This is a genomic window from Methylobacterium brachiatum, assembly GCF_900113845.1.
GTDB classification, from domain to species: domain Bacteria; phylum Pseudomonadota; class Alphaproteobacteria; order Rhizobiales; family Beijerinckiaceae; genus Methylobacterium; species Methylobacterium brachiatum.
Genome location: NZ_FOQW01000005.1, coordinates 1 through 54,414 on the forward strand (window position 1 = coordinate 1; position 54,414 = coordinate 54,414).

At 69.9% G+C, this 54,414-nt stretch carries 58 protein-coding genes (1 of these 58 only partly in view); 27 read left to right on the plus strand and 31 right to left on the minus strand.

The features are described from left to right. The 7 genes from gmd to mdcA all read right to left on the minus strand — a co-directional run. On the minus strand, positions 1–965 hold a 965-nt coding region (gene gmd / locus BMZ47_RS06125; protein WP_091859802.1), incomplete at its 3' end, for a GDP-mannose 4,6-dehydratase. A gap of 165 nt (positions 966–1,130) precedes the next feature. Further along, positions 1,131–2,051, minus strand: coding sequence for an acyltransferase domain-containing protein (locus BMZ47_RS06130; protein WP_091859804.1), 921 nt, complete (start codon positions 2,049–2,051; stop codon positions 1,131–1,133). Beyond that, a complete protein-coding gene (mdcG, locus tag BMZ47_RS06135) occupies positions 2,048–2,734 on the minus strand; it encodes a malonate decarboxylase holo-[acyl-carrier-protein] synthase (protein ID WP_091860500.1) in 687 nt (228 codons plus the stop codon). Before mdcG ends, BMZ47_RS06130 begins: the two co-directional genes overlap by 4 nt. A 162-nt stretch (positions 2,735–2,896) precedes the next feature. Next, positions 2,897–3,613: a biotin-independent malonate decarboxylase subunit gamma gene (gene mdcE / locus BMZ47_RS06140; RefSeq protein WP_091859807.1), complete on the minus strand. Its 717-nt coding sequence runs from the start codon at positions 3,611–3,613 to the stop codon at positions 2,897–2,899. After that, on the minus strand, positions 3,600–4,529 hold the full coding sequence (locus BMZ47_RS06145) for a biotin-independent malonate decarboxylase subunit beta (protein ID WP_091859809.1): 930 nt from the start codon (positions 4,527–4,529) through the stop codon (positions 3,600–3,602). The genes mdcE and BMZ47_RS06145 overlap by 14 nt, the downstream gene beginning before the upstream one ends. 2 nt (positions 4,530–4,531) lie before the next feature. After that, the gene (gene mdcC / locus BMZ47_RS06150; protein ID WP_091859811.1) at positions 4,532–4,840 is read right to left on the minus strand and encodes a malonate decarboxylase acyl carrier protein; all 309 of its coding nucleotides are present in this window, start codon (positions 4,838–4,840) and stop codon (positions 4,532–4,534) included. Positions 4,841–5,039: 199 nt separating this feature from the next. Next, positions 5,040–6,686, minus strand: coding sequence for a malonate decarboxylase subunit alpha (gene mdcA, locus BMZ47_RS06155; RefSeq protein WP_091859815.1), 1,647 nt, complete (start codon positions 6,684–6,686; stop codon positions 5,040–5,042). Positions 6,687–6,911: 225 nt separating this feature from the next. On the opposite strand from mdcA, the gene madL reads away from it, so the two are divergent. From madL to BMZ47_RS06170, 3 genes are read left to right on the plus strand one after another with little or no spacing between them, the layout of a single operon-like run. Then, the gene (madL, locus tag BMZ47_RS06160) at positions 6,912–7,370 is read left to right on the plus strand and encodes a malonate transporter subunit MadL (protein WP_091859818.1); all 459 of its coding nucleotides are present in this window, start codon (positions 6,912–6,914) and stop codon (positions 7,368–7,370) included. 5 nt (positions 7,371–7,375) lie between these two features. Continuing rightward, the gene (madM, locus tag BMZ47_RS06165; RefSeq protein WP_091859821.1) at positions 7,376–8,158 is read left to right on the plus strand and encodes a malonate transporter subunit MadM; all 783 of its coding nucleotides are present in this window, start codon (positions 7,376–7,378) and stop codon (positions 8,156–8,158) included. A 26-nt stretch (positions 8,159–8,184) separates the two neighbouring features. Further along, positions 8,185–8,856, plus strand: coding sequence for a GntR family transcriptional regulator (locus tag BMZ47_RS06170; protein WP_091859824.1), 672 nt, complete (start codon positions 8,185–8,187; stop codon positions 8,854–8,856). 16 nt (positions 8,857–8,872) lie between these two features. On the opposite strand, the gene BMZ47_RS28430 is transcribed toward BMZ47_RS06170, so the two are convergent. The 5 genes from BMZ47_RS28430 to BMZ47_RS06195 form a co-directional block, all read right to left on the minus strand. Then, positions 8,873–9,049, minus strand: coding sequence for a hypothetical protein (locus BMZ47_RS28430; protein WP_007568083.1), 177 nt, complete (start codon positions 9,047–9,049; stop codon positions 8,873–8,875). Then, complete coding sequence (locus BMZ47_RS06175) at positions 9,046–10,209, minus strand: PepSY-associated TM helix domain-containing protein (RefSeq protein WP_091859828.1); 1,164 nt, start codon at positions 10,207–10,209, stop codon at positions 9,046–9,048. The genes BMZ47_RS28430 and BMZ47_RS06175 overlap by 4 nt, the downstream gene beginning before the upstream one ends. 52 nt (positions 10,210–10,261) lie before the next feature. Next, on the minus strand, positions 10,262–11,065 hold the full coding sequence (locus tag BMZ47_RS06180) for a TonB-dependent receptor (RefSeq protein WP_342029061.1): 804 nt from the start codon (positions 11,063–11,065) through the stop codon (positions 10,262–10,264). Between the two features lie 228 nt (positions 11,066–11,293). Beyond that, positions 11,294–11,689 (minus strand): cell division protein ZapA, encoded by a 396-nt coding sequence (locus BMZ47_RS06190; RefSeq protein ID WP_091859838.1) that lies wholly within the window; start codon positions 11,687–11,689, stop codon positions 11,294–11,296. Positions 11,690–11,724: 35 nt separating this feature from the next. Further along, the gene (locus BMZ47_RS06195; RefSeq protein ID WP_091859841.1) at positions 11,725–12,027 is read right to left on the minus strand and encodes a DUF4164 family protein; all 303 of its coding nucleotides are present in this window, start codon (positions 12,025–12,027) and stop codon (positions 11,725–11,727) included. A 590-nt stretch (positions 12,028–12,617) separates the two neighbouring features. Here BMZ47_RS06195 and gap point away from each other — a divergent pair. From gap to BMZ47_RS06230, 7 genes are all read left to right on the plus strand, one after another. Beyond that, on the plus strand, positions 12,618–13,622 hold the full coding sequence (gap, locus tag BMZ47_RS06200; RefSeq protein ID WP_091859846.1) for a type I glyceraldehyde-3-phosphate dehydrogenase: 1,005 nt from the start codon (positions 12,618–12,620) through the stop codon (positions 13,620–13,622). An 84-nt stretch (positions 13,623–13,706) separates the two neighbouring features. Further along, a complete protein-coding gene (locus BMZ47_RS06205; RefSeq protein WP_091859847.1) occupies positions 13,707–14,165 on the plus strand; it encodes a hypothetical protein in 459 nt (152 codons plus the stop codon). 15 nt (positions 14,166–14,180) lie between these two features. Beyond that, complete coding sequence (locus BMZ47_RS06210) at positions 14,181–15,383, plus strand: phosphoglycerate kinase (RefSeq protein WP_091859851.1); 1,203 nt, start codon at positions 14,181–14,183, stop codon at positions 15,381–15,383. An 84-nt stretch (positions 15,384–15,467) separates the two neighbouring features. Then, positions 15,468–15,704 (plus strand): hypothetical protein, encoded by a 237-nt coding sequence (locus BMZ47_RS06215; RefSeq protein WP_091859854.1) that lies wholly within the window; start codon positions 15,468–15,470, stop codon positions 15,702–15,704. Between the two features lie 61 nt (positions 15,705–15,765). Continuing rightward, on the plus strand, positions 15,766–16,836 hold the full coding sequence (gene fba / locus BMZ47_RS06220; protein ID WP_007568093.1) for a class II fructose-bisphosphate aldolase: 1,071 nt from the start codon (positions 15,766–15,768) through the stop codon (positions 16,834–16,836). Positions 16,837–16,856: 20 nt separating this feature from the next. After that, complete coding sequence (locus BMZ47_RS06225) at positions 16,857–17,501, plus strand: thiamine phosphate synthase (RefSeq protein ID WP_091859857.1); 645 nt, start codon at positions 16,857–16,859, stop codon at positions 17,499–17,501. Next, positions 17,498–18,520 (plus strand): tetratricopeptide repeat protein, encoded by a 1,023-nt coding sequence (locus tag BMZ47_RS06230; protein ID WP_091859860.1) that lies wholly within the window; start codon positions 17,498–17,500, stop codon positions 18,518–18,520. Before BMZ47_RS06225 ends, BMZ47_RS06230 begins: the two co-directional genes overlap by 4 nt. A 178-nt stretch (positions 18,521–18,698) precedes the next feature. On the opposite strand, the gene BMZ47_RS06235 is transcribed toward BMZ47_RS06230, so the two are convergent. The 9 genes from BMZ47_RS06235 to BMZ47_RS29110 all read right to left on the minus strand — a co-directional run bounded on the left by BMZ47_RS06235 (position 18,699) and on the right by BMZ47_RS29110 (position 25,753). Next, entirely contained in the window at positions 18,699–19,139 is a 441-nt protein-coding gene (locus BMZ47_RS06235; RefSeq protein ID WP_091859863.1) for a cupin domain-containing protein, read from the minus strand. Next, positions 19,139–19,546, minus strand: coding sequence for a carboxymuconolactone decarboxylase family protein (locus tag BMZ47_RS06240; protein ID WP_091859866.1), 408 nt, complete (start codon positions 19,544–19,546; stop codon positions 19,139–19,141). Before BMZ47_RS06240 ends, BMZ47_RS06235 begins: the two co-directional genes overlap by 1 nt. A gap of 15 nt (positions 19,547–19,561) precedes the next feature. Next, entirely contained in the window at positions 19,562–19,987 is a 426-nt protein-coding gene (locus BMZ47_RS06245) for a DUF779 domain-containing protein (protein ID WP_091859868.1), read from the minus strand. Between the two features lie 327 nt (positions 19,988–20,314). Further along, positions 20,315–21,838: an aldehyde dehydrogenase gene (gene adh, locus BMZ47_RS06255; protein ID WP_091859874.1), complete on the minus strand. Its 1,524-nt coding sequence runs from the start codon at positions 21,836–21,838 to the stop codon at positions 20,315–20,317. 356 nt (positions 21,839–22,194) lie between these two features. After that, a complete protein-coding gene (locus BMZ47_RS06260; protein ID WP_007568109.1) occupies positions 22,195–22,542 on the minus strand; it encodes a DUF3325 domain-containing protein in 348 nt (115 codons plus the stop codon). Then, on the minus strand, positions 22,539–24,062 hold the full coding sequence (locus BMZ47_RS06265; protein ID WP_091860503.1) for a PepSY-associated TM helix domain-containing protein: 1,524 nt from the start codon (positions 24,060–24,062) through the stop codon (positions 22,539–22,541). The genes BMZ47_RS06260 and BMZ47_RS06265 overlap by 4 nt, the downstream gene beginning before the upstream one ends. Beyond that, entirely contained in the window at positions 24,059–24,370 is a 312-nt protein-coding gene (locus BMZ47_RS06270; protein ID WP_007568112.1) for a hypothetical protein, read from the minus strand. Before BMZ47_RS06270 ends, BMZ47_RS06265 begins: the two co-directional genes overlap by 4 nt. 216 nt (positions 24,371–24,586) lie before the next feature. Continuing rightward, entirely contained in the window at positions 24,587–24,850 is a 264-nt protein-coding gene (locus BMZ47_RS06275) for a hypothetical protein (protein WP_091859877.1), read from the minus strand. Between the two features lie 96 nt (positions 24,851–24,946). Beyond that, positions 24,947–25,753: a cold-shock protein gene (locus BMZ47_RS29110; RefSeq protein ID WP_039904215.1), complete on the minus strand. Its 807-nt coding sequence runs from the start codon at positions 25,751–25,753 to the stop codon at positions 24,947–24,949. A 313-nt stretch (positions 25,754–26,066) separates the two neighbouring features. Between BMZ47_RS29110 and BMZ47_RS06285 the strand changes: the two genes are divergently transcribed. The 4 genes from BMZ47_RS06285 to BMZ47_RS06300 all read left to right on the plus strand — a co-directional run bounded on the left by BMZ47_RS06285 (position 26,067) and on the right by BMZ47_RS06300 (position 29,235). Beyond that, positions 26,067–26,540, plus strand: coding sequence for a response regulator (locus tag BMZ47_RS06285; protein ID WP_007568119.1), 474 nt, complete (start codon positions 26,067–26,069; stop codon positions 26,538–26,540). A gap of 110 nt (positions 26,541–26,650) precedes the next feature. Next, the gene (locus BMZ47_RS06290) at positions 26,651–27,733 is read left to right on the plus strand and encodes a Ppx/GppA phosphatase family protein (protein WP_050732396.1); all 1,083 of its coding nucleotides are present in this window, start codon (positions 26,651–26,653) and stop codon (positions 27,731–27,733) included. Between the two features lie 10 nt (positions 27,734–27,743). Next, positions 27,744–28,469, plus strand: a complete 726-nt coding sequence (locus BMZ47_RS06295; protein ID WP_007568123.1) for an RlmE family RNA methyltransferase — start codon at positions 27,744–27,746, stop codon at positions 28,467–28,469. 10 nt (positions 28,470–28,479) lie between these two features. Continuing rightward, positions 28,480–29,235, plus strand: coding sequence for a hypothetical protein (locus tag BMZ47_RS06300; protein ID WP_091859880.1), 756 nt, complete (start codon positions 28,480–28,482; stop codon positions 29,233–29,235). A gap of 197 nt (positions 29,236–29,432) precedes the next feature. On the opposite strand, the gene BMZ47_RS06305 is transcribed toward BMZ47_RS06300, so the two are convergent. The 5 genes from BMZ47_RS06305 to BMZ47_RS06325 form a co-directional block, all read right to left on the minus strand. Further along, the gene (locus tag BMZ47_RS06305; protein WP_091859883.1) at positions 29,433–30,554 is read right to left on the minus strand and encodes a DUF4167 domain-containing protein; all 1,122 of its coding nucleotides are present in this window, start codon (positions 30,552–30,554) and stop codon (positions 29,433–29,435) included. Between the two features lie 421 nt (positions 30,555–30,975). After that, positions 30,976–31,881: a peptide chain release factor N(5)-glutamine methyltransferase gene (prmC, locus tag BMZ47_RS06310; RefSeq protein WP_091859886.1), complete on the minus strand. Its 906-nt coding sequence runs from the start codon at positions 31,879–31,881 to the stop codon at positions 30,976–30,978. A gap of 8 nt (positions 31,882–31,889) precedes the next feature. After that, complete coding sequence (prfA, locus tag BMZ47_RS06315) at positions 31,890–32,975, minus strand: peptide chain release factor 1 (protein WP_091859889.1); 1,086 nt, start codon at positions 32,973–32,975, stop codon at positions 31,890–31,892. A gap of 222 nt (positions 32,976–33,197) precedes the next feature. Then, entirely contained in the window at positions 33,198–35,459 is a 2,262-nt protein-coding gene (gene ptsP, locus BMZ47_RS06320) for a phosphoenolpyruvate--protein phosphotransferase (protein ID WP_007568133.1), read from the minus strand. 292 nt (positions 35,460–35,751) lie between these two features. Further along, a complete protein-coding gene (locus BMZ47_RS06325; protein ID WP_007568135.1) occupies positions 35,752–36,987 on the minus strand; it encodes an aspartate kinase in 1,236 nt (411 codons plus the stop codon). Between the two features lie 261 nt (positions 36,988–37,248). On the opposite strand from BMZ47_RS06325, the gene ubiG reads away from it, so the two are divergent. The 6 genes from ubiG to BMZ47_RS06355 all read left to right on the plus strand — a co-directional run bounded on the left by ubiG (position 37,249) and on the right by BMZ47_RS06355 (position 41,417). Then, the gene (gene ubiG, locus BMZ47_RS06330; protein WP_091859892.1) at positions 37,249–38,010 is read left to right on the plus strand and encodes a bifunctional 2-polyprenyl-6-hydroxyphenol methylase/3-demethylubiquinol 3-O-methyltransferase UbiG; all 762 of its coding nucleotides are present in this window, start codon (positions 37,249–37,251) and stop codon (positions 38,008–38,010) included. Positions 38,011–38,056: 46 nt separating this feature from the next. Beyond that, entirely contained in the window at positions 38,057–38,629 is a 573-nt protein-coding gene (locus tag BMZ47_RS06335; protein ID WP_091859895.1) for a YbhB/YbcL family Raf kinase inhibitor-like protein, read from the plus strand. A gap of 138 nt (positions 38,630–38,767) precedes the next feature. Continuing rightward, positions 38,768–39,385 carry a PAS domain-containing protein gene (locus BMZ47_RS06340; protein ID WP_091859898.1) on the plus strand — a complete coding sequence of 206 codons (618 nt, stop codon included), beginning with the start codon at positions 38,768–38,770 and terminating at the stop codon, positions 39,383–39,385. Between the two features lie 164 nt (positions 39,386–39,549). Next, positions 39,550–39,675 (plus strand): type B 50S ribosomal protein L36, encoded by a 126-nt coding sequence (ykgO, locus tag BMZ47_RS06345; RefSeq protein WP_003601867.1) that lies wholly within the window; start codon positions 39,550–39,552, stop codon positions 39,673–39,675. Positions 39,676–39,804: 129 nt separating this feature from the next. Next, positions 39,805–40,410, plus strand: coding sequence for a tetratricopeptide repeat protein (locus BMZ47_RS06350; RefSeq protein WP_091860506.1), 606 nt, complete (start codon positions 39,805–39,807; stop codon positions 40,408–40,410). After that, positions 40,407–41,417 carry an alpha/beta fold hydrolase gene (locus BMZ47_RS06355; protein WP_091859901.1) on the plus strand — a complete coding sequence of 337 codons (1,011 nt, stop codon included), beginning with the start codon at positions 40,407–40,409 and terminating at the stop codon, positions 41,415–41,417. The genes BMZ47_RS06350 and BMZ47_RS06355 overlap by 4 nt, the downstream gene beginning before the upstream one ends. 3 nt (positions 41,418–41,420) lie before the next feature. Here BMZ47_RS06355 and pyk read toward each other — a convergent pair whose 3' ends face one another. The 3 genes from pyk to BMZ47_RS06370 all read right to left on the minus strand — a co-directional run bounded on the left by pyk (position 41,421) and on the right by BMZ47_RS06370 (position 44,762). Beyond that, positions 41,421–42,857: a pyruvate kinase gene (gene pyk, locus BMZ47_RS06360; RefSeq protein ID WP_007568163.1), complete on the minus strand. Its 1,437-nt coding sequence runs from the start codon at positions 42,855–42,857 to the stop codon at positions 41,421–41,423. A gap of 128 nt (positions 42,858–42,985) precedes the next feature. Next, complete coding sequence (locus tag BMZ47_RS06365) at positions 42,986–43,411, minus strand: DUF1036 domain-containing protein (protein WP_007568165.1); 426 nt, start codon at positions 43,409–43,411, stop codon at positions 42,986–42,988. Between the two features lie 31 nt (positions 43,412–43,442). Then, entirely contained in the window at positions 43,443–44,762 is a 1,320-nt protein-coding gene (locus BMZ47_RS06370; RefSeq protein ID WP_091859904.1) for a glycerate kinase type-2 family protein, read from the minus strand. 193 nt (positions 44,763–44,955) lie between these two features. Here BMZ47_RS06370 and BMZ47_RS06375 point away from each other — a divergent pair, with 193 nt between their 5' ends. The 3 genes from BMZ47_RS06375 to BMZ47_RS06385 all read left to right on the plus strand — a co-directional run bounded on the left by BMZ47_RS06375 (position 44,956) and on the right by BMZ47_RS06385 (position 46,488). Further along, positions 44,956–45,720, plus strand: a complete 765-nt coding sequence (locus BMZ47_RS06375; RefSeq protein ID WP_091859907.1) for an N-formylglutamate amidohydrolase — start codon at positions 44,956–44,958, stop codon at positions 45,718–45,720. 61 nt (positions 45,721–45,781) lie between these two features. Continuing rightward, positions 45,782–46,090: a DUF1244 domain-containing protein gene (locus BMZ47_RS06380; protein WP_091859910.1), complete on the plus strand. Its 309-nt coding sequence runs from the start codon at positions 45,782–45,784 to the stop codon at positions 46,088–46,090. A gap of 116 nt (positions 46,091–46,206) precedes the next feature. Beyond that, positions 46,207–46,488, plus strand: coding sequence for a DUF2312 domain-containing protein (locus BMZ47_RS06385; protein WP_039904239.1), 282 nt, complete (start codon positions 46,207–46,209; stop codon positions 46,486–46,488). A gap of 309 nt (positions 46,489–46,797) precedes the next feature. Here BMZ47_RS06385 and BMZ47_RS06390 read toward each other — a convergent pair whose 3' ends face one another. Beyond that, positions 46,798–48,624, minus strand: coding sequence for an alkaline phosphatase family protein (locus tag BMZ47_RS06390; RefSeq protein WP_091859913.1), 1,827 nt, complete (start codon positions 48,622–48,624; stop codon positions 46,798–46,800). 525 nt (positions 48,625–49,149) lie between these two features. Here BMZ47_RS06390 and BMZ47_RS06395 point away from each other — a divergent pair. From BMZ47_RS06395 to BMZ47_RS06410, 4 genes are all read left to right on the plus strand, one after another. Beyond that, complete coding sequence (locus BMZ47_RS06395) at positions 49,150–50,343, plus strand: ABC transporter substrate-binding protein (RefSeq protein WP_091860510.1); 1,194 nt, start codon at positions 49,150–49,152, stop codon at positions 50,341–50,343. Positions 50,344–50,448: 105 nt separating this feature from the next. After that, entirely contained in the window at positions 50,449–51,321 is an 873-nt protein-coding gene (locus BMZ47_RS06400) for a branched-chain amino acid ABC transporter permease (RefSeq protein ID WP_007568176.1), read from the plus strand. Between the two features lie 5 nt (positions 51,322–51,326). Beyond that, positions 51,327–53,381, plus strand: a complete 2,055-nt coding sequence (locus BMZ47_RS06405; RefSeq protein ID WP_091859915.1) for a branched-chain amino acid ABC transporter ATP-binding protein/permease — start codon at positions 51,327–51,329, stop codon at positions 53,379–53,381. Continuing rightward, positions 53,374–54,093, plus strand: a complete 720-nt coding sequence (locus tag BMZ47_RS06410) for an ABC transporter ATP-binding protein (protein ID WP_091859917.1) — start codon at positions 53,374–53,376, stop codon at positions 54,091–54,093. Before BMZ47_RS06405 ends, BMZ47_RS06410 begins: the two co-directional genes overlap by 8 nt. A gap of 77 nt (positions 54,094–54,170) precedes the next feature. On the opposite strand, the gene BMZ47_RS06415 is transcribed toward BMZ47_RS06410, so the two are convergent. Continuing rightward, on the minus strand, positions 54,171–54,414 hold the 3' portion of the coding sequence (locus BMZ47_RS06415) for an aspartate-semialdehyde dehydrogenase (protein ID WP_007568179.1). 797 nt of this gene lie beyond the right edge of the window; 244 of the gene's 1,041 nt are visible here — the last part of the coding sequence; the start codon falls outside the window, past its right edge; it ends in the stop codon at positions 54,171–54,173.

The following is a 54,414-nucleotide window of genomic DNA, read 5'->3' on the forward strand; positions in this document are numbered from 1 at the left end:
CGCTTGATGTCGGCGTCGACCATCTCGGTGATCAGCGACTCGAGGCTGGTCTGCGCCTCCCAGCCGAAGGTCGCCTTGGCCTTGGCCGGGTTGCCGAGCAGCACCTCCACCTCCGCCGGCCGGAAGAAGGCCGGGTCGATCACCAGGTGGTCGTCGATGTTCAGCCCGACATGCTTGAACGCGATCACGCACATGTCCCGCACCGTCGTCGTGCGGCCGGTGGCGATCACGTAATCGTCCGGCTTGTCCTGCTGCAGCATCAGCCACATCGCCTGGACGTAGTCCCGGGCGTGGCCCCAGTCGCGCTTGGCGTCGATATTGCCCAGCCGCAGCTCCTTCTGCTTGCCGAGCTTGATCCGCGCCACCGCGTCCGTGACCTTGCGGGTGACGAACTCGACGCCCCGCAGCGGGCTCTCGTGGTTGAACAGGATGCCGTTCGAGGCGTGCAGCCCGAAGCTCTCCCGGTAGTTGATCGTCATCCAGTGCGCGTAGAGCTTGGCCACGCCGTAGGGCGAGCGCGGGTAGAACGGCGTCGTCTCGCTCTGCTGCGCGTCCTGGATCAGGCCGAACATCTCGGAGGTCGAGGCCTGGTAGTACCGGGCCTGGGGGGCGACCGAGCGCAGGCATTCGAGCATGTGCACGGCGCCGAGGCCCGTCACCTGGCCGGTGAGCAGCGGCTGCTGCCAGGAGGAGGTGACGAAGGACTGGGCGGCGAGGTTGTAGATCTCGTCCGGCTTGGCGGTCTGGACGATGCGCAGCAGGGCGGACTGGTCCAGCAGGTTGCCGTCGACCAGCTCGACATCGTCGAGGATGCCGAGCCACTTCAACCTGTGGTCGAACACCCCGGCATGGCTGGAGCGGCGCACGATGCCGGTGACCGTGTAGCCCTTCTGCAGCAGCAGCTGCGCCAGATACGCGCCGTCCTGGCCCGTAACCCCCGTGATCAGCGCGCGCTTGCCCGTCATGAAACCGTCCCGTCCCGTTGCTGCCCGGCTGCTACGACCGCGGCGGCCTGCGCGTCAAGGCGGGCCCAGAACGCGCATCGCCTTCGCGGAGCGGCGAGATCGGGCGCGGCCTTGCCCGTACCCGCGAAGAAATGCGCGGCCCTGGGCGAGCCCCCTGCACACGCCCTAGGGTTGGGTCAGCCAGGCCGCGACGCCGTCGACCGAGCGGAACTCTTCCAGCGCGTGGATCCGGGCATCGGGCAGCGCCGTGCGCGCCATCGTCGCCAGGGCGTGGCCGGGACCGAGCTCCAGGACCCGGTCGGCGCCGTATTCCCGGCAGGCGTCGAGGCAGGCGGCCCAGTCGATTGTGTGGGAGATCTGGCGGGCGAGCTTGTCGAGGCCGTCCTCGGGGCGGAAGATCGTGGTGCCGTCGAGCCCGCTGACCAGGCGGGGGGCTTCGGCGGGCGGGCGGCGCAGGGTGACGGTGGCGAGTGCGTCCCGGAAGGCCTCGCTGGCCGCCGCCAGCAGCGGCGTGTGCGACGGCGTATGGACCGGCAGCAGGATTGCCCGCTGCGCGCCGGCCGCAGCGGCGTCCCGGCACAGGGCGTCGAGGGCGTCGCGCCGACCGCCGACCACGAAGCTGTCGGCGGCGTTGCGGATGGCGAGGTGACAGCCGTGCCGGAGGGCCAGGGCGTCGAGCGCGTCGCGGGTGAGGCCCCGGATCCCGGCGAGGCCAAATCCCTCCCCCGAGGCGGCGTCCATGGCCTCGGCCCGGCGGGCGGCCAGGGCGAGGATGTCGGCATCGGCAATCCGCCCGGCGACGCCCCAGGCGGCGAGGTCGCCGATGCTGTAGCCGGCCACGATGGCCCGGCCCGTGAAGCCCAACGCCCGCCAGGCGGCGAGCGCGGCGGTGCAGCACAGGATCTGGCCGGCCCGGTTGGCGTGGAGCGCGTCGCCGCCGCTCCGGGCGAGGTCGCGCGGATCGGTGCCGCCGAGGAGCGGTTTCGCAGCGGAAAACACCGCCTGCGCCGCGGGATGGTCGGCGGTGAGGTCGAACATCCCCGGATGCTGGCCGCCCTGGCCGGAGAGCAGGATCGCGACGCTCATGCGGGCTCCCGGGTTCGGAACGCGGCGGCCGGGCGCATCGCCAGGCCGTCCAGGCCCTTGGCCAGCACGGTCCCGCCCTCGGGTGCGTCGCGCAGCTCGTGCCAGTGCAGGCCGGTCCCGTCCGGCAGAAGGATCTCGCCGTCGAGGCGCATCGGGGCCTGTTCCGCGATGGTGGCGAGCCCGTCGAGCAGGCCGGTCGATACCGGTTCCCGGCAGGGCCAGAGCAGGTCGAGGTCGGAGTCGGCACTCAGGTAGGTGAGCCCGGTCACCGCCTGCCACAGCAGGCCGCCGAACGGGCGCGGGTTCAGGCCGTAGCGCTCGCCGAGGGCAACAGTAGCCGCGATCGTCGCCTGCCAGGCGGCGGGGGCATGGGCCGCGGCCTCCGCGAGGCTCGGGCTGTCGAAGCGGGCGACATGCTCGGCCGGCAGGGCGAGCCCGATCCGGCGCTTGCCGTCGGCGGGCGGCAGCGGCAGGCCGAGCGGCACCGCCGCGGCGCCCTCCCCCGGAACCCGGCGGCGGACGATCAACGGCCGGCCCGCCTCGGCCCAGCCGGCGAGATGCGGCACGCCCGCGAGATCGTCCCGGGTGCGGAGCCAGGACGCCCAGGCGTCGGGATCGGCGCGGACGAGGTCCTGCCGGGTGACGGTGTCGGGCCGGCGGGGCTCGATGGTTGGGTGAGGCATCTGTCCCATCCGCGATCGTTTCCTGGGGCGCCGGGACATACGATCTTCAGCCTCCCGTTCGGTCATGGCGAGCGCAGCAAAGCAACCCAGGGCAGCGCACGCTCTCAAGACGGAGCGCATCGCTGGGTTGCTTCGCTGCCCTCGCAATGACGGGTGCGGGTGCTATCGGCGCCCGGCCTGGGCGATCACGGCCGCGCTGATCCCCCGCGCCACCGGCCGGCCGCCGCGCTCCTCGCCGAGGCGGTCGCGGTCGTCGCCGGGCTGGAGGTTGGTGATCAGGTCGCGGATCTGGCCGTCGAGCGGCTTGGCCGGATCCAGAACGACGTGGACCGCCCCGGTCGCCACCATGTTGTCGATCCCGGGGGCGAAGACCGGCGTCGACTTCGCCATCTCCTGGAGCTTGTCGAGGGGCAGCTTGGTCACCTTCGCCACCGAGGGCAGGTCCATCACGCTCGGGTTGGCGCCCGGCAGCGCCGCCAGGATCCGGGTCGCCAGTGCGGTGGCGATGAAGGCGCCGGCGGCCGAGTGACCGTAGATCAGCCCGATGGTCGGGTGGCCGGAGCGGTCGGCGAGCAGCAGCGCCTTGGCGAGATGGGCCAGGCACTCGTTGAGCCCCAGGAGCTCGTCGCGCCGGCTCATGCGCTGGCTATCGGAATCGACCACCACCAGGATCGGCGCCTTGTCGCCGGCCCGGACCACGTCGAGCACGGCGCGGGACAGGACGAGTGCCCCATCGACCCCGAGAGGCGTGTCGCCGTCGACCCCCACGACATGAAGGGTCCCGTCCGCGAACGCGCCGCCCCCGGTGACGAGGCTGTCGCGCACGCTGACGGAATGGCCCTGCGGAAACAGCCCGGCCAGGATCTCAGCGAGCGTCATGGTCAGCCTCCCGCACGCGGGCCACGGTCTCGTCGAAGGCGCGCGTGTCCATGGCGGGCACCGCGTCCGGGTCGTTGACGCCGAGCCGGGCCCAGACATCCGTGGCGTCCCGGCAATCGCCGAAGCGTGCGAGGCGCGATTCGAGGCGCTCCTGCTCCGCCTCGAGCGTGGCGAGGTCGAAGGCGGGCGCCCGGCCGATCAGGTCCAGGGCGGCTTCGCGGAAAGCCGAGACGCTGTCGGCGCAGAAGGCGTCGGCCCCGCCGATCAGCCGGCGGTGCTTGCCGCCCATGGTCCGCCAGACCAGCGCCCGGTCGCGGGAATCGAACTCTTCCGCACCCTTGTTGGTCTCGATCACCTCGGGGCCCGAGACCGAGATTCGGCCGCCCTCGGAGACGGCGAGCCGCGAGCAGGTGCCAGCGATCAGGCCGCCGCCGCCGTAGCAGCCGGCCCGGCCGCCGATCAGCCCGATCACCGGGATGCCGGCCGCCCGGACGTCGACGATCGCCCGCATGGTCTCGGCGATGGCGGTCTCGCCGGCATTGGCCTCCTGCAGCCGGACGCCGCCGGTATCGAACAGGATCAGCACGGCCGCCGGCTTCAGGATGAGCGCGGCGCGCAGCAGGCCCACGAGCTTCGCGCCGTGAATCTCCCCGAAGGCGCCGCCCATGAACCGGCCCTCCTGGGCGGCCACGAGCACCGGCTTGCCGTCGAGCTTGGCCCGGCCGACCACGATGCCGTCGTCGAAGGCGCGCGGCAGGTCGAATAGCGGCAGATGCGGGCTCATGCGCCGCTCGGTCGGAGGCAGGAACTCCTGAAAACTGCCGGGATCGGCCAGCGCCACCACGCGCTGGCGGGCCGTGGCCTCGTACCAGCTCAGGGCGTCGGGATCGGTGCTCGCGGCGTGCGCGCCAGCCATGGTCAGGCCTCCATCAGCCGGGCGCCCTGAAGCAGGCGCAGGGACACGGTGTCGGGACGGGCGCCGCCGTCATTGATGCTGATGCGCAGGCCGCCGGGCTGGGCCCGGGCGACGAAATCCGCCACCACCGCCTCCCAGACGGGCCCGTAGCCGGCGATCGGCGTCTCGATCGCGACCTCGCAGGCATCCGGCGGCAACACCCGCTCCAGCAGGATCTCGAGGTTGCCCGAGGCCACCACGCCCGTGATGGCATTCGGCACCGAGCCGGGCAGCGGTTTTTTCGTGGTGTGGCGGAAGGTCAGGGATTCCATGGTCGGTTCCTCGCAGGACGTCCCGTCATCCAAACAGAACACCTCATCCTGAGGTGCCGGAGCGTAGCGGAGGCCTCGAAGGAGGCGTCCAGTGATCTCGGCGGCCCCCGGAGGCCTCCTACGTGGCCGGCCGACCCGCGGTCGCCCGGCAGCTCAGGATGAGGGCGCGGGTGGGAGAGGCCCGGTTCAACGCGCCTCCCTACCAGTTCCGGAACTTCGCGGGCGGCTCGTAGAGGCCCCCCGACCAGTGGACCAGATCCTTGATCGACTTGGCGGCGAGCAGCGCCCGGTCGGCATCGAGGGGCTCGATGCCCAGATCCTCGGGCCGGCGGATCACGCCGCGGGCGCGCAGCTCCTCGACCTTGGCTCGGTCCCGGCCGCGGCCGACATCGGTGTAGCCGGCCACCCCGCGGATCGCCTGCTCGCGCTCGTCCGCGTCGCGGCAGAGCAGCAGGTTGGCGATGCCCTCCTCGGTGACGATGTGGGTGACGTCGTCGGCGTAGATCATCACCGGCGCCAGCTCGAGCCCGATCTTTCTCGCCAGCTCCAGGGCATCGAGCTTCTCTACGAAGGTCGGCACCAGCTTCTCCCCGAAGGTCTCGACCAGTTGCACCACCAGCTTGCGGCCGCGCATCAGCGCGGGGTCGCCGACGACCTGACCTTCGCGGCCGGCCTTCATCCAGGCATCGGAGGGGTGTCGGCGGCCATGCGGATCGGAGCCCATGTTGGGCGCGCCGCCGAAGCCCGCCACCCGCGACTGCGTGATCGTCGAGGAATGGCCCATCAGGTCGATCTGCAGCGTCGCGCCGATGAACATGTCACAGGCGTAGAGGCCGGCCGTCTGGCAGAATGCCCGGTTCGAGCGCAGGGACCCGTCCGCCCCGGTGAAGAAGATGTCCGGCCGCGCCCGGATGTAGCGGTCCATGCCGACTTCCGAGCCGAAGCAGTGCACCTGCTGGACCCAGCCGGATTCGATCGCGGGAATCAGGGTCGGGTGCGGGTTGAGCGCCCAATGGGTGCAGATCTGGCCCTTGAGGCCCAGCTTCTCGCCGTAGGTCGGCAGGAGCAGCTCGATCGCCGCCGTGCCGAAGCCGATCCCGTGATTGAGCCGGCGGATGCCGTACTCGGCATAGATGCCCTTGATCGCCATCATGGCGATCAGGATCTGGGTCTCGGTCATCGCCGCCGGGTCGCGGGTGAACAGCGGCTCCACGTAGAACGGCGTGTCGGCCTCGACCACGAAGTCGACCCGGTCGCCCGGGATGTCGACCCGCGGGACCTTGTCGACGATCTGGTTCACCTGGGCGATGACCACGCCGTTCTTGAAGGCGGTGGCCTCCACGACGGTGGGCGTGTCCTCGGTGTTGGGGCCGGTATAGAGGTTGCCGTCCCGGTCGGCCGAGACGCCGGCGATCAGCGCCACGTGGGGCGTGAGGTCCACGAAATACCGGGCGAACAGCTCGAGGTAGGTATGGACCGCGCCGAGCTGGATCTGGCCGCCGTAGAGCATCTTGGCGATGCGCGCGCCCTGCGGGCCGGAATAGGAATAGTCGAGCCGCTTGGCGATGCCGGTCTCGAACACGTCGAGATGCTCCGGCAGCACGATCCCCGACTGGACCATGTGGAGGTCGTGGACCTTGCCCGGGTCGCAGGCGGCGAGCCCCCTGGCCAGGCAATCCGCCTGCTTCTGGTTGTCGCCCTCCAGGCAGACCCGGTCACCGGGGCGGAGCACCGCCTCCAGCAGGTCAACGACGGACCCGGCCGGGACCACCTTGCCGTCGGCATGGGCACGCCCCGCCGCGATGCGGGCGTCGCGCGCCTCTCGTTCGCCGCGCCACTGGGTCATCCGGCGTCCCCTTCGTGTATGCAAAAACCAGGGTATGTCCCGGTTTGCGCATTTTCTACCCCGTTCCAATCACGGTTTCGTATACGGGATTGCCGAAGTGTCAATATCTTGCATACTGGCCGACAAGCAACAAACGACTGATTCGGGAAGGAAACGCCCCATGCCGAGCGCGTCGAGACGGGCGCAGCGCTGCGCCGAGACCGGTCTTGCCGGAGGGCAACGCCGATGATCGTCCTGGGTGTCGCCCTCCTGGCCGCGTGCACGCTGATCGGCGTGTATCTCGGCGATCTCCTCGGCGTCGCGCTGGGCGTGAAGGCCAATGTCGGCGGCGTCGGCATCGCCATGATCCTGCTGATCGTCGCCCGCCTCTGGCTCTCCCGTCGGGGCAGCCTGACCAAGGGCGTGCAGTTCGGCGTCGAGTTCTGGGCCGGCATGTACATCCCGATCGTGGTCGCCATGGCGGCCCAGCAGAACGTGGTCGCGGCGGTGAGCGGCGGCCCGATCGTGATCATCGCGGCCACCGGCTCGCTCGTCCTGTGCTTCGGCGCCGTGGCGCTGCTGAGCCGGATCGGCCGGCGCGACCCGGGCAGCCCGGAGGTCGAGCACGGCGGGTCGGTGATCGGCGGCCAGGCGGATCCGATCGTGGGCGCACCGCCCGCGATCCCGGCCGCGAGACGGGGGTGAGCGCCATGGAATTCGGACATGACGTCTGGCACGGCATCGAGCACGTCTTCATCGAGCAGAGCTTGGTGGCGGCCTTCGCGGTCGTGGGCGCCCTGATCCTGGTCTCCAACCTGGCAGCCAAACGCTTCACGAAGGGCCGCGTTCACGGCTCGGCCATCGCGATCGTGCTGGGGCTGGCGCTCGCCTATCTCGGCGGCCTGTATACCGGCGGGAAGAAGGGCATCGCCGACATCCCGGCCCTGGCCGGGATCGGCCTGATGGGCGGGGCGATGCTGCGCGACTTCGCCATCGTCGCCACCGCCTTCGAGGTCGACGTGACCGAGGCCCGCCGGGCCGGGCTGATCGGCGTGCTGGCGCTGGCGCTCGGCACGATCATCCCGTTCCTCGTCGGCACGCTCACGGCCGTCGCCTTCGGCTACCACGACGCGGTCTCGATCACGACGATCGGCGCCGGCGCGATCACCTACATCGTCGGGCCGGTGACCGGGGCGGCGATCGGGGCGGATTCCACCGTCATGGCGCTGTCCATCGCCACCGGGGTGACCAAGGCCGTGATGGTGATGGTCGGCACGCCGCTGGTGGCCAAGCTGATCGGCCTCGACAACCCGCGCTCGGCCATGGCCTATGGCGGCCTGATGGGCACGGTGAGCGGGGTCGCGGGCGGGCTCGCGGCCACCGACCCGAAGCTCGTGCCCTACGGGGCACTCACCGCCACCTTCCACACCGGAATCGGCTGCCTGGTCGGTCCCTCGATCTTCTACTTGACGGTGCGGGCGCTGGTCGGTTGAGGATCCCCGGGGCGCGGGACCAGTTGATGCACGGCGAATTCCAGAAGATCGACAGCGGGCTGCTCTCGGACCGGATCCGCAACGCGCTCACCGACGCGATCACCGCGGGCGAGCTCCAGGCCGGCACGGCGCTCGACGAGCAGAACCTCGCCCAGCGCTACGGCGCCTCGCGCACCCCGGTGCGGGAGGCGCTGCGCCAGCTCGCCGCCTCGGGGCTGGTGGAGGTCCGGCCGCGGCGGGGCGTGGTGGTCGCCCGGCTGACCCCTGAGCGCATCGCCGACATGTTCGAGACCACCGCGGAGATCGAGGCGATGTGCGCCCGACTCGCGACCTACCGGATGACGCCGCTGGAGCGCGGCCGGCTGATGGACCTCCACGAGGATTCCGCCGCCGCCGTGGTGGCCGGGGACGTGGACGCCTACGACCGGCTCAATCGCGCCTTCCACGAGTCGCTCTACGCGGCGACCCATAACGGCTTCATGGCCGAGCAGGCCCTGGCAATCCGCGAGCGCCTGGCCGCCTTCCGCCGGACGCAGCTCCGCCACGCCGACCGGATCCGCCGCTCCCGGGACGAGCACGGCGAGATTCTCTCCGCCATCGCCGAGGGCGACGGCGAACTGGCCGCGAAGCGCATGCGGGCGCACATGCTGCGGGCCGCGGCGGCGTTGGGGCGGTATATCGCGGAGACGGTGGGTTGAGGGTGCGGGACGGGGCCTAACCCTTGGTCGACCTGAGGCCCAACCCCGCCGCATAGGCCAGCGCCGCGAAGAGCAGGCCGGCTGCGACGGCGTCCCAGATCCCCTCGGCCAACAGGGCGCCGATGAGGCTGACCGCAGTCGCGGCGGCGATGATCCCTGGTGCCGTCCAGATCCGATGCGTCCGGTCCGTCATCGGGCCGCTCCCTCGGATGCCTTCGCCCGGCTCGGGGGAGCAGCGGCTCGGGACGCCCGCGGCCGCCGGCGCGCGACCCAGAGATACAGACCGCTGCCCAGCACGATGATCGTCGCCAGGTCGAACAGGGCCCAGACGAGCTTGAGCGGCAGGCCGCCGTAATCCCCGAAATGCAGCGGCTGCGACAGGAACAGGGCCTGCACGTACCAGGGCATGGCGCGCATGTCGGTGAGGTCGCCGGTCCGCGCGTCGATCAGGGCCGGCTTGAGCAGCCGCGCCGTCAGCGGCGTGTTGCCGGCCATGAACACCGCGTAGTGATTGTTGCTGGAGAACGGCGTCCCGGGGAACGCGATGAACTGCGTGCGCATGTCCGGCGCCGCTTCCTGGGCCGTCGCCACCGCTTGGTCGAGGGAGACGAGCGTCTCAGGACGCGGCGCGTCGCGGTAGGGCGCGGTCATCTCGGCAAGCTGGCCCATCTGCCAGAGCTTGAGCATCAGGTCGGCCCAGGTGTTGACGGCGCCGGTCGTGCCGACAACGAGCGCCCAGACGATCGTCGCGGCGCCCAACAGGTTGTGCCAGTCGAGCCACTTGATCCGTGCGGCGCGGCCCCGGCGCACGGTGCCGAAATCGAGCTTCCGCATGAAGGGACCGTAGAGCACCACGCCCGAGACGATCGCGACGACGAACAGGAGCGCCATCACCCCGAGGAACAGCTTGCCGGGCAGGTCCAGGAACAGGTCGGTGTGCAGCTTGAGCAGGAAGCCGATCGGGCCGGCCCCGGGTGCCGTCTCCATTAGCACCTCCGCCGTGCGGAGATCGAGCCCCACGAAACTGTCGGCCGGAACCGTCTGGAGCGTCTTGCCGAGCCCGATCAGCACCGCATCGGGCTCGTCCTTGTCGAAGAAGACGAACTGCACGACCTGCGCCGGCCTCGTCGCCGCGGCCGTCGCCACGATCCGGTCGAGCGGAACGTGGGGCGTACCCGCCGGCATCTCGGGCAAGGGAGGCTCGTAACCGAGCAGGTGATCGAGCTCGTGGTGGAAGATCAGCGGCAGGCCGGTCAGGCACAGCATCAGCAGGAAGATCATGCTGATCAGGCTGGTCCAGGTATGGATCAGCGACCATATCCGGAAGGCACGCACACGCGGGGCGTCGGTCATCGTGTCAGGCTGCTCCTCTGCGGAATCACTCCGGAGCTTCCAGGAATGGCGCCTAAAAATCCATCTGTGCCGAGAGCAGGTATGTCCGCGGTGTTCCCAACGACAGGATCCCCGAGAAGCCCGACGACGCGTAATAGTTCGTGTTGAACACGTTCACGACGTCTGCACGCAAAGTTACGGGTTTCCCCCAAGATCCGATGAATGTGTAGCGTAGTCCGGTATCGAAGCGCGTCCAGTCCGGAACGACCTGTCGATTGCTCTTATCGTAGAACTGCCGGGCGGTATGGATGACGCGGCCGGTGGCGGTGACGCCGGGCAGTAGCCACGCCGGGAGATCGTACTCGCCGTACAGGTTGATCGTGATGTCGGGCACGCCCGGGGCGGCCTTTCCGTCGAAGGTGTGGCCGGCCGTCCTGACGAGGCGCCCATCGATCGCCGCGACGCCGCCGAGGAGCCGGAGGCCCGGGACCGGCTCGCCGAAGACGTTGAGTTCAATCCCGCGGTTGCGCTGGAGGCCGTTGACGGCAAACTGCAGCGTGGCCGGGTCCTGGGACGCGTTGGCCCGGATGATCTCGAAGAATGCGAGGCTGGTCCCGAAGGAACCGAAATCGTATTTCAGCCCGACTTCCTTCTGGTCGGCGACGATGGGCGGGAAAGTCTGGCCGGCATTCGGGGCGGTGATGGGCGCGGTCGGCGGTGCGGTCAGCGCCGCGACGTAATTGCCGCCATCGACGTGGCGGCGAACCCCTGTTGCGCGAACAGCTCGGCCGCCGCCGTCAGGATGCGCGAACTGAGTTGTTCGGCTTCGTCCTTGGTCGGGCGGCCGCCGCGAGGCGATCTGACGGCGGCACGCGATCGCCCCGGCGCGGGCTTCTCGGAAGCAGGAACCGGTTTTGCTGGTCTCGTCTTACGCAACCCGGCATCCTCGATTGTCCCGGGCCGTGAACATTTCGGTCCGGTCAGGCACGTCTCATCGATATTGATCGATAGGGGCTAGCATCTCGATCCGACCGGAACGGCGCCCCCTGTGCGAAGAACGCCTCCCCTCTGCTGAGGGCCCACGGCGACATCCCGCCGTCTTACCTCACACCACCTCCCGCGCCACCCCTCCCTTCCCCACGCCGCTCCCACCCAGCGCATCGGCCAGCTGCCCGATCCGCTCGGCGGCACGCCCGATCCCGTCGGCGGCGCGGGCGGCGTCTTCGGCGCGGTTGCGCTCGGCGGCCTCGGCGGCCTTGCGCAGCTCGGCCGTCTCGGCCTCCAGGGCGGCGTGGCGGGCGCGCAGCTCGGCCAGCTCGTCGGCGATGGTGAGGGCCGCCATCACCTGCAGGCGCATGTCGCCGATCTCGCCGAAACTCTTGCGCATCTCGCCGATGCGCGTGCCGAAGCTCTCGGCCAGCCCGGTGAGATGCTCCTCCTCGCCGGCGCCGCAGGCCATGCGGTAGAGCTTTCCGTCGATGGTCACGTTGATCTGGGGCAAGGATCGCTCCGGTGGGCGGCGCGTCAGGATACCGGTCAGGCGCGTCCGAGCACGCCCTGGACCGTCTGGATCGCGCGGTCGAGCCTCTGGCCGACCACGCCGGTGGTCGCCTCGACTGCGGCGAGCTGCGCGCTCGCCGCGTCCAGGGCGGCGGCGAGCCGGGCCCGGTCCTCGTCCATCAGCGCCAGCTCGGCATCCCGGTCGTCCGGCTCGGCCTCGGCCTCCAGGCGGCGGGCGACGACCGCGTCTAGGCGGGTCAGCGCGGCCTCCAGCCGGGCGAAGGCGGCGTCGATGGGGCTCGGGTCTGGGGGGCTCGGGTCTGGGGTGTCGTCGGCCATGGGGCTCCGCGTACCGCGCGCATCGCCCCGAAACGGGAGCGCCGGCTTCGGGAAGGACGATGCGTCAGGGAGGCAAGTTTCGACCGGATGCCCGGAGAATGCCAGCCCGAATTGTCGGCCGCGCCCCGGCGCGACGCCCGCGGGGCGCGACCGGTTCGGCGCGCGACAGGTCTCGCCGAGCGGCCCTCCGCGATCGCGCCGTGATCGCGGACGCCTTGATCCGTCACGTCTCAGCAATCGCCTGCGCCGAAGGCTGTTTATTGGATGTGGGATACGCCCGTGTTTGTCACAGGCTCGCGTTTGACAGGTCGAGGCGCCATGTTAGACAGCCGCGCGCTCTCGGAAGAGACCGCAAGAGACATGCCGGATGGCCGGTCCGTGACAGTCCCGAGACCCCTGCCGCCACCGTCGGAGCCGACGCGTGAGGGAAGCGGAGCCCGGCCTCTCCCGGCCCGGTTCATCGCAGGTTCAAACCCGCCCGCCCAGATCCGCCCCGCCCGGTCGGCCTGGACCCGGGCTGCCGAGACCGCGCCGAGGATCGTCCCCGCCGGTCCGGCGCGCGGTGAGCCGCATCAGGAAGGAGTGACGCCGTGACGAAGGTTGCCATCAACGGGTTCGGACGCATCGGCCGCAACGTCCTGCGCGCGATCGCGGAAGCGGGCCGCACCGACATCGAGGTCGTGGCGATCAACGATCTCGGCCCGGTGGAGACCAACGCCCACCTGCTCCGCTTCGATTCCGTGCACGGCCGGTTCCCCGGCGAGGTCGCGGTGGACGGCGAGTTCCTGGTGGTCAACGGCAAGCGCATCAAGGTCACGGCCGTGCGCAACCCGGCCGAGCTGCCGCACCGCGATCTCGGCGTCGACATCGCCCTCGAATGCACCGGCATCTTCACCTCGAAGGACAAGGCCAAGGCCCATCTCGACGCCGGCGCCAAGCGCGTCCTGGTCTCGGCCCCGGCCGATGGCGCCGACCTGACCGTGGTCTACGGCGTCAACCACGACAAGCTGACCGCCGAGCACCTCGTGGTCTCGAACGCCTCCTGCACCACCAACTGCCTGGCGCCGGTCGCCCAGGTGCTGGATGCGGCGGTGGGCATCGAGCGCGGCTTCATGACCACGATCCACTCCTACACCAACGACCAGCCGTCGCTGGACCAGATGCACAAGGATCTCTATCGGGGCCGCGCCGCCGCGCTCTCGATGATCCCGACCTCCACCGGCGCCGCCAAGGCGGTGGGTCTGGTCCTGCCGGAGCTGAAGGGCAAGCTCGACGGCACCGCGATCCGCGTGCCGACCCCGAACGTCTCGGCGGTGGATCTGGTGTTCACGGCCAAGCGCGCGACCTCCGTCCAGGAGATCAACGACGCGATCAAGGCGGCCGCCGCCGGCCCGCTCAAGGGCGTGCTCGGCGTGACCGACCAGCCGAACGTGTCCATCGACTTCAACCACGATCCGCATTCCTCGACCTTCCATCTCGACCAGACCAAGGTGATGGACGGCGTCTTGGTGCGCATCCTGACCTGGTACGACAACGAGTGGGGCTTCTCGAACCGCATGGCCGACACCGCCGTGGCGATGGCCAAGCTCATCTGACGCGCACCGCCCGTCGACCCGGAAAGGGACGGCGGGCGTCTTTCGGACCGAACGGCCCAACCTCGAACCAGGGATCATCCCGGGATGACCGACGCTTCGCAGGGCACGTCGAGCGGACAGGGCACTGTCGTGACGCCCGCGCCGAAACCCGTAGCCACCCCGGCGGCCGTGACGCCGGTTGCCACGACGCCGTCGCAGGGGCTGCCGGCCAGTCACCTCCTCGACCAGCTCGCTCGCATCGAGGACAAGTGCTCGCGGATCGAGGACAAGTACGCCCGCTCGGAGGCGCTGCTGTCCCGGGTCGAGGACAAGGTCGAGAACGCCGCCAACCGGATGAATGAATCCGCCCGGCAATCCGACCTTGCTGCCCTGCGCACCGAGATGCGCGGCTTGTCCGACCGCACCCGGCGCCTGCCCGGGACCGGCGCGCTGGTTTTGACCGCGGTGATCACTGCGATCCTCACCGTCGTGCTGATGGTCGCCGTGCAGCGCCTGAACCTCGACCGCCTGATCCCGGCGCCGGCCGCCACCACCGCCCAGTAATCGCAACAGGACCGCATGAGCGCCTTCCGCACCCTCGACGACGCCGGCGCCCTGACCGGCAAGCGCGTGCTGATGCGCGTCGATCTCAACGTGCCGATGGAGAACGGCCGCGTCACCGACGCGACCCGCATCGCGCGTGTCGTCCCGACGATCCGGGAGGTCGCCGACAAGGGCGCCAAGGTGATCCTGCTGGCGCATTTCGGCCGCCCCAAGGGCAAGCGCGAGCCCAAGGATTCCCTGGAGCCGGTGGTGCCGGCGCTGAGCCAGGCGCTCGGCCGCCCGGTCGCCTTCGCGGCCGACTGCGTCGGCGACGATGTGGCCCGGGCCGTCGCGGCCCTGAAGGACGGCGACGTCCTGCTTTTGGAGAACACCCGCTACCACGCTGGCGAGGAGAAGAACGACCCGGCCTTCGCCGACGCGCTCGCCGCCAACGGCGACATCTACGTCAACGAGGCGTTCTCGGCGGCCCACCGCGCCCACGCCTCCACCGAGGGCTTGGCCCACCGCCTGCCGGCCTATGCCGGCCGCGAGATGCAGGCGGAGCTCGAAGCCCTGACCAGGGGCCTGGAGGCGCCGCAGCGCCCGGTGATCGCGCTCGTCGGCGGCGCCAAGGTGTCGTCGAAGATCGACCTGCTGGAGAATCTCGTCGCCAAGGTCGACATGCTGGTGATCGGCGGCGGCATGGCCAACACCTTCCTGCACGCGCAGGGCAAGGCGGTGGGCAAGTCCCTGTGCGAGAAGGACCTCGCCGAGACCGCCACCCGCATCCTGGCGGCCGCCAAGAAGGCCGGCTGCAGGATCATCCTGCCGGTGGACGCTGTGGCGGCGACCGAGTTCAAGGCCCAGGCTCCCCACGAGACCGTGCCGGTGGATTCGGTGCCCGAGGGCAGCATGATCCTCGATGCCGGCCCGCGCTCCGTCGCCGAGATCAACGCCGCCATCGACGGCGCCAAGACCCTGGTCTGGAACGGCCCGCTCGGCGCCTTCGAGCTCGCGCCCTTCGATGCCGCCACGGTGGCCGCCGCCAAGCATGCGGCCGCGCGCACCAAGGCCGGCCAGCTCGTCTCGGTGGCGGGCGGCGGCGACACGGTGGCCGCCCTGAACCACGCGGGCGTGGCCGCCGACTTCACCTACGTCTCCACCGCGGGTGGCGCCTTCCTCGAGTGGCTTGAGGGCAAGGCCCTGCCAGGGGTCGAGGCGCTGCGGGCCAAGGGATGAGAACCGCGCGGCGGCATCGGGTGCTGGCCCGACAACGCCGCGCACCAATCAAGAAGTTGACTGCCCCAGCGAGGAGTTAAGGCAATGAGCGAAAATTTGGAAACGGTAACGATCGAGATTCTGAGGGACGTTCAGGCTAAGATCTTGCAATCTCGGACCGAGACGTTGGCGCGCCTCGACAACCTCGAAGCCACAATACCGAGGGATCAGAACCAGGCAGTCGCCGCGGTGGCGACAATGCGCACATCGGTTGCTGAAATCGATGTTTGTCTCAAAGACATCGACAACCTGATCGCCGGCCTGGACAACGAGGCACACTAGATGTCCGTCGCCGTGGGCGATCGGGCGGACCACCAGACGGTAAGCGGGAAGACAGACGACGATGGCACGGATCACCCTCAGGCAGCTTCTCGACCACGCCGCTGAGCACGAATACGGCGTGCCGGCGTTCAACCTGAACAACATGGAACAGGGCTTGGCGATCATGGCGGCGGCCGATGCCACCGACTCGCCGGTGATCCTGCAGGCGAGCCGCGGTGCCCGCGCCTATGCCAACGACGTGGTGCTGGCCAAGCTGATCGACGGCCTGGTCGAGATCTACCCGCACATCCCGGTCTGCATGCATCTGGACCACGGGAACAACGAGGCGACCTGCGCCACCGCGATCCAGTACGGCTTCACCTCGGTGATGATGGACGGCTCGCTCAAGGCCGACGGCAAGACCCCGGCCGACTACAACTACAATGTCGAGATCACCCGCAACGTCACCAAGATGGCCCATTGGGCCGGCGTCTCGGTGGAGGGCGAACTCGGCGTGCTCGGCTCGCTGGAGAGCGGCCAGGGCGAGGCCGAGGACGGTCACGGCGCCGAGGGCACGCTCAGCCACGACCAGCTGCTGACCGACCCGGACGAGGCGGTGAAGTTCGTGGAGGCCACCAAGGTCGACGCCCTCGCGGTCGCCATGGGCACCAGCCACGGCGCCTACAAGTTCACCCGCAAGCCGGACGGCGACGTGCTGGCGATGAACGTGATTGAGGAGATCCACCGCCGCCTGCCGACCACCCACCTGGTGATGCACGGCTCCTCGTCGGTGCCGCAGGAGCTGCAGGACATCATCAACCAGTATGGCGGCCAGATGAAGCCGACCTGGGGCGTGCCGGTCGAGGAGATCCAGCGCGGCATCAAGCACGGCGTGCGCAAGATCAACATCGACACTGACAACCGCATGGCGATGACCGGCCAGATCCGGAAGGTGCTCACCGAGAACCCGTCGGAGTTCGACCCGCGCAAGTACCTGAAGCCCGCCATGGAGGCGATGACCAAGCTGTGCAAGCAGCGCTTCGAGGAGTTCGGCACTGCCGGCAAGGGCTCGAAGATCCGGCCGATCTCCGTCTCCGAGATGGCCAAGCGCTACGCCAGCGGCGCGCTGGATCCGAAGATCGGCGCGCAGTAACGCGCCGGCCGGCCGGTTCGATGAGCAGCCAACAGCGCCTCGCCCTGCTCGGGCCCCACAACCTGGATGCCGACGGCATCGACGCCTTCGCGGCCGCGCTCGACGCGGCCTGCAAGGCGGGCGATGTCGCGGCCGTGATCCTGCGGCTCGCCGCCACCGACGAGCGCGGGCTCACCGCCCGGGTGAAGCAGATCGCGCCGATCACCCAGGGCTGCGGCGCGGCGCTGGTGGTGGCCTGCCCGGGCTTCACCGGCGACCTCGTCTCGGTGGCGACAAGGGGCGGCGCCGACGGGGTGCATGTCGACAAGCCGCGCGACCTGAAGGACCTGCGCGACCGTCTCCGGGACGGCCGCATCCTCGGGGCGGGCGGCCTCGAGACCAAGCACGGCGCCATGGAGGCGGGCGAGGCCGGCATCGATTACCTGATGTTCGGGGGCCTCTATCCGGACGGTGTCGCCCCCGAGGCCGAGACCGTGCTGGCCCGGGCCGAATGGTGGGCCGAGATCTTCGAGACGCCCTGCGTCGCGGTCGCCGCGGCACCGGACGAGATCGACCCGCTCGCGGCCACCGGTGCCGAGTTCGTGGGCCTGGAGAGCGGCCTATGGCTGAACGAGCCCGACGCCGTGGCCCGGGCGCAGGCCGTGCTCGCGGGGCAGGCCGCGTGAGCCTTCGCGTCCTGCGTTTCGCGGTGCTCTTGGTCACGGCGCTGCCTGTGCCGGCGCTCGCCGCCCCGGGTCCCCTCGATCCGGCCAAGACCGCCGCCCCGTCCGACAAGAAGGCGACGCCGGAACTTCCGAGCCCCTACACGCCGAACTATTCCCGGGGCGCCGTGCCGCCCAATAACGGCCAGCCGGCCGACCTCGCCTACGGCGCCTACCAGCGCGGCCAGTACGTCACCGCCTTCCGGGAGGCGACCAAGCGCATCGAGGCGAATCCCAAGGATGCGGCGGCGATGACGCTGCTGGGCGAGCTCTACAACCAGGGACTCGGCGTCAAGCAGAACCCCGTGAAGGCGGCCGAATGGTACCGCCTCGCGGCTGCCCAGAACGACGCCGCCGCGATGTCGTCGCTCGGCCTGATGGCGCTCGACGGGCGCGGCATGCCCAAGGACCCGAAGGCCGGCCGGCGCTGGCTGGAGCAGGCCACCGCCAACGGCTCGGCCACGGCGGCCTACAATCTCGGCCTGATCCTGATCGGCACCGGCGCCACCGCCGACGAGGCGGCGGCTGCCGCGCAGTTCCGCAAGGCCGCGGAGGCCGAGATCGGCCCGGCCCAGCACGATCTGGGCGTGCTCTATCTGCAAGGTCGCGGCGTGCCGAAGGATGCCAGCCAGGCGGCCCAGTGGTTCCGGCGCGGCGCCGATAACGGCGATCTCGCCAGCGAGGTCGAGTACGCGATCCTGCTGTTCAACGGCAACGGCGTGACCAAGGACGAGCGCTCGGCCGCCCGCTACTTCCTGCACGCGGCCTCCCGCGGGAACGCGATCGCGCAGAACCGCGTCGCCCGGCTCTACGCGGTTGGCCGCGGCGTCGCCAAGAACCCGATCGAGGCCGCGGCCTGGAACCTCGCCGCCGCCGCGCAGGGCCTGTCCGACGCCTGGCTGGACCAGACCCTGTCCGGGCTCAGCGGCGAGGAGCGTACCCGCGCCGAGCGGCTGGCCAACGAGCGCATCGAGCAACGGTAGCGCTGGGGCGGGAAGAGCCGGACCGTACGGGTTGGATCTCTCCCACCCACGCCCTCGTCCTGAGGTGTCCGGCGATCGAAGATTGCGGGGCCTCGAAGGAGGCCTCCGCTACGCTTCGGCACCTCAGGATGAGGTGTTCTGTTTAGAAATGCGTTCGCCGGGCGAACAGACCGGCAGCCTACCCCTCTGCCTTCGACCAATCGACGCCGGCTTCGAGCTCGGGCAGCAGGACCACGCTCTCCTGCTCGTTCGGGTCAGTCCGGGCGATCAACGCGGTCACCGGCTCGGTCTGGCTGCGGTTGTAGGGCAGGTGCGGCACGTCGGCGGCGATGTAGACGAACTCGCCGGCGCCGGCGATCACGTGGTGCTCCAGGTGTGCGCCCCAGAAGCAGCCCGAGATGCCCGACAGGACGTGGATCGCGGTCTCGTGCGATTCGTGCTTGTGGGCGTGGGCGCGCTCGCCGGGCGGGATCTCCAGGAGCTGCATGTGCAAGGCCTTGGCGCCGACCGCCTCCGCCGAGATGGCCGGGCGGTAGATATGGCCCTGCTTGCCGCGGAACGGCGCGCTCTCGCGCAGCACCACCAGGCCCGGCTTCCGGGTCTCGGATTCGTCGCTCATCACTCCCCCACCTTGAATGCGGGATCCACGGGGATCTGCATGCCGTTGACTAGGGCATTGGTCTGGTTCGCCATGCCGACCACCGCCAGGAACTCGCCGTGCTGCTCCGGGGTCAGGCCCTTCGCGCTCGCCGCGGCGGTGTGCGAGTGGATGCAGTAGGGGCAGCCATTGGCGATCGAGACCGCGATATAGACCAGCTCCTTGGTCAGCGGGTCGAGGCTGCCCGGTCCCATCACGGTCTTGAGGCTGGCCCAGGTCCGCTCCAGCAGGCCCGGATCGTTGGCGAGGCCGCGCCAGAAGTTGTTGACGAAATCCGAGCCGCGGGTCGCCCGGATGTCGGCGAACACCGCTCGCACCCGCGGATCGGCCTCCGCTTCGGCGTCGCTCCACAGCTTCACGGTGGCCATCGATCCCCTCCCGCCTCAGAGCTTGCACGCGCCCTCGAGCGCCCGGTTCTCGGCCTCGGTGAACAGCCGCGAGCGGATATGGAAGCGCTTTTCCCGGCCGTTTTCCAGCGAGAACATGCCGCCGCGCCCCGGGACCACGTCGAGCAGGATGTGGGTGTGCTTCCAGACCTCGAATTGCGGGCGCGAGATGTAGAAGTCCGCGCCGCCGACCGTGCCGAGATGGACGTCGCCGTCGCTGATGATGAAGTCGCCGACCGGGTAGCACATCGGCGAGGACCCGTCGCAGCAGCCGCCGGATTGGTGGAACATGACCGGTCCGTACTCGGAGCGAAGCTCGTCGATCAGCGACAGAGCCGCGGGGGTGGCGGTCACCCGCAGCGGCGTCCCGTCGGCCCCGGTTTGCTCCGCGGTGGTGGCTTCTTGCGTTGAGACCGCGCTCATACTGCCCTCCCGTGCTGAGTGTTGGATATGCGTGCTGGAATTCGAATTTCCACGACGCACAGGATTTGACCTGCTGCGAAAACGGACGTTCCCACCCCCGCCCTCATCCTGAGGTGCCGAAGCGATGCGGACGCCTCGAAGGAGCCTTCCAGCCGGCCGCCCGATCCCTGGAGCCCTCCGTCGAGGGCGCCGCTCCGCGTCGCCGCCTCAGGATAAGGGTTCAGAATTGGATAACCCTCGCGTCGGGATGGCGCCCCCTCCCCCGAACAAAAAACCCCGGCCGTGAGGCCGGGGTGAAGTCGGCTCGGGGGGAACCCGGACCGGAACTCAGAAGAATCCGAGCTTTTTGGCCGAGTAGCTGACCAGCATGTTCTTGGTCTGCTGGTAGTGATCGAGCATCATCTTGTGGGTCTCACGGCCGATGCCGGACTGCTTGTAGCCGCCGAAGGCCGCATGGGCCGGGTAGGCGTGGTAACAGTTCGTCCAGACGCGGCCGGCCTGGATCGCCCGGCCGAAGCGGTAGGCGCGGGTGCCGTCGCGGGTCCAGATGCCGGCGCCGAGGCCGTAGAGGGTGTCGTTGGCGATCGACAGCGCGTCGGCATCGTCCTTGAAGGTCGTGACCGACAGGACCGGGCCGAAGATCTCTTCCTGGAAGATCCGCATCTTGTTGTGGCCGCGGAACACCGTCGGCTGCACGTAGAAGCCCTCGGCCAGCTCGCCGTCCTTGACGTTGCGCTCACCGCCGGTGAGCAGCTGCGCGCCTTCCTGGCGGCCGATATCGATGTAGCTGAGGATCTTCTCCATCTGCTCGCCCGAGGCCTGGGCGCCGATCATCGTGGCGGGATCCAGCGGCGAGCCCTGGGTGATCGCCTCGACCCGCTTGATCGCCCGCTCCATGAAGCGGTCGTAGATCGACTCGTGCACGAGCGCGCGGCTCGGGCAGGTACAGACCTCGCCCTGATTGAGGGCGAACATGGTGAAGCCTTCGAGGGCCTTGTCGAAGAAGTCGTCGTCCTCGTTGGCCACGTCGGCGAAGAAGATGTTCGGCGACTTGCCGCCCAGCTCCAGGGTCACCGGGATCAGGTTCTGCGAGGCGTATTGCATGATCAGGCGGCCGGTGGTGGTCTCACCGGTGAACGCGATCTTGGCGATGCGCGGCGAGGAGGCCAGCGGCTTGCCGGCCTCGAGACCGAAGCCGTTGACGATGTTGATCACGCCCGGGGGCAGCAGATCGGCCAGCAGCTCCATCACCACGAGGATCGAGGCGGGGGTCTGCTCGGCGGGCTTGAGCACCACGCAATTGCCGGCCGCGATCGCCGGGGCGAGCTTCCAGACCGCCATCAGGATTGGGAAGTTCCACGGGATGATCTGGCCGACGACGCCGAGCGGCTCGTGGAAATGGTAGGCCACCGTGTCGTGGTCGATCTCGGAGATCGAGCCCTCCTGCGCGCGGACGCAACCGGCGAAGTAGCGGAAATGGTCGATCGCCAGGGGGATGTCGGCGTTGGTCGTCTCGCGGATCGGCTTGCCGTTGTCCCAGGTCTCAGCGAGCGCGATCAGATCGAGGTTCTCCTCCATCCGGTCGGCCATCTTGTTGAGGATGCGGGCGCGCTCGGCCGGGGCGGTGCGGCCCCAGGCTTCCTTGGCCGCGTGGGCGGCGTCCAACGCCTTGTCCACGTCGGCGGCATCGGAGCGGGCCACCTCGCAGATGACCTTGCCGGTAATCGGCGAGGTGTTCTCGAAATAGCGACCGGCGGTCGGGGCGACCCATTGGCCGCCGATGAAATTGTCGTAGCGGGCCGAGAAGGGTGACTTCGTCCGGGCGTCGCCGAGGAATTCCGGCTTGTTCATGGCTCTGTTCCCTCCATAAGCCCCGGCCTCGCGAGCCGCGGCTCTTGGGCTGAAGCTGGTACGCGGACCGCCGCTTATCTCAGGTCGGTCCGGTTCGGCTCGGATGGCAGCCAATGGCTTTTGGCTTGCCGAATCAAGGTGGACTTTTGGCCAGTGCGCGAGTGGGGCGAGTCTACGCCCTCCTGTTCAGGATCGCGAGGGGACAATTTTGGACCGGTTCTGATGTGCCCTGCAGCGACGCGAAGACCGGCCGGCCGCGGCGCCCAGCCGCCGATTGCTCGGCCAACACTGTCGCATTCCTGCAAAGCCGATGTGCTGACCTTGAGCGTTAGCTTGGCCGACGCTTGAGACGGTTCTCAGGGGCCCAGGGCGAACGGCAGAGCGAGCATCGCCACGGGCAACGCCGCGACCGCGGCGGCTCGCAGCCAGGCCGGCCGATAGGACATCACCGCCACGACCAGCAGCGCCCCCCCGGTCAGCCCGCCGATCCACTGCACCGGCCCGAAATTCCAACCGCTGCAGGCGACCGCTGCGGCGAAGGCCACCGCGAGTCCAGACCATCCGGCTGCCCGCAGGCTCCGGATGCGCGCCCGCGGCGCGGGGACCCGGAATGCGGCGCGGTGGTGCCGGTCGAGGCTAAGCGCCAGGGCGGCGAAGCTCGAGAAGCTGAGGCAGAGGCTCAGGGCGAGCGCGGAAGCGGTCACGCTTCCACCGCCCTGGACAAGGTCGGCCGGGCGACCCGCGACCGCTCCGGCCGCTTGGCCGCGAGCCGCGCGCCGACGGCGAGCAGGATGGCGACCACCAGCATCGCCGCGTCGAAGCCGAGGAACCGCGCCTGGCCCACGGTGAGCGTGTCGGCGACCGGGATGGCCAGGAAGGCGAGCGCCGCGATCCCCAAGGCGAACGGCCAGGCCTTGGCCTTCGGGTATAGGGACGCCACCAGGGCGGCGAGGATCCAGGCGGCGAAGAAGGTGCGCACCTCCCAGCCGGCGCGCTCGGCGAAGTCGAGGGGCAGCAGGCGATTGGCTAGGAAATAGGCGGCCAGACCCGTGGGAAGGCCGGCGATGGTGCCGAGATTCAGGACCCGCACCAGGCGCAGGCCGAAGCCCGCCGGGTTCGCGCCCTTCGGCGCCCGCGCGACGGTCCAGAGCACGAGGCCGGACGCGATGGTCGCCGCACCCATGATTCCGCAGAGGAAGAACAGCGCCCGCAGCGGCGTGGCGGCGAAATGCGCCTCGTGCAGGCCGACCATCACGGCGCCGGTGCGGGTCGCCGCGCCGACCTCGCCGGTGCGCGACAGCTCGGCGCCGGTATCGCCGGCATAGACGATCTGCGGATGGAGATGGGCGAGGCCGGGGGGCTCCTCGAAGAACGCCGTGACGCTCGCGGCCGCATCGCCCGGCATCGTGACCATCACGACCTCGGGCGCCTCGCCGTGGGCCGCCATCGCCCGGGTGACGATGTCGCCGAGCGGCATCAGGCTGCCGGGCTGGCCCGCGGGCTTGCGCGTCGCCGCCACGATGCCGGATTCGGCGTAATAGGCCAGAATATCGTGCTGGTAGGCTGCCTTCATGCCCCAGGGCATCAGCATCGGCCCCAGCTCGATGAGGCCGGTATAGACGATCATCAGGTGGAACGGCAGCGCCAGCACGCCGACGACGTTGTGGGCATCGAGCCAGCCGCGCTGGGCCGACTTGTCCCGCCGGAAGGTGAAAAAGTCCGCGAAGATGCGCCGATGGGTGATGATCCCGGTGATCAACGAGATCAGCAGGATCATGGCGCAGGTCCCGACGATCCAGCGTCCCCAGATCGGCGGCAGGCTCAGCTCGAAATGGAAGCGGTAGAGGAAATCGCCGCCCCGGGTGTCGCGCGCCTGAGACGCCTCGCCGGTGGCGGGATCGAGCAGCGCGTGGTGATACGGTCCGGCCGGATGGTTCCACCAATAGACCTCGGTCGACGGGTGCTCCGTGGTCGGAAGCTTGACGGACCAGGCCAGCGCATCGGGCATCTGCCGCTTCAGATAGGCCGCGGCGCGGGTCGCCGCCGTCGCCGGATCGGCCGTCGGCTCGCTGAGCTCCGGCCGCATCCAGTGCGAGATCTCAGCGCGGTAGTAGCTCGCGGTGCCGGTGACGAAGATCGCGAACAGCACCCAGCCGACCACGAGGCCGGACCAGGTGTGCAGCCACGCCATCGACTGCCGGACGCTCTTTCCGGGCCGGCTCATGAGGCCACCGCCGCCGAGAACGCCCCGGCGAGCCACAGGCCTCCGGCCAGCAAGGCTGCAATGCCTCCGAGGACCAAAGCCGCACGCGCCAGATTCCGCGCGGCGAAGACCCAGACGACCGCGCCGGCCATGATCGCGAAGCTCGCCAGCGTGCCCGTCGAGACCGCCTCGGAACGCGCCATCGGCAGGATCAAAGCCAGGAGAGCAGCCGACAAGGCCGCAACGCCGTAGCCGCCGACAGCGGCCAGCACCACGCGCCCGGCCACAGCCAGACGGTAGGTCAGCCCCGGCATCGAGCGGGCGCTCATCGCACGGTCTCCCGATTTCGTGATCCCATATCGCGGCCTAGCAGCGGCCGACCGGGACTCGCAACGGCTATGTTTGGGAACGATTCCAGTGTGGCGAGAGCCGCTTAGGCGGCCGGCCGATAGCCGCGACCGCCGGCTACGGGTTCATCCGGCCGCGCGCCGGATTTGTGCTTTCAACGGCGAATCGGTTCGCGCCCATCCGCCCTCTGCCCGACCTCAGCGTGTTCCGCCGACGCCGCTCCGGCTCGATCGCTGCAGCGCGGCCGCCGCGTCCCGCGCGCTCGGCGGCAGGTCCGGGCCGCTCCCGTTGCGGCCGGATTCGGCGCCCGGTCCGGTCGCGGGGGCGACGAAGCTGCGGTCGCGCCCATTGCCCCAGGCGTAGCCGGCATTCACCCCGGCATAGAAGCCGCTGAAATCCTCAGCCCGCGCGGCCGCGTGGCCGAGGACGAGAAGGATCGCGGGCATCAACACAGTACGCATGGCGGTCCCGAAACGCAGAAGGCGGCGCCCCCGGTTCGGGGACGCCGCCTTCCAGCATTCTCACGGATCGCGGCAGCAAGACGGCCGCGAAACCGATCAATCTTCGACGTTGATGCTCGAAGCTTCGCGACCCTTCTGCCCCTCGACGACGCCGAGGGTGACCTGCTGACCTTCGGCCAGCGATTCGAGGCCGGCGCGGGACAGGGCCGAGCGGTGGACGAACACGTCCTTGCCGCCGTCATTGACCGAGACGAAGCCGAAGCCCTTGGCGGGATCGTACCACTTCACGGTGCCGCTCATCTCGACCGACGGGCCGGAGGCTGCACGGCCACCGCCGCTGAAGCCGCCGCCGGCACCACCGCCGTAGCCGCCACCGCCGCCGTAACCGCCGCCGCCACCACCGTAGCCGCCGCCACCGCCGAAGCGCTCGCCGCCGAAGCCGCCGGTGCGCGGGCGCATCTCACGCCGGGGCGCGGGCGCCTCGGCCGTGGACGTGTCGACGCTGGTGACGCTCGTGACCTGCGGACCCTTCTGACCCTGCGCCGTGGTGACCGTCAGCCGGGTGCCCGGCATCAGGTCGGCGTGGCCAGCAGCCTCGACGGCGCGGATGTGGAGGAAGGCATCGCCCGAACCGTCGCCGAGTTCGACGAAGCCGAAGCCCTTCTCCTTGTTGAACCACTTGACCGTCGCATCACGCTCCGGCCCGGTTGCCACCGGTGCCGCGCCGCCGCGGGCCGGGCCACGGTCGAAACCGCCACCGCCGAAACCGCCACCGCCGCCGCCACCACCGAAACCACCACCGCCGTATCCGCCGCTGGGGGGAGCCTGATCAGGCCATCTCGGCTCGCCAGCCTCGTCGAAGCCGCGCTTCTGCGGCCCCCTGAAATCACGACCACGTCCCATCGAAAGCTCGCAAAAACCGTCCGCCGCCCTGGTCTCGAATACCGCGTGCGCGCCATCCCAGACAGCCCACGCCCCGCACTATCATTACCCCCGGTCGCGGTAACCAAGAATAACGCCCCAGTCCTGACGCAATCGGGCCTTGACCGCAAGGACCTTCTTGGCCAAGACGCGCCGGTTTCGTTACTTTCTTGCGGCAAACAACGCAGGGCGACGGGACGGCTCGTCGTGGCGTTCGCCTTGCCGACGAGGGCGTTAGCGAAACGCAAAGGCTGTTGGGCTAGACTCGCGTCGCGCCCCGTAACGGCACCCGGCCATGATCGCGACCCCGACATTCCCCGATCTCTCGGCCCTCGTCGTGGACGAGAGCCTCTACATCCGGCGAATCGTGCGCGACATGCTCATGCGGGTCGGCATCAAGCGCGTGCTCGAGGCGCCGGACGGCGCCGAGGCCCTCGGGGTGCTGGCCGAGAGCAAGCCCGATATCAGCATCATCGATTGGGACCTGTCGATTCTGTCGGGGGAGGAGTTCATCCGTCTGGCCCGTACCCCGACCACCTCCCCCTGCCCGACCATCCCAATCATCCTGATGCTCGCCCAGCCGCGCCGGAACGTGGTCGACCGCGCGGTGGCGCTGGGGGTCAACGAGATCATCGCGAAGCCGTTCTCGCCCAAGACCCTGTGGTCCCGGCTCGACGAGGTCATCAACCGGCCCCGCCCCTATTCTCAGGTAAAGAGCCTGCTGCGGCCGATCCCGCGCCGGACCAGCGCCATGAAGGCGGTCGCCTGAGTACGGTCTCGATCGGACGTTGCAGTTCCCGACCGACCCTGTAGGGTCTTTCACCAAGAATGGCCGAGCGCGACGCTCATGGCCGACCCGAAGGACCGACGGCCGCGCCGATGAGGGACGAGACCGCCGCGGCCGCGCCGTCCCGCCCATCGACCGGCGCAGCGCCGCTCCAGACTCCGGCCCCGCTGCCGGGCCGCGACCGGCGTCGCGTCGCCTACGCGGCGCTGGATCTCGGCACCAACAATTGCCGCCTGCTGATCGCCGAGCCGACCTTCAGCGGCTTCCGGGTGATCGACGCGTTCTCGCGCATCGTCCGGCTCGGCGAGGGGCTGGGCACCTCGGATCGGCTGAACGAGGCGGCGATCGAGCGGACCGTCGAGGCCCTGCGCATCTGCCGGACCAAGATGCAGACCCGGGGCGTCCGGCGCGCCAAGGTGATCGCCACCGAGGCCTGTCGCCTCGCGGTGAACGGCGCGGCCTTCGTCGACCGTGTCCGCCGCGGCGTCGGGCTCGATCTCGAGATCGTCGACCGGCAGACCGAGGCGTATCTGGCGGTCACCGGTTGCGCCGCGCTCGCCGACCCGGCGGCCGAATCCGTGGTGATTTTCGACATCGGCGGCGGCTCCACCGAGATCGCCTGGCTCGACGGCGAGGCCGCCAACCCGTCCACCGACCCGACCCTGCGGATCCGCGCCTGGGATTCCCTGCCGGTGGGCGTGGTGACCCTGGCCGAGCGCCATGGCGGGGCCGAGGTGACCCGGCGCATGTTCGAGGGCATGGTCGAGGAGGTGGCGGAAAAGCTGTCCGCCTTCGCGATCCGCGCGGCGGCCGCGGCCACGGCGCCGCATTTCCACCTGCTCGGCACCTCCGGCACCGTGACGACCATCGCCGCCATGCACCTGCGCCTGGCGCGCTACGAGCGGCGGCGCGTCGACGGCTTGTGGATGAGCGACCACGAGGTCTCGACGGCGATCGACGACCTGCTCGACACCCGCCTGGAGCAGCGGGCCGACAATCCCTGCATCGGACGGGACCGCGCGGATCTGGTACTGGCGGGCTGCGCGATCCTGGAAGCGATCCGGCGGGCCTTCCCGTCGGACCGCCTGCGCATCGCCGACCGGGGCCTGCGCGAGGGATTGCTGATGAACATGATGCGGGAGGACGGCGTCTGGAACCGGAAGGCCGTTCGATGAGGATTCGGCCATGACGGACCGGCGCGGGGGCGCGGGCTCCACCGGGGGCGTGCGCGGCGACCTCAAGCAACGGGTGAAGACCGGCCGCGGCCGGACCCTGTCGCAGAAGCGCTGGCTGGAGCGCCAGCTCAATGACCCCTACGTCGCCCGGGCCAAGCGCGAGGGCTACCGCTCGCGCGCGGCCTACAAGCTGATCGAGATCGACGAGCGCTACAAGCTTCTGCGGCCCGGCCAACGGGTGGTCGATCTCGGCGCAGCGCCCGGCGGCTGGTCGCAGGTCGCCGCGCGGATCGTCGGGGCCACGGGGCGGGTCGTGGGAATCGACCTGCTCGAGATCGAGCCGATGGCGGGCGTCGAGTTCATCACCCTCGACTTCCTCGATCCCGAGGCGCCGGAAAAGCTGACGACGCTGCTCGGCGGCCCGGCCGACCTCGTCCTGTCCGACATGGCCGCTAACGCCACCGGCCACAAGAAGACCGACCATCTGCGGATCATCGGCCTGGCCGAGACCGCTGCCGAGTTCGCCCGGGAGATCCTGGCCCCGGGGGGCGCCTACCTGGCCAAGGTGCTGCAGGGCGGCACCGAGAATGCCCTGCTGGCCGACCTGAAGCGCGATTTCACCGCCGTGCGCCACGTGAAGCCGGCAGCCAGCCGCTCCGACTCGAGCGAGCTCTACGTGCTGGCCACCGGCTATCGCAGCGTCGCCGCCCGAGCCGCGACGGCCGACGAGGCCTGACCCCGCCCCGATGCTGCTCGCTTGGGCGCTGTCGCTGGTCAATCCCGCGCCGCTGCGCCTGCGCCGGCGCGGCTACGTCCGACAGAGCGGCCTGCTCCACGCTCGGTCCCGCCGCTGCCGCGCTGCCTGGGCGCCGCACCTGGCGCGGGCGCGCAGCGTCATCCTCGCCGCCGCGGAGGCGACGGTGGGCCGGGGTTCGGCGGTGGTGCTGGGCTCCGGGCTCCTCGACGACGTGCCGCTCGATGCGCTGGCAAAGCTGTTTGCCCGGGTGACCCTGGTGGACGCGGTGCATCCCTGGCCGGCGCGGCTCGCTGCCCGGCGGCACGGCAACGTCGCCCTCGTGACCGCCGAGATCAGCGCCGGGCTGACGGATCCCGGCCTCGCGGGACTCTGCGCCGCCGCCGACCTGATCGTCTCGGCCAACCTCCTGTCGCAGCTGCCGATCGTCCCGATCGAGGCCTACGAGGCGCGGGGCCTGGAGGCACCGCCGCGGCTCGGCACGCAGATCGTCGAGACCCATCTCGCCGCCCTCGACCGGCTGGCGGGCCATGTGGAGCGGATCTGCCTGATCACCGACACGGTCCAGCGTGCGGAGGACCGGGCCGGGCGGGTGACCGACAGCCTCGACCTGATGTTCGGCGTGATGCTGCCGCCGCCGGCGGAGGCCTGGGATTGGGAACTCGCGCCGTTCGGCGAGGTCAGCCGGCGCCGCCGGCTGATCCATCGCGTCCACGCCTATCCGGATTGGCGCGCCGCCCGGGGCTGATCGGCTTCCGGGTTGTGGGCCGACAGGGTCATTGCGAGCGGCGCGAAGCGGCCCAGGGCGGCGCGCGGTCCCGGAATGCAGCGCATCGCTGGTTCGCTTCGCGGGCGCGCACGATGAATGCGAGCGGTGCATCGAAAAGGAAAAAAGCCGCCCCGGTTGCCCGGGACGGCTTTGTCTGACGGCGACGGCGCTCCGATTTACTCGGTCGGCGCGTCCTCGGTGGGCGTGCGCGCCTCACCCTCCTCCGGGGCGATCCCCTCGAAGCGCGGCCGACGGCGGCGACGCGGCTTCACGGGCGCCTCTTCGGCAGCGGCCTCGGGGGCCGGGGTGGAAGCCGGCTGCTCGACCGGCGTCGTCGCGGCCACGGGGCGCGGCGGCGTCATCAGGAAAGCCGGCAGGCTCGCCGGATCCTCTGCGGTGACCGGAGCCGGGGCTGCCTCGCGACGGCGCTCGCGGCGGGGCGCCGGCTCGGCCTGACGCGGCGTCTCGGCGCGGGGGGCAGCCTCGCCCCGGGGCTCGGCGGACCGGCGCGGCGGACGCTCCTCCGAGCGAGCCTCGGCCCGGCTCTCCTGCGATCGGTTCTCGGGCTGGCGAGCCTCCGGCCGCGCGGTCTCGGAGCGCCCGGACTCGTAGCGGTTCTGGTCGCCGCGGGCATCCTGACGGTTGTCCTGGCGGTCCTGGCGGTAATCCTGCCGGCCGTAATCCTGGCGCGCGTCCTGCCGGTTCTCCTGCCGATTGTCCTGCCGATTGTCTTGGCGATCCTGCCGGTAGTCCGGGCGCTGGTAATCCTGCCGCGGCGAATCCTGGCGCTGGTAGTCCTGCCGCGGCTGATCCTGCCGCCGGTAATCCTGCCGGCCGTTGTTGTCGAACCGGCGCTGGTCCCGGTTCTGGAACCGGTCTCGGCCCTGCTGGCGGCCGTCCTGGTTCGGCTCCTGGCGCATCTCGTAGGGCTGAGGCTGCTGGCCGGGATCGTTGTCGTCGTAGCCGTTATAGGCGTGGCCGTTCGGGCCCGAGCCGTTGCCCTGGCCCTCGTCGTCACCCTCGTCCATCTCGTCGTCGTAGGCGCGACTGGCATAGCCGCCGGTATTGGCCGGGCGAGTCTGCTCCTGGGCGCCGGAGACGATCCGGAAATAGTGTTCGCCGTGCTGGAAATAGTTTTCGGCCGCGACGGGGTCGCCGGCCGCCTGCGCGTCGCGGGCGAGCTGCGCGTACTTGTCGGCGATGTGCTGCGCCGTGCCGCGAATTTTGACGTCTGGGCCGTTGGATTCGTACGAGCGCGTCAGCGGATTCGGACCTTTCGGCCGGTTGCGGCCGCGCATCCGTCGATTCTGGTTTGGTCTCATCGGTCTTCAGTGACCCTCGTTCACGCAAACGACGTTCTTCGGGGCGCCCGGCGTCGATCTTCAGACGCGCTCCGGCCAAATGCACCCGGTGGAGCCGCACGTATGACCGCTCCGCGGTCCGCGCGTCTGCCTGACCATCCCTCAGCACCGCGCGCCCGGGCACAGACGCCAGAAACCAGTCGATTGTCAGGTTCGAGTGCTGTCGAACCGCCGCGCAGTCGCACGCGCGCTCAAGTCCAACGGTACGGGGGATCAGCGAACCAAGCGGCGACCAGAGATCGTCACCGACCTTACAGTCGTCCGTCTTAACGAACCGTTCGCGATCTTCAAGCGGAGTCTAGCGTTCCCAAGGAGATGCAACAAGCATTTTCTCAACGCACCGATCGTCGTTGCCGAGTTAGGCATCCGTGTGGCCGGAAGAAAGACCCGGTGAGAGGCTGAATGCCAGCACCCGGTCATGGCCCGCGAGGTCCCGGGTGAGACCGCGATCGGCGAAGCCGGCCCCGCGCGCGAGGGCGCGGACGGCATCGGCCTGGTCGTAGCCGATCTCGAACAGGAGCGTCCCACCCGGTGCCAGCAGTGCGCGCGCACGCACGCCCTCCAGGATACGCCGGTAGGCGTCGAGCCCGTCCGGGCCGCCATCGAGGGCCGCGCGGGGATCGTGCTGGCAGACGTCCCGGTCGAGATGCGCGATGAGATCCTGCACGATGTAGGGCGGGTTCGACACCACGAGGTCGAAGCCGCCCCGAAGGGCATCGCACCAATCTCCCGCCAAGAAGGCGGCCCGGCTGCCGACCCCGTTCGCCACGGCATTGTGATGCGCTACGCGCAAGGCACTGGGCGAACGGTCGAGGCCGATCCCGAATGCGTTCCGCAATTCGCTCAGCAGCGCCACCAGGATGCAGCCCGAGCCGGTGCCGAGGTCGAGGCAGCGCAGGGGCGCCGTCCGGTCCGGCACGGATGCCAGCACCGTCTCGACGAGGATCTCGGTATCGGGGCGCGGGACCAGCGTCTCGGGCGCCAGCTGGAACGGGAGGCCCCAGAACTCCCAGGCGCCGAGGATGCGCGCCACCGGCTCGCCGGCGAGCCGCCGCGCCAGGGCGGCGTCGAGGCGTCTCGCCTCGTCCGCGCCGAGGCTTTGGTCGCCGTCGAGCAGGAGGTCACGGGTTTCGAGGCCGAGAAGGCCCAGCATCAGGAAGCGCGCGTCGCCCGCGGCCTCCGCGATGCCGCCCTCGCTCAGCAGGGCCGTGCCCCGGCGCAGGGCGGCGCGACGCGACAGGCCCTGGCTGGTATCGCGCGTCACGGCGCCGCTCAGGCCATGCCCTCGGAGGCCAGCAATTCGGCCTGGTGCTCGGTGATCAGGGCGTCGACCACCTCGTCGAGCGCCGCGCCGGCCATCACCTCCTCCAGCTTGTAGAGGGTCAGGTTGATGCGGTGGTCGGTCACCCGCCCCTGCGGGAAGTTGTAGGTGCGGATCCGCTCGCTGCGATCGCCGGACCCGACCTGCGCGCGCCGGTCGGCGGCCCGGGCCGAATCCTTGGCGGTCCGCTCGGCGTCGTAGAGCCGGGCGCGCAGCAGGGCCATGGCGCGGGCCCGGTTCTTGTGCTGCGAGCGCTCCTCCTGGACGAACACCACGATGCCGGTGGGCAGATGGGTGATGCGGATCGCCGACTCGGTCTTGTTGACGTGCTGTCCGCCGGCGCCCTGGGCGCGCATCGTGTCGATCTTCAGGTCGGCGTCGTTGACGACGATATCGACCTCCTCGGCTTCCGGCAGCACCGCCACGGTGGCCGCCGAGGTATGGATACGCCCCTGCGTCTCGGTGTTGGGCACCCGCTGCACCCGGTGGGCGCCGCTCTCGAATTTCAAGCGCGCGAACACGCCCTTGCCCTTCACCTCGGCCACGACCTCGCGGAAGCCGCCGACCGTGCCCTCGCTCTCGGAGATCACCTCGACCCGCCAGCCCTTCGATTCGGCGTATTTCGCGTACATCCGGAACAGGTCGCCGGCGAACAGGGCCGCCTCGTCGCCGCCGGTGCCGGCCCGGACTTCCAGGATCGCGCTCTTCTCGTCGGCCGCGTCCTTGGGCAGCAGCATGAGCTGGAGCGCCCGGTGGGTCTCCTCGAGCCGCTCCTGAGCCTCCGGCTTCTCGTCGGCCGCCAGGGCGCGCATCTCCGGATCGGTGCCCGGCTCGTCGATCATCGCCTCGAGATCCGCCAGGTTCGCGAGCGCAGCCCGGTACGTGCGGATCGCGTCCACCACGGGATCGAGGTCCGACAGTTCCCGCGACAGCTGGATCACGGTCTCGGATTCACCCTCGCCCGTGGCGAGTTGCGCGGTGACGAATTCGTGCCGCGCCAGGATGGCGTCGAGGCGCTCGGTGGGAAAGGGGATCATCGCCCGTGTTTCTGCAGGTTTTGACGTCCGACGTTCCGGGCCGGGCGGGGTCTCGTCTCAGGGGTGCGAGCGCGGGATCAGGGAGCTGACCGACGCGGCGAGACAGGTCCCCTACCCGACACCGCTTCCCTTCGAGAGCGGAGGCCGCCGCGCATCGACCGAAATCGTCGTGGCTTTGCCGTACAACCCCGGCCGAACCTTCGGCAAGGGTCGCATGACGGGTTAGATAGGTACGCCGTGGGCATGCGCGAAGGCGGTGAGCGCCGGGCGCAGGGAATCGCCGTCCTGCATCCGGGCCATCTCGGTCTCGATCAGCTCCGAGACCGCACCCGCATGGAGGCTCAGCACCATCGCCTTGACCGGGCCGATGGCGGCCGGCGACATCGACAGGCTGCGGTAGCCGAGGCCGATCAGCGCCATGGCGTCGAGCGGCCGTCCACCGATCTCGCCGCAGACCGTCACCGGGCAGCCAGCGGCATTGGCCCGTTCGGCGATCAGCCGGAACGCGCGCAGGGCCGCGACGCAGAGCGGATCGAACCGGTCGGCGACCCGGCGGTTCTCGCGGTCGACCGCGAACAGGAACTGCATCAGGTCGTTCGAGCCGACGGAGAGGAAATCGGCCTCCCGGGCGATCTCGTCGATCTGGAACAGGAGCGAGGGCACCTCGACCATCGCGCCGAGGCGGCACTCGGTGGGCAGCTGGTAGCCGTGGCGGCGCAGATAGGCCTTCTCGCGCTCGACGATGCCGCGGGCGCGCACGAACTCGTCCACGGTGGCGACCATCGGGAACATGATCTTGAGCGGGTCGCCGTCGGCGGCCTTCAGGAGCGCCCGCAACTGCATCCGCAGCAGGGCCGGCCGGTCGAGGCCGATCCGGATCGCCCGCCAGCCGAGCGCCGGGTTCTCCTCCTCGAGCTTGGCCATGTAGGGGAGGATCTTGTCGCCGCCGATATCGAGGGTCCGGACCGTCACGGGCTTGCCGGCCGAGGCGACGAACACCTTGCGGTACAGCTCCTGCTGCTCCGCGGCCGACGGCATCCGCTGGGCGACCATGAATTGCAGTTCGGTGCGGAACAGGCCGACGCCCTCGGCCCCGGTCTCGTGCAGGTGGCTGAAGTCGACCAGCAGGCCGGCATTGAGCTGCAGGGCCACCCGCACCCCGTCCCGGGTCTGAGCCGGCACGTCGCGCAGCGCCCGGTACTGCTCCTGCCGACGGGCGCGCAGCCGCACCATCTCGGCATAGGCGGCCTCGACCTCCGGGCCCGGCCGGACATGGACCTCGCCGGCCACACCGTCGACGATGATGGCGTCGCCCGCGTCGCACAGGGCCGAGGCGTTCTCGACCTCGCCCACCGCCGGGATGCCGAGCGCCCGGGCGACGATGGCGACGTGGCTGGTCGGCCCGCCCTCCTCCAGCACGATGCCGCGCAGGGTCGAGGAATCGTAATCGAGCAGGGCCGCCGGGCCCATGGTGCGCGCCACCAGGATGGCGTTCTCGGGCAGGACCACGATCCCGGCCGCCTCCGGGCCGATCAGGGCCCGCAGCAACCGGTTGGCGAGGTCGTCGAGATCGTGCAGGCGCTCGCGCAGATACGGGTCCGACTGGCGCATCATCCGGGCGCGATTGTCCGATTGCACCCGCTCGACCGCGGCCTCGGCGGTCAGGCCCGAGGCCACCGCCTCGCGCATGCGCCGGAGCCAGCCCTTGTCGTGGGCGAACATCCGGACGGTCTCCAGCACCTCGCGCGATTCGGCGGTGCCGATCCGGTCGCCGCGCTCCACGAGCGCGTCGATGGCCGAGCGGACCTCCTCGATCGCCGCGTCGAGCCGCGCGACCTCGCGCTCGACATTCTCGGCGATCAGCGTCTTCACCACGACGCGAGGCTCGTGGAGCACCACGTGCCCGAGGCCGATCCCGTCGGCGAGCGCGATGCCGCGCGCGACCACCGGTCGGCGGGCGGCGGTGCCGGCATCCGGGGCCAGGCCCTCCAGCTCGCCGGAGGCGATCATCTCCGAGAGCACCATCGCGGTGGTCTGGAGCGCCTCGATCTCCTCCTCGGAATAGACCCGGTAGGTCTTGTTCTGGACCGTGAGCACGCCGAGCGTGTTGCCGGCCCGCAGCAGCGGCACGCCCAGGAAGGCGTGGTAGGCCTCTTCCCCGGTCTCCGGCCGGTACGAGAAGGCCGGGTGGTTCTGGGCGTCCGAGAGGGAGAGCGGCTCGGCGGTGCGCGCGATCAGGCCGACGAGGCCCTCGTCGGCGTGCATCCGCGTCAGGTGCACCGCCTCACGGTTGAGGCCTTCGGTGGCAAACAATTCGAGGGTGTTGTCGTCCCGCAGGACGTAGACCGAGCAGACCTCGGCGACCACGTTGGCGGCGATCAGGACGACGATGCGGTCGAGGCGCGCCTGGGGGCTGACCGGCTCCGCCATCGCTTCGCGGAGGCGGCGCAGCAGCAGGCGCGGGCCTCCGGGCGCAGCGGGCATCGGTTCGTCGTTCCAACGTGGCGAGTGGCCTTGGCGTCGACCACCCTGCAACCTTGGCGCCACCATCGAAACGGAAGGCGCCCGATGGACCGTGCCGCATGCCCCAGAGCACCTCTGGGATCGGCGGACCGGCCCGTGACTGTTCTAGTTCAAGACACCCGATCCGCTCCTGGATCCCGCCCGATCGGACACGATTCCAGGCTTTAGTCCAAGTCCTTGTTTCAGCGCGCGCCCGTCACCGAACCAGCATCCGTTCCGGCCCCAGGGCGCGCTAATCTAGACCCTCTCAGGCTCAGGCCTGATCCAGGCCGTATAGCGAGTGAAGCGTGCGCACGGCAAGCTCCGTATAGGCCGCGTCGATCAGCACGGAGAACTTGATCTCCGAGGTGGTGATCGCGCGGATGTTGATGCCCTTCTCGGCCAGAGCCCGGAACGCCTTGGCGGCGACGCCGGCATGGCTGCGCATCCCGACGCCGATCGCCGAGACCTTGACCACGTCGGTCGCGCCCTCGATCTGCGCATAGCCGATCTGCGGGCTGGCCTGGTCGAGGATCGCGCGGGTGCGCTCGTACTCGGCGGCCGGGACCGTGAAGGTCATGTCGGTGGTCGACTGGTCGCCCGACACGGTCTGGATGATCATGTCGACGTTGATGTTCGCGTCGGCGAGCGGCCCGAAGATGGCGGCGGCCACGCCGGGGCTGTCCTTGACCCGGCGCAGGGTGATCTGCGCCTCGTCCCGGGAGAACGCGATCCCGGTGATGATCTGCTGTTCCACGATGTCGTCCTCGTCGCAGATGAGGGTGCCAGGGCGCGCGGCGTCCGGCGGATCGAAGGAGGACCGGACCGTGGTCGGCACCCGGTGGACCATGGCGAGTTCCACCGAGCGGACCTGCAGCACCTTGGCGCCGAGCGACGCCATCTCCAGCATTTCCTCGAAGGTGACGCGCTCCATGCGCCGGGCCTTCGGCACGATCCGCGGATCGGTGGTGTAGACCCCGTCCACGTCCGTGTAGATGTCGCAGCGCTCGGCCTGGATCGCGGCCGCCACGGCCACCGCCGAGGTGTCCGAGCCGCCGCGCCCGAGGGTGGTCACCCGGCCGGTCTCGGCATGGATGCCCTGGAAGCCGGCGATCACCGCGACCTCGCCCTTGGCGAAGCCCGCCTCGAGGTTCTTCGGGTCGATCTCGGCGATGCGGGCCGAGCCATGCGCGTCCGAGGTGACAACGGGGATCTGCCAGCCCTGCCAGGAGCGGGCCTTGAGGCCGTCCTTCTGCAGGGCGACCGCCAGCAGGCCGGCGGTGACCAGCTCGCCCGAGGCCACGACGGCGTCGTACTCGCGCGGGTCGTAGAGCGGGTTGGCGTCCTTGACCCAGTCGACCAGCTCGTTGGTCTTGCCGGACATGGCCGACACGATCACGGCCACGTCGTAGCCGGCCGCGACCTCGCGGGCGACGTGGCGGGCCACGTTGCGGATGCGGTCGACATTGGCGACGGACGTGCCGCCGAATTTCATCACCAGACGGGGCATGTTGGTTCTTCGCGGGTTCCCGACGTCTGGGAGAGGGACCGCCCTGGCGGGCCCCGGACAGTGCCCGGCGGGTACAAGCGGCTCGTTGAGGTGTCAACAACCGCTCGGGCATGGCTCCGGCGTCGCGGCGACGGCCCTAGGTCAGGCGTGCTATGGCGACCCCGACAGGTCCCGCCGATAGCCCCGATCCGGATCGCGCGTCGAGCGCCCGGCGCTCGGGCATCGCCCGGACACGGCCGGCATCTTCTGGACGGAACGCGCATGGACAGGGCAGCCACGAACCCCGGGACGGACGGATTCGTCGATCGCGGCGAGGTCGCGCGCTTCGACGCCCTCGCCGCCACCTGGTGGGACGAGGCGGGCCCGATGCGGGTGCTGCACCGCTTCAACCCGGTGCGGCTGGCCTATATCCGCGACGCGCTGTGCCGGCGCTTCGGCCGGGATCCGCAGACGCCCTTTCCGCTGGACGGTCTGACGATCTGCGATGTCGGCTGCGGCGGCGGGGTGCTGTCCGAGCCCCTCGCCCGCCTCGGCGCTCAGGTCACCGGCCTCGATCCAGCCGAGCAGAACATCGCGGTGGCGCGCGCCCACGCCGAGTCCGCCGGCGTGCCGGTGGATTACCGCGGCGAGACCATCGAGGCCGTGGTCGCCGCCGGCCAGACCTTCGACGCGGTGCTGATCATGGAGGTGATCGAGCACGTCGCGGACATGCCCGCCTTCGTGCGCACTGCCTGCGCGGCGGTGAAGCCCGGGGGCATGCTGTTCGGCGCGACCCTCAACCGGACGATGCGCTCCTTCGCGATGGCCATCGTCGGCGCCGAATACGTCCTCGGCTGGCTGCCCCGGGGGACGCACGATTGGGAGAAGTTCGTGACGCCGGAGGAATTCAGCCGCGCGATCCGGGCGGGCGGCCTCGACGTCACCGATACGATCGGCGTCGCCTATAACCCGCTCACCGACGGCTGGCGCATTAACCGGGACAAGGCGGTGAACTACATGGTCGCGGCCGAGCGTCGGGCCTGAACCGGAGGCTCCTTTCCCGGTTGAGACCGCAGCGGAGACCCGAACCATGCTCGAGAAGATCCCCACCGCGGTGGGCGCGGCGCTGTCCGGCCTCAAGGCCGGCATAGAGAAGACCGCCTATTACGCGGCCTTCGCCGACATTCAAGAGACGCTGCGGTTGACGAGCCCCGCCTTCGCGGATGGCGCCGACATCCCGGCGCGCTTCACCGCGGACGGGCCCGGGACCTCGCCACCGCTCGCCTGGGAGGGATTGCCGGCCGGGGCCTCGTCCCTGGTGCTCCTGGTCGAGGATGCCGGCAGCCCGACGCCGCAACCGCTCGTTCACCTGATCGTGTGGAACCTGTCGATCTCCGCCGGAAGCCTCGCGGAAGGAGCGTTGCCGAGCCCGGATCAGCGGTCCAGCCCGCTCAGCCTCGGCCAAAACAGCTTCCTGCGATCCGAATGGCTCCCGCCCGATCCGCCCAGCGGCCACGGCAACCACGCCTACGTCTTCCAGCTGTACGCGCTTCGCGACGCTCTCGACCTTCCCGAAAGCCCCGGCCGCTCCGCCCTGCTGGACGCGATGCGCGGCCACGTGCTCGGCAAGGGACGGCTGATCGGCACCTACGCGCGGGTCTGAGGCCGGGTATCGCGGCGCTTGGATTTGCCGGCGGCCAAAAGCCGTTCGCGTTGTACGGCCGAGCGCCGCGCGTTACTGTGTCGACAAAATATCGCCTCGGCGATCAGAGACTTTCCTTCCGTTCTGGAGACGAGATCCGTGGGCGTCGATGCGTCGCCGAAGCGGCGGGACAGCGAGATCATCGCGCGCGCGCTCGCCGCGTCGAATGTCGGGACGTGGGAGTGGCGGATCGCCGACGACGTCGTGCGCTGCGATTCCGTCGCCGCCACGATGCTGGGCATTCCCCGGGCGGCGACCGGGCGGGGCACGACCTACGCCATGTTCTTCGAACGGATCCATCCGCAGGACCGGCCGCGCATCGCCGCGATTGTCGGCGACCTGCAGCGGCATGGCGGCCTGTACATCGCACAGTACCGCGCCGTGATCGCGCCCGACGACGTGCGCTGGGTTCTGGCGCGCGGACGCTTCGTCATGGGCCCGGACGGGATCGTGAGCGAGGCCCGCGGCATCGTCATCGACGTGACCGAGAGCAGCCGGGACGGTTTCCTCGACCCGGCCACCTTCTGCGCGATCGACGCCCCGGGCGGCGGGATCGACCGGGTTGCCGAGCTGGCGCTGGCGTTGTTCACCGTGGCCGAAAGCCTGGCGATCGACGATTTCGAGCGGCTGAAGCCGCTGATCGACGCGCTGCTGCATGAGATCGGCCGGCAGCTGGTCGTCACCGCCGCGGTGCCGGCCTCCGACAGCGTCCATTGAGCCGCCGCGCCTGCGACGCCTTGCCTTGCGGTGGCGAATCCTGATATGGCGGCGCCATCCCGCGATGCGTGTGCCGTGATCGCTGGACGCGACCTCGCGTCCTGCCTCGCGACCACGTTCCCGATCCCCCGTGAATGGACGGCCCAACCGGGCTCGAGAGACCGATGAAGATCCGTAATTCCCTCAAGTCCCTGCGCGGCCGTCACCGCGACAACCAGCTCGTGCGCCGCAAGGGCCGGGTCTACGTGATCAACAAGACCCAGAAGCGCTTCAAGGCCCGCCAGGGCTGAAGCCTGCGCCCGGCTTCGGTCGGGTCAGTCAACGCAAAAGCAGCCGCGCCCGTCCGGGTTGCGGCTGCTTTTGCGTGCGCGGCACCGCGGCACGTTGACGAGCCCCACACCCGCGCACACTCTGGGATGATGAAGCCGACCCGTCTCCTCGCCGCCCTGGTCTGCCTGCCGGTCTTCGCGGCACCGATCGCCGCCGCGGCCCCGGATACGAGCCGGTCCGGTCGCCCGGCGCCCGAGGCGAAGCCGGCGCCGAAGACCGTGAGCCTCGACGAGCTGTTCGCGCGCCTGCGCGCCAGCGAGGATCCGGCGGAAGCAAAAGGCATCGCCAAGCTGATCGAGCGCCGCCTCGACGCCTCGGGCAGCCCGACCGCCGACCTGCTCACCGACCGCGCCCGGCAGGCCATCGCGGCCCACGACTTTCCCCTGGCAGCCGAGCTGATGGATCGGGTCACCGCCCTGGAGCCGAACTGGTCCGAGGGCTGGAACCGGCGCGCCACGGTGTTCTGGCTCCTGACTGACAAGGACGACGCCATCGCCGATTTGCGCCGCGCCCTGGTGCTGGAGCCGCGCCACTTCGAGGCCTGGGCCGCCATGGGGCGGATCTACGAATCCCTTGACGACAAGGCCCGGGCTCTGGCGGCCTTCCGCCGGGCCAAGGCGCTATATCCGAAGATGGAGAAGATCGGCGAGGCGGTCGACCGCCTTGCTCCGGAGGTTGACGGCCGCGACCTGTGAGCCGGGTGGCCGCACTTCTCATCACGATCCTCGCCCTCCCCTTCGCGATCCTGGGTCTGGTCCTCGCGCTCGGCGCGGTGGCGAGCCTCGTCATCGCCTTGCGGGCCGGTGCCGCGAATCCGCCGGCCGGGCCTTTCGTCGAGGTTGCCGGCGAACGGCTGGCGACCATCCAGGCCGGGCCGGCCGACGGCCCGCCGGTGATCCTGCTGCACGGGGCCTCGGCCAACGCCTCCGACCCGATGGAGGGTTTCGGCCGCCGTCTCGCCGAGAAGGGCTTCCGCGTCATCGCCTTCGACCGGCCGGGCTTCGGCTGGAGCGACCGCATCGCCGGGAGCGAGGCGGCCGCGCCTTCCGTCCAGGCGCGAATCATCGCCGAGGGTCTGGAGAAGCTGGGCGTCGGGCCGGCAATGGTGTTCGGCCATTCCTGGGCCGGCGCGCTGGCCCTGGCGCTCGCCCTCGACCATCCCGCGCGGGTGTCGAGCCTCGTGCTCGCGGCGCCCGTGGCGATGCCGATGCCGGCGCAGATGCTGGTGCTGCCCTGGTACTGGCGTCTCGCGCTGCAGCCGCCAGTCGCCTGGCTGCTGAGCCGCACCATCGGGCCGCCGCTCGCCCAGTCTTATCTCCCCGAGACGGCCAAACGGGTGTTCCAGCCTCAGTCCGAAGTCCCCGGCTACGCGGAAGCCGTCCGCGCCGCCCTGGTGCTGCGGCCCGGAACCTTGCTCGCCAACGTGCAGGATCTCGTCGGCCTGCCCGCCGCTCTGGCGGCGCAGAGCCCGCGCTACGGCGACCTCCGCGTCCCGACCCTGGTGATCTCGGGCGCGGCCGATCCGATCGTGCGCAGCGAGACCCAGGCGGTCCCCCTGGCGAAGGCGATTCCCGGCGCACGGCTCGTGCTGCTGCCGGGAATCGGCCACATGCTTCACTTCGTGGCGGCGGAGCGCCTGACCGACGAGATCGCCCGGTTCGCCGGAGAGCGGCGCGAGGCCGCTCCCCTCGTCAGGGAATAAACCTCACGCCTTCTCGGCGTGCTCCCGGGTGATGAAGGTCAGCCGCACGAGGTTCGTGGCCCCCGGCGTCCCGAAGGGCAAACCGGCCACCACGATCACCCGGTCGCCCACCGCGGCGAATTTTTCTCGGACCGCGAATTTGGCGGCGCGGAACGACATGTCGTCCACGTCGCTGGCATCCTTGGTGACGATCGGGTGCGTGCCCCAGGCGAGCGCCAGGCGGCGGGCGGTCTCGCGCCGGGGCGTGAGAGCGATCACCGTGGCGTTCGGGCGCTCGCGCGACAGGCGCAGGGCGGTCGAGCCGGAATTGGTCCAGGCCATGATCGCGTCGAGGTTCAGGGCGTCGACCATCTGGTGGGCGGCCGCCGCGATGGCGTCGGCGGCGGTCTCGTCCGGGGTCGCGCTCTGCGCCCGGATGATCGACCAGTAGACCGCGTCCCGCTCGACCTGCTCGGCGATGCGGTTCATCGTCTCCACGGCCCCGACCGGGAAGGCGCCCGACGCGCTCTCGGCCGAGAGCATCACCGCATCCGCGCCCTCGTAGACGGCGGTGGCCACGTCCGAGACCTCGGCGCGGGTTGGGACCGGCGCCGTGATCATCGATTCGAGCATCTGGGTCGCCACCACCACCGGCTTGCCGAAGCGGCGGGCGCTGCGGGTGATCCGCTTCTGCACGCCGGGGACCTGCTCCAGCGGCATCTCCACGCCGAGATCGCCGCGGGCGACCATCAACCCGTCCGAGATCTCGATGATCTCGTCGAGGCGGGTCAGGGCCTGCGGCTTCTCGATCTTGGCCATGACCAGGGCGCGGCCGGCGCAGACCTTCTTGACCTCGGCCACGTCCTCGGGACGCTGCACGAAGGAAACGGCGATCCAGTCGGCCCCGGCGTTGAGGCCGGCATCGAGATCGGCCCGGTCCTTCTCGGTCATCGCCGGAACTGGGATCACCGTGTGGGGCAGCGACACACCCTTGCGGTTCGAGATCTTCCCGCCGACCTCGACGCGGGTCACGGCGCGGTTCTCCGAGGTCTCGAGCACGCTGAGGCGCAGCTTGCCGTCATCGAGCAGGATCGCGTGGCCGGCCTCCAGGGCTTCCAGGATCTCCGGATGCGGCAGGTGGCACCGGCCGGCATCGCCGGGCGTCGGGTCGCCGTCGAGCACGAAGGTGGCCCCGGTTTCGATCATCACGGCGCCCTCCGCGAAGGTACCGAGCCGGAGCTTCGGCCCCTGCAGATCGACCAGGATGCCGATCGGGTGCTTGGCCTCGCGCTCGATCGCCCGGATCACCTCGACCTTCTCGGGCAGCTTCTCGCGCGGAAGGTGGCTCATGTTGAGCCGGAACACGTCCACGCCCGCCCGGAACAGGCGTTCGATCATCTCCGGCGAATCCGAGGCCGGCCCGAGGGTGGCGACGATCTTGGTGCGGCGCGAGCGTTTCAAGCGTGATCCTCCGGGTGTTCCGCCGCGTCCGCGCAGGCTCGGCCCGCGACGGCGTCGGTTCGGTTCGGTTCGTTGGGTGGCGGTGTAGGCATCCCGCCCGGGGCAGCGTCAAGGGCGCGGCGGCGCCCTCACGGTTTGGCCGGCGCGTCCGCCCGGTTGGGATCGGTGAGCTGGATGGTCCAGCTCTTCTGCTCGCCGGTGTCGACCTCGAAGAAGCCGTTCCGGTCGTAGCCGCGGGCCAGGCAATCCTCGACGCCGCGGATCGTGAACTCGGAATCGCGGGTGCACATCAGCGAGCGCCCGCTCCACTCGCCGCCGCGCGTGTAGTCGACCGCGAACACGTAGTAGAACCGCGCCGCCAGCGCGCCCTTGAGCAGGGTCTCGCAGGCCTTCGGGGCCAGATCCCACCAGCCCTCCGTGACCCAGCCCTGCGGGTCCCGGTAGCCCAGCGAGATGCCGACCTTGCTGGCGGTCTGGTTGCACAGGCGCAGGTCCGCCCTGGCGGGGCCGACGCCGAGCAGAGCGACGCCGACCCCCAGGACCACCGACAGCATGAGCGGCGACGCGGCTCCCCTCCCAAAAAATCTACCCGACGAGGATGATGCGGCAATCGTTGACATTGGTACGGGTCGGGCCGGGGTTCACGAGGTCGCCAAGGGCCGCGAAGAACGCGGTCGAGTCGTTCTGCGCCAGCATCGCGGCGGGGTCGAGGCCGGCGGCGCGGGCGCGGTCCAGGGTGGTCGGGTCGACCAGGCCGCCGGCCGGGTCGGTGGCGAGGCCGCGCCCGCCATCGGTGCCGTCGGTGTCGGCGCTGATCCCGAAAATGCCGGGCTCGCCGTCGAGGGCCACCGCCAGCGCCAGGGCGTATTCCTGGTTCGGGCCGCCATGGCCCTCGCCCCGGATGGTCACGGTCAGCTCGCCCCCCGAGATCAGCGCGACGCGCTGGCCGGCGGCCTTGTAGCGCTTGGCCTCGCTGGCATGCACGGCGGCGATTTCCCGTGCCTCGCCTTCGAGGTCGGCGCCCAGCATGATCGGCTCGTAGCCCGCCTCCCGGGCGGCCGCAGCGGTGGCCTCGAGGGCGTCGATCGGCCGGGCGATGATCCGGTACTCGGCCCGGGCGAAGGCGGGGTCGCCGGCCTTCGGGGTCTCGTTGTTCGGGTCGTTCAGCAGACGGAGCGCCGTCTCCGGCAGCGGGATGCCCCGGCGCTCGCAGATCGCCCGGGCATCCGCCAGGGTCGAGGGATCGGGCACGGTCGGGCCGGAGGCGATCACCGCCGGATCGTCGAAGGGCACGTCGGAGATCGCGAGCGTCAGGATCCGCCGGGCGTTGCGGGCCGCCATGGCGAGCCGGCCACCCTTGATCCGCGAGATGTGCTTGCGGACGGTGTTGATCTCGCCGATCGGCGCGCCGGAGCGCAGCATCGCCCGGGTGATCGCCTGCTTCTCGGCGAGGGTCAGGTCCCCGGCCGGGGCGATCCAGTTGGCCGAGCCGCCGCCCGAGAGCAGGACCAGCACCTCATCGTCGGGCCCCGCCTCGGTGGCGAGCCGCAGGGCTTCCTGGGTGGCGGCGATGCCGGCCTCGTCGGGGACCGGGTGGCCGGCCTCGACCATGTGGATGCCTGGGGCGTCCTGGCCGTAGCCGTGGCGGGCCACCGCGAGGCCGACGATCCGGTCGTCGCCGAGCCCGTGCTGCTGGCGGTAGAACCGGCTCGCCACCGCGCTCATGCTGCCCGCGGCCTTGCCGGCCGCCAGGATGATCAGGCGCCCCGGGCTCGGCGCCGGCAGGTGCGCGGGCAGGCACAGATCGGGATGGGCCGCGCGGATGCCGGCATACAGCAGGGTCTCGAGGAGCGCGCGCTGCTTGAGGATGGCGGGATCGGCGATGGGCGGGACGGTCTCGGGCATGGCGTCGGACGGGCTCCTCACTGTGATTTGCGCGTGCGATCCCCGCCCATTCATTGGTGGGCGGCGGGCCCGTTTGTTGCCGTGAGCGCACGTTCTTTGATAGGCATCGCGCCTTGTCAGGTGATCTGCCCGAGCCGCCGCCTCACGGCAAGCGCGATCGGCGCCGTCCCACAGATCCAACCCTCGGAGCCCCGTGACCCGTCCGGAGATCGAAGCGCGCCCCCCGGCCCCGCACCCGTGCGAAATCATCCCGGGCGATCCCGCCTGCGGCCTCGTGATCGCCTGCGACCACGCGTCGAACTTCGTGCCCGCGGATATCGAGCTCGGCGTGCCGGAATCCGAGTTCGGCCGCCACATCGCCTACGATATCGGCGCGGCGGCAGTGACGCGCGGGCTCGCGGCCCGGCTGAACGTGCCGGCGATCCTCACGAACTTTTCTCGCCTGATCATCGACCCGAACCGCGGCCGATCCGACCCGACCCTGGTGATGCGCCTGTCCGACGGGGCCGTGGTGCCGGGCAACGCGCGGATCGACGAGGCCGGCAAGCAGGCCCGAATCGCGCGTTTCTACGCGCCGTTCGACGCGGCGATCGACGACGCGGTGGCGGCCGCCGAGGCTGTCGGGCGCCCGCCGGTGATCCTGACCATGCACAGCTTCACGCCCTATTGGCGCGGCATCGCCCGGCCCTGGCAGGTCGGAATCCTGTACGACCGGGATGAGCGCTTCGCCCGGCCGCTGATCGCGGCGCTCGAGGCCGATCCGGCCGGGCTCACGGTCGGCGACAACCAGCCCTATGGCGGTGGCCTGCCGGGCGATACGATCGACCGCCACGCCACCGCCCGCGGCCTGCCCAACGCCCTGGTGGAGATCCGCCAGGACCTCATCGCCGGCGCGGCCGGCCAGGAGGAATGGGCCGAGCGCTTCGCCCGCATCCTGCGCCCGCTGATCGCGGCTTGATCCGGACGCGGCCGATCCCGAGATCCGTGCCGACGGCCCTCACCTGAAAGCGTTTCCCACGATGCCCGAGATCGACCCGCAGACCCAGACCGAACTCGAAGCCGCGGTGTTCCGCCGGCTCGTGTCGCATCTGCGCACCCGCACCGACGTACAGAACATCGACCTGATGAACCTGGCGGGCTTCTGCCGGAACTGCCTGTCGAACTGGCTCAAGGATGCCGCCGACGAAAAGGGCGTGCCGCTCACCAAGGACGAGAGCCGCGAGGCGGTCTACGGGATGCCCTACAGCGAGTGGAAAGCGAAGCACCAGACGGAGGCGAGTCCCGAGCAGCAGGCGGGTTTTTCGGCGTCCCAGGCCAAGGATCACTGACCGGCCGAGAGGGGCCGCGAGAATCGGCTAAGCTTCCGGTAAGTTCGGCCCGTTAACCACCGGTCTAGGGCGCAACCGCGCCGCGCATCCCGGAGAGCCCCATGAACGCCCATTCGATGCCCACCGCAGCAGCCCAGCGGCCCGGCGGCGACGTCTCGTCGGCCGAGGGCGTGGCCGCCGACGAGCTGAAGCAGTTCATCGAGCGCCTGGAGCGCCTCGAGGAGGAGAAGGCCGGCATCATGGGCGACATCAAGGAGGTGTTCGCCGAATTGAAGGGCCGCGGCTTCGACGCGAAGGCGGTGCGCACGATCATCCGGATCCGCAAGCAGGATCACAGCGAGCGCCAGGAGCAGGAGGCGATCCTCGAGCTCTACATGCAGGCCCTCGGCATGGCGTAGCCCCAGCCGCCGCCGAGCCGGATAGCCGGTCGGCGGATGGATCAAGTTGAGACTGCAAAGGGCCGTACCCCAACAGGTGCGGCCTTTTCTCGTTCGGGTCTCAGCTTGAGGGTTGCGCCGCCCTCAACCCCAAAGACTGCGCGACGGGAAATCCCGATTCGCGCCCTCATCCTGAGGTGCGAACGCTCTGAGCCTCGAAGGAGCCGTCCAGGGATCGCGCGGCAGGCTGGAGGTCTCCTTCGAGGGCTTCGCCTCGCTACGCCACCTCAGGATGAGGTGGCGGATGGCAAAGGCCAGTTGGATAAGCGTTCAATGCCCGCCCGCGGCGTGCGTCTCCTCGATGAGGCCCAGGGTCCGGCCCGGATATCCGGCGGCGTCGAAATACCGGGTCTCGCCGACCGTCTGGTAGTTCAGCACCGTCACGATGCCGGCGGCGTCCGGCTCCGAGCGGCGGATATGCTTCTGGGCCGCCGGCTTGGCGCCGTTGACCATCGCCTCGGTCAGGATGCGGCCGACCAGCTTGCCCTTGTTGGGGATGTCGAGATCCAGGATCCGGGCGATGGTCTTGCCGAGATCGGCGTTGCTCGCCGGGATGTCGCTCTGCAGGCCGCCCCGGAAGCTCGGGCCGACCGCGCCCATGACGTTGCGGGTGTCCGAGCGCGCGAAGCTGCCGTGCATGCCCTGGCCCTGCTGCAGGGTGGTGTCCGATACTTCGACGCCGCAGGTGGTGGGATCGGCGCAGCCGGTCGAGAAGCTGCGGAAGTTCACCACGATCGCCGGCATCGGGGTCAGGGCCGACCCGTCGAGGGCGATGGACGAGAGCGGCAGGGTTCCGGGGATCGCGCCGAGGGAGTCGCTGACGAACAGGCCGCTGACGTAATCCTGGCGCGACAGGGCCTCGACCACCTTGCGGGCGAGCGCCTTGTCGTTGCTCGGCACGTAGACGAGGTCCGAGCCGCCATTGGCCGCGACCACCACGTCGGGCTTGGCCGGATCGGAACCGATCAGGCCGTTGGCCCGGCTCGGGAAGACCCCGGATTCGAGTTTCGCGCCCTTCGCGTCCGGATCCAACAGGGTCATGCCGAGGTCGTGGGCGAGATCGATGGCGAGGAAGCCCGGCGGCAGCTGCTTGGCCGGCACGCCCTTGTAGGTCTGCGACGCGGCGAAGCTCGTCGCGCTCTCCTTCGAGATCGTGGAGAAGCCGTGATCCGAGGTGAGGACGATGTCCGTGGTCTCGGCCAGGCCCTGCTCGCGCAGGGCGGCCTGGAGGGCGGCGAGGTTGTCGTCGGCGTTGCGGATCGAGGCCAGGCTCGTGGGCCCGTTGATGCCGGGCACCAGCCGCCCGAGACTGTCACCCTGGTTGTGCTGCGTCCCATCGGGATCGCGCGACCAGAACACCAGCACGAACGGCTTCTGCCGGGCCTTGAACAGCGGCAGCACGGCCTTGGTCGCGACGGCGGCGAAATAGCCCTGCTGCTCGACATTGGCCGCGACCGTGCCGGGCGTCTCGGCGGTGCCGGCCTGGCCGTTCGCGCCGCGGGTCGGCGCCTGATCCGGCAGGTTGACCTCCTTGAGCCGGGCGCGGAACGCGTCGCCAAGGGGGATGCCGCCGGCCCGGCCGGTGCTGTCGTCGATGTGGATGTTGTACTGGCCGGTGCGTTCGGTGTGGTCGAAGACCAGGGACGGCCCGAGCTTGCCGATGCTGGCGGTGGAGAAGCCCTTGGCCCGGGCGGCCTTCAGGATCGTCTCCTCGTTGAGGTAGTTGCCGGCGAAATGCTCGTCGACGTCGCCGAGCACGGGGTCGCTCTCCAGGAACGGGGTCAGGCTGTCGCCGGCGCCCGGCACCGGGAAGGCCGTGTAGATCGTGTTCCCGAACTGGCCGGTATCGCCCAGCATGTGGCCGGTCGCCATCGCGGTGGCGTTCGGCATGGTGAAGGTCGGGAACATCGAGTGCGTGTTGGTGAAGCGCACGCCGGTTTTCATCAGCCGGTCCATGGTCGGCGCGGTCTGCGGGTTCACCATCCCGGCCCGGAGGCCGTCGGCCACGAATAGGATGACGTTGTGGGGCCGCGTCTCGGCACGGGCGGCGCCGGAGGCGCACAATCCGACGAGGCAGGCAACGATGACGCGACGCATGACGAATCTCCGACCGATCCGGGCAGCGGCGTGGCCGGCGAAGATTACAGCGCCATGACAGGGACCCGGCGTTTGAGCGCTGCCAGGCCTGCGGGGTTTCAGTGGTCGGACGGGCGCAAGACTGGGCGATCGGCTGAAGCCGCCCCGGAGAAGTGCGGAAATACGTACCGGGCCGAGTCTTAATCCGCCCTCGCCCGGTCCATTCACATGATCGTGCCGGCGGTTAAATGCTGAGGACCGCGCCTCTTCCACAGAGAACGGCGGCCGTCGCGTAACGCCGTCGCTGAGACCTTGACGTTAGCGCGATCTTTGCTGAAAGAGTGAGTAACCGCATCCGGTATGCCACATTGAAGGGCAGCCCGCGGACGCTTGAACGCTCTCGAGACGCGGCCTTGACCGGCGCGTCGACTGCAGGCGCACAGCGGATCCAACACGATCGATACGCCACAACGGGATCCGCCGATCGAAACGCGGCCCGGGACGCGCTTGGGAGAGGAAACGATGATCCTGACGAAACGCGCCCTGATGGGCGCCCTGCTCGGCGCCACCGCTTTGGGGCTCGTGCCGGCGCAGGCCGCCGACCCGATCAAGATCGGGCTCACCGGCCCCTATACGGGCGGCTCATCGTCCATGGGCGTCTCGATGCGCGACGGCGCCAAGCTGGCCGCCGCCGAGATCAACAAGAACGGTGGCGTGCTCGGCCGCCCGATCCAGCTGATCGAGCGCGACGACGAGGCCAAGAACGAGGTCGGCGCCCAGGTCGCGCAGGAACTGATCAACAAGGAGAAGGTCGTCGCCACGGTGGGTTTCATCAACACCGGCGTCGCCCTGGCCGCCCAGCGCTTCTACCAGGAAGCCGAGATCCCGGTGTTCAACAACGTCGCCACCGGCACGGTGATCACCAATCAGTTCAAGGAGCCGGATTACGACGTCAATTACGTCTTCCGGAACTCGGCCTACGACGTTCTTCAGGCCGGCATGATGGTCGACGAGGCGCTGGCGCAGAACTTCAAGAAGATCGCCATCCTGGCGGATTCGACAAATTACGGCCAGCTCGGCCGCGAGGATATCGAGAAGTACCTCGCGACCAAGGGCGTGAAGCCGGTCGCGGTGGAGAAGTTCAACATCAAGGACGTCGACATGACGGCCCAGCTGCTGAAGTCGCAGCAGGCCGGCGCCGACGTGATCCTGGCCTACGGCATCGGCCCGGAGCTGGCCCAGGTCGCCAACGGCATGGCCAAGCTCGGCTGGAAGGTGCCGATCATCGCGTCCTGGCCGGCCTCGATGCAGAGCTTCATCGATATCGCCGGCACCAACGGCAACGGCGTGATCATGCCGCAGACGTTCATCGAGGATAAGACGCTGCCCAAGCGTGCGGCCTTCCTCGACGATTACTACAAGACCTACGGCGTGACCAAGATTCCGACCCCGGTGGCCGGCGCCCAGGGCTACGATTCGGTCTACCTGATCGCCGCGGCGATCAAGCAGGCCGGCTCGACCAACGGCCCGAAGATCCGCGAAGCGCTCGAGAACCTGAACACCAAGGTCGAGGGCGTGGTGACCACCTACGATCACCCGTTCACCGCCAAGGACCACAACGCGATCTCGCGCAACATGGTCGTGTTCGGCAAAGTCCAGGACGGCAAGATCGTCTACGCCAAGCCGGAAGACGCGAAGAACGCCGGCGTCGTCCGCGTCAAGGAAAAGTCCTCGAACTGACGCGCGCGGATCCGTGCCCCCCGGCACGGGTTCGAACGACGGGCAGCTGAGCCAGAACGGCCGGCTGCCCGCCTGCCCCGTGACGCCTGGGACGGCTTCGACACCATGACCATCTTCCTTCAGCTCGTCGCCTCGGGCGTCGCGGTCGGCATGATCTACGCCGCCATCGCGTTCGGCTATCAGCTCACCTTCGCCACCTCGAAGACCCTGAATTTCGGCCAGGGCGAGGCCCTGGCGCTCGGCGCCCTGTTCGGCCTGACGCTCGCGCCGTTCACCGGCTACTGGCTGATGATCCCGCTGGTGCTGGTCTTCGGCTTCGCCCTCGGGGCGGTGGTCGAGCGCCTCGCGGTCCGCCCGGCGATCAAGATCAAGTCCGAGTACGGGTGGATCATGGCCACCATCGCGCTCGGCATCATCTTCCGGAACCTCGCGGAGAACATCTGGGGTCGGGACGATTTGAAATTCCCCTCCCCGCTGCCCGACGCGGCCGTGGAGATGGGCGGCATCCGCGTGCTGCCGATGGAGATGCTGATCGTCGCCGGCGCGCTGCTGATGATGCTCTGCGTCGAGATCTTCAATCGCAAGTCGATCTGGGGGAAGGCGGTCGTGGCCACTTCCAACGACATCGACGCCGCCGGCCTGATGGGCATCAACACCAAGCGGATCATCACCCTGTCCTACTCGATCAGCGCCATGACGGCGGCCTTCGCGGGGGTGCTCGTCGCCCCGGTGACGCTGACCGGCGCCACGATGGGGGCGGTGCTCGCGCTCAAGGCCTTCGCGGTGGCGATCATCGGCGGGCTCGAATCCGGCCTCGGCGTGATCGTCGGCGGCCTCATCCTCGGCGTCGCGGAGACGCTGACCGGCTTCTACATCTCGACCGGCTACAAGGACGTGCCGGGCCTGATCCTCCTCCTCGTTGTGCTCTCGATCCGCCCGGTCGGCCTGTTCGGCAAGGCCGTGATCAAGAAGGTCTGACCGTCATGGCGCATTCCGCCCTCGCGCCCGCCGCCGCCGCGCACCCGCCCGCCACGAATGCCCGCGGTCTCGGGCTGATCGGCGCCGTGCTGCTGGTCGTCGCCCTGGTGGCGTTCCCCCTCGTGGTGACGAGCACCTATTACATCCACCTGCTGACCGTGATCGCGATCTACGCGATCCTGATCCTCGGGCTCGACATCGTGGTCGGCTATACCGGCCAGGTCTCCCTCGGCCATGCCGGCCTGTTCGGCATCGGGGCCTACGCGGCCGCGACGCTGTTCCTGCACTTCAAGATCGGCATCTGGCTGGGGCTGCTCGCCGGCATCGGCGTCACGGCAGCCTTTGGCGTCCTGCTGGCGGTCCCGGCCCTGCGGGTGACCGGGCCCTACCTGGCGATGGTGACGCTGGCCTTCGGCACGATCATCCAGATCTTCATCAACGAGCTGACCCCGATCACCAACGGGCCGTTGGGCATCACCCTGCCGCCGGCCCGGGTGCTCGACTTCTCGCTGATCGGCATGCAGGCGCCCTGGGGCGCGGCCGGGCGCAAGCTGGAATTCTACTATCTCGTCTGCGCGGCTTTGCTGCTCACCATCCTGGTGGTGAACCGGGTGGTGCGCTCGCCCTTCGGTCGGGCCTTCGAGGCGCTTCGCGACTCGCCGATCGCCTGCGACTGCATGGGCGTCAGCGTCTATCGCTACAAAGTCTACGCCTTCGTGGTCTCGGCGGCGCTCGCCGGCCTCGCGGGGGCGCTGTTCGCCTGGTCGGAGCGCTACGTCGCGCCGAACTCCTACGGCTTCGAGCTCACCGTGCTGTTCCTGCTCGCCGTCACCATGGGCGGGCGCAAATCGCGCTCCGGGCCGCTGATCGGCTCCGCGATCATCGTGATGATGCCCAACATCCTGGCCGATATCGAGCTCGTCCGGATCATGGCGGGCCTCATCGCGGTCGCGGCCGTGATCGTCGGCGCTCTCGCCTTCATCCGCAAGCAGCCGAACCGCTACGCGATCCTGGTGCCGGTGGTGCTGTGCGTGCTGTTCCTGCCGGCGACCCTGGCGCTGCAATCGGTCACCGATTTCCGCCTGACGGTCTTCGGCCTGATGATCCTGTTCGTGGTCTACTACCTGCCGGACGGCATCGTCGGCTTCCTGCGCCAGAAGATCCCGGCGCTGCGGCCGGCCCACACGGCGGAGGGCCGCGACCTCGCCGCCGGCGGCGCGGCGCTGATCGCCCAGCGCGGCGATGCCGGCGGGGACGCGCTGCTGAAGGTCGAACAGGTGCTGATGCAGTTCGGCGGCCTGAAGGCGCTCGCCGGGATCGACCTCACCGTGAGGCCGGGGACGATCCACGGCCTCATCGGGCCGAACGGCTCGGGCAAGAGCACGATGATGAATGTGCTCACCGGTATCTACAAACCCACGGCCGGCTCGGTGACGCTGGCGGTGGCCGGCGGCCGGCGCCTCGACGGGCGCACGCCCTCCGAGATCGCCCTGTCGGGGGTGGCCCGCACCTTCCAGAACGTGCAGCTGTTCCACGAGATGACCGCGCTCGAGAACGTGCTGGTCGGCCTGCACCACACCTTCCGGGGCACGATCTTCGACGCGATCCTCGGCACGCCCCGCCGCCGGCGCGAGGAGCGCGAGGCCCGCGCCCGGGCCATGTCGATCCTCGACTTCATGGGGCTCGGCGCCCTCGCCCAGGAGGAGGCGCGCAACCTGCCCTACGGCAAGCAGCGCCTGCTCGAGATCGGCCGCGCCCTCGCCCTCGACCCCGTGCTCCTGTTGCTCGACGAGCCGGCCGCCGGCCTCACCGCGCCCGACATCGCCGACCTCGTCGCGATCATCCGCAAGATCCGCGACGCCGGCATCACGGTGATCCTGATCGAGCACCACATGGACGTGGTCATGGGCCTGTGCGACCGGGTCAGCGTCCTGGATTTCGGCCACAAGATCGCCGAGGGCGGCGCCCGCGAAGTGCAGCAGGATCCCAAGGTGATCGAGGCCTATCTCGGCGCCCCCGACGACATGGGCGGCAGCAGCCCGGAGCACGCCCATGCTTGAGGTCTCCGATCTCCACGCCGGCTACGGCCAGATCGAGGTCCTGCACGGCCTCACGTTCCAGGTGCCGAAGGGCCAGGTGGTCACGCTGATCGGCTCCAACGGCGCCGGCAAGACCACGACCATGCGCGCGCTCTCAGGGATGATCCGCCCGCGCGCCGGCACGATCCGCCTGAACGGCCGCGAGATCGGCGGGCTCGACAGCCACGACGTCGCCCGCGAGGGGCTGGCGCATTCGCCGGAGGGCCGCCGGGTGTTCCCGACCCTCTCGGTGGAGGACAACCTGACGCTCGGCGCCTTCCCGCGGCTGACCGGGTCCCGGCCGAAGGGCGATGTCGCCGCCGACCGCGAGCGCGCCTTCAGCCTGTTCCCGCGCCTCAAGGAGCGGCGCACCCAGCTCGCCGGGACGCTCTCGGGCGGCGAGCAGCAGATGCTCGCCATGGGCCGCGCCCTGATGCTGCGCCCCGAGATCCTGCTGCTGGACGAGCCCTCCATGGGGCTGGCGCCCAAGCTGGTGGAGGAGGTGTTCCGCATCATTCGCCAGCTCAAGGAGGAGCGCGTGACGATGCTGCTGGTCGAGCAATTCGCCATGGCGGCGCTCGGCGTCGCCGATCATGCCTACGTGCTCGAGAACGGCCGGATCCGCTTCCAGGGCCCGGCGGCCCAGCTCAAGAGCGACCCGGCGGTGCGGGCGGCCTATCTCGGCGGCCACTGAGCCGACCGGAGCCCTGAAAACGGGAACGGCCGCGATCGTCTCCGATTGCGGCCGCCCAACTTCAGGGTCTTGCTGCTTTACGCGGCCTTGGGCTTGGCCCGGTTCAGCAGCTTGCGGTTCACCAGCACCTCGGCGATCTGCACCGTGTTGAGCGCGGCGCCCTTGCGCAGGTTGTCCGACACGCACCAGAAGTTCAGGCCGTTCTCGATGGTCGCGTCCTCGCGGATGCGCGAGATGTAGGTCGCATCCTCGCCCGCCGCCTCGTGCGGGGTCATGTAGCCGCCGTTCTCGCGCTTATCGATCACCAGGACGCCCGGCGCT

Excerpts from the sequence above, each read along its gene's own strand:
- fba (WP_007568093.1), top strand. The coding sequence starts at position 15,766 with ATGGCACGGATCACCCTCAGGCAGCTTCTCGACCACGCCGCTGAGCAC.
- BMZ47_RS06410 (WP_091859917.1), top strand. The coding sequence starts at position 53,374 with ATGCTTGAGGTCTCCGATCTCCACGCCGGCTACGGCCAGATCGAGGTC.
- BMZ47_RS06205 (WP_091859847.1), top strand. The coding sequence starts at position 13,707 with ATGACCGACGCTTCGCAGGGCACGTCGAGCGGACAGGGCACTGTCGTG.
- mdcE (WP_091859807.1), bottom strand. The coding sequence starts at position 3,613 with ATGACGCTCGCTGAGATCCTGGCCGGGCTGTTTCCGCAGGGCCATTCC.
- BMZ47_RS06370 (WP_091859904.1), bottom strand. The coding sequence starts at position 44,762 with ATGCCCGAGACCGTCCCGCCCATCGCCGATCCCGCCATCCTCAAGCAG.
- BMZ47_RS06390 (WP_091859913.1), bottom strand. The coding sequence starts at position 48,624 with ATGCGTCGCGTCATCGTTGCCTGCCTCGTCGGATTGTGCGCCTCCGGC.
- BMZ47_RS06295 (WP_007568123.1), top strand. The coding sequence starts at position 27,744 with ATGACGGACCGGCGCGGGGGCGCGGGCTCCACCGGGGGCGTGCGCGGC.
- BMZ47_RS06215 (WP_091859854.1), top strand. The coding sequence starts at position 15,468 with ATGAGCGAAAATTTGGAAACGGTAACGATCGAGATTCTGAGGGACGTT.
- BMZ47_RS06270 (WP_007568112.1), bottom strand. The coding sequence starts at position 24,370 with ATGAGCGCCCGCTCGATGCCGGGGCTGACCTACCGTCTGGCTGTGGCC.
- BMZ47_RS06350 (WP_091860506.1), top strand. The coding sequence starts at position 39,805 with ATGAAGCCGACCCGTCTCCTCGCCGCCCTGGTCTGCCTGCCGGTCTTC.
- madL (WP_091859818.1), top strand. The coding sequence starts at position 6,912 with ATGATCGTCCTGGGTGTCGCCCTCCTGGCCGCGTGCACGCTGATCGGC.
- BMZ47_RS06210 (WP_091859851.1), top strand. The coding sequence starts at position 14,181 with ATGAGCGCCTTCCGCACCCTCGACGACGCCGGCGCCCTGACCGGCAAG.
- ubiG (WP_091859892.1), top strand. The coding sequence starts at position 37,249 with ATGGACAGGGCAGCCACGAACCCCGGGACGGACGGATTCGTCGATCGC.
- BMZ47_RS06170 (WP_091859824.1), top strand. The coding sequence starts at position 8,185 with ATGCACGGCGAATTCCAGAAGATCGACAGCGGGCTGCTCTCGGACCGG.
- BMZ47_RS06175 (WP_091859828.1), bottom strand. The coding sequence starts at position 10,209 with ATGACCGACGCCCCGCGTGTGCGTGCCTTCCGGATATGGTCGCTGATC.
- mdcG (WP_091860500.1), bottom strand. The coding sequence starts at position 2,734 with ATGCCTCACCCAACCATCGAGCCCCGCCGGCCCGACACCGTCACCCGG.
- BMZ47_RS06285 (WP_007568119.1), top strand. The coding sequence starts at position 26,067 with ATGATCGCGACCCCGACATTCCCCGATCTCTCGGCCCTCGTCGTGGAC.
- BMZ47_RS06300 (WP_091859880.1), top strand. The coding sequence starts at position 28,480 with ATGCTGCTCGCTTGGGCGCTGTCGCTGGTCAATCCCGCGCCGCTGCGC.
- adh (WP_091859874.1), bottom strand. The coding sequence starts at position 21,838 with ATGAACAAGCCGGAATTCCTCGGCGACGCCCGGACGAAGTCACCCTTC.
- BMZ47_RS06290 (WP_050732396.1), top strand. The coding sequence starts at position 26,651 with ATGAGGGACGAGACCGCCGCGGCCGCGCCGTCCCGCCCATCGACCGGC.
- BMZ47_RS06240 (WP_091859866.1), bottom strand. The coding sequence starts at position 19,546 with ATGGCCACCGTGAAGCTGTGGAGCGACGCCGAAGCGGAGGCCGATCCG.
- BMZ47_RS06225 (WP_091859857.1), top strand. The coding sequence starts at position 16,857 with ATGAGCAGCCAACAGCGCCTCGCCCTGCTCGGGCCCCACAACCTGGAT.
- BMZ47_RS28430 (WP_007568083.1), bottom strand. The coding sequence starts at position 9,049 with ATGACGGACCGGACGCATCGGATCTGGACGGCACCAGGGATCATCGCC.
- BMZ47_RS06405 (WP_091859915.1), top strand. The coding sequence starts at position 51,327 with ATGGCGCATTCCGCCCTCGCGCCCGCCGCCGCCGCGCACCCGCCCGCC.
- BMZ47_RS06305 (WP_091859883.1), bottom strand. The coding sequence starts at position 30,554 with ATGCGCGGCCGCAACCGGCCGAAAGGTCCGAATCCGCTGACGCGCTCG.
- BMZ47_RS06265 (WP_091860503.1), bottom strand. The coding sequence starts at position 24,062 with ATGAGCCGGCCCGGAAAGAGCGTCCGGCAGTCGATGGCGTGGCTGCAC.
- BMZ47_RS06130 (WP_091859804.1), bottom strand. The coding sequence starts at position 2,051 with ATGAGCGTCGCGATCCTGCTCTCCGGCCAGGGCGGCCAGCATCCGGGG.
- ykgO (WP_003601867.1), top strand. The coding sequence starts at position 39,550 with ATGAAGATCCGTAATTCCCTCAAGTCCCTGCGCGGCCGTCACCGCGAC.
- BMZ47_RS06275 (WP_091859877.1), bottom strand. The coding sequence starts at position 24,850 with ATGCGTACTGTGTTGATGCCCGCGATCCTTCTCGTCCTCGGCCACGCG.
- BMZ47_RS06385 (WP_039904239.1), top strand. The coding sequence starts at position 46,207 with ATGCCCACCGCAGCAGCCCAGCGGCCCGGCGGCGACGTCTCGTCGGCC.
- BMZ47_RS06400 (WP_007568176.1), top strand. The coding sequence starts at position 50,449 with ATGACCATCTTCCTTCAGCTCGTCGCCTCGGGCGTCGCGGTCGGCATG.
- BMZ47_RS06235 (WP_091859863.1), bottom strand. The coding sequence starts at position 19,139 with ATGAGCGACGAATCCGAGACCCGGAAGCCGGGCCTGGTGGTGCTGCGC.
- mdcA (WP_091859815.1), bottom strand. The coding sequence starts at position 6,686 with ATGACCCAGTGGCGCGGCGAACGAGAGGCGCGCGACGCCCGCATCGCG.
- madM (WP_091859821.1), top strand. The coding sequence starts at position 7,376 with ATGGAATTCGGACATGACGTCTGGCACGGCATCGAGCACGTCTTCATC.
- BMZ47_RS06380 (WP_091859910.1), top strand. The coding sequence starts at position 45,782 with ATGCCCGAGATCGACCCGCAGACCCAGACCGAACTCGAAGCCGCGGTG.
- BMZ47_RS06395 (WP_091860510.1), top strand. The coding sequence starts at position 49,150 with ATGGGCGCCCTGCTCGGCGCCACCGCTTTGGGGCTCGTGCCGGCGCAG.
- prfA (WP_091859889.1), bottom strand. The coding sequence starts at position 32,975 with ATGATCCCCTTTCCCACCGAGCGCCTCGACGCCATCCTGGCGCGGCAC.
- BMZ47_RS06145 (WP_091859809.1), bottom strand. The coding sequence starts at position 4,529 with ATGGCTGGCGCGCACGCCGCGAGCACCGATCCCGACGCCCTGAGCTGG.
- BMZ47_RS06335 (WP_091859895.1), top strand. The coding sequence starts at position 38,057 with ATGCTCGAGAAGATCCCCACCGCGGTGGGCGCGGCGCTGTCCGGCCTC.
- BMZ47_RS06195 (WP_091859841.1), bottom strand. The coding sequence starts at position 12,027 with ATGGCCGACGACACCCCAGACCCGAGCCCCCCAGACCCGAGCCCCATC.
- BMZ47_RS06325 (WP_007568135.1), bottom strand. The coding sequence starts at position 36,987 with ATGCCCCGTCTGGTGATGAAATTCGGCGGCACGTCCGTCGCCAATGTC.
- BMZ47_RS06245 (WP_091859868.1), bottom strand. The coding sequence starts at position 19,987 with ATGAGCGCGGTCTCAACGCAAGAAGCCACCACCGCGGAGCAAACCGGG.
- BMZ47_RS29110 (WP_039904215.1), bottom strand. The coding sequence starts at position 25,753 with ATGGGACGTGGTCGTGATTTCAGGGGGCCGCAGAAGCGCGGCTTCGAC.
- mdcC (WP_091859811.1), bottom strand. The coding sequence starts at position 4,840 with ATGGAATCCCTGACCTTCCGCCACACCACGAAAAAACCGCTGCCCGGC.
- BMZ47_RS06365 (WP_007568165.1), bottom strand. The coding sequence starts at position 43,411 with ATGCTGTCGGTGGTCCTGGGGGTCGGCGTCGCTCTGCTCGGCGTCGGC.
- ptsP (WP_007568133.1), bottom strand. The coding sequence starts at position 35,459 with ATGCCCGCTGCGCCCGGAGGCCCGCGCCTGCTGCTGCGCCGCCTCCGC.